Source organism: Duganella phyllosphaerae (genome assembly GCF_001758785.1).
Classification (GTDB): domain Bacteria; phylum Pseudomonadota; class Gammaproteobacteria; order Burkholderiales; family Burkholderiaceae_D; genus Rugamonas; species Rugamonas phyllosphaerae.
Genome location: NZ_LROM01000138.1, coordinates 1 through 49,534 on the forward strand (window position 1 = coordinate 1; position 49,534 = coordinate 49,534).

Here is a 49,534-nt window from a genome sequence, read left to right on the forward strand (position 1 = left end):
GCCCTGCCCCACCCCGTCGTCGCCGTCATGCTGGGCGTCGCCATCTGCGCGGTGCCGGTGATCCTGCCGCATTTCGACCTCGCCAACTTGGCCGCCAACCTGTTCGCCTACTGCTTCGCTTGCGTGCTGGTGTACCCGTTCGCCGCGCTGCTGCGCCATAGCCTCACCAATGTCGTGCTGCTGTGGGCCGTCGCCGCCCTGCTGATGCTGGCAGCCTGCTTCTATCACACCAACATCATGGCCGAAACCGCCGACGCCCTGTGGCCGCAACGGCGCGACGCCACCGTCGCCAAGTTCCTGTTCAACCTGCCGCAAGTGACCCTGGGCGTGCTGGGCTGGTGGATACTGGTAATCCGCCCCGACCGCCGCGCACCTGTCTTGCACGACGAGGACGATGCCTTGTTCGAGTCGGAAGATACGCAACCCTGACTTGGGACGAAAAAAAACGGGCCGCAGCCCGTTTTTTTGTATCCGGTTAAATCCGGATTAACGCTGGTCCAGCGGCTTGACGTCGCGGACGGTCGAGCCGACGAACAGCTGGCGTGGACGGCCGATTTTCTGTTCTGGATCGGCGATCATTTCGTTCCACTGGGCGATCCAGCCAATGGTGCGGGCCATGGCGAAGATACCGGTGAACAGCGACACTGGAATGCCCAGCGCCGATTGCACGATGCCCGAGTAGAAATCGACGTTCGGGTACAGTTTGCGCGAGACGAAGTACTCGTCGTTCAGTGCAATCTTTTCCAGTTCCATCGCCAGCTTGAACAGCGGGTCGTCTTGCAGGCCCAGCTCTTCCAGCACTTCGTAGCAGGTCTCGCGCATCAGCTTGGCGCGCGGGTCGAAGTTCTTGTACACGCGGTGACCGAAGCCCATCAGCTTGACGCTCGAGTTCTTGTCCTTGACCTGCTCGATGAAGGCCGGGATGTTATCGACCGAACCGATTTCTTTGAGCATAGTCAGTGCGGCTTCGTTGGCGCCGCCGTGGGCGGGGCCCCACAGGCAGGCGATACCGGCAGCGATACAGGCGAACGGGTTGGCGCCCGACGAACCGGCCAGGCGGACGGTGGAGGTCGAAGCGTTTTGCTCGTGGTCCGCGTGCAGGATCAGGATGCGGTCCAGGGCGCGCACCAGCACGTCGTTGACCTTGTACTCTTCGCACGGGTTACCGAACATCATGCGCATGAAGTTGGCGCTGTACGACAGGTCGTTGCGCGGGTACATGAACGGCTGGCCCATCGAATACTTGTACGCCATGGCGACCAGGGTCGGCATCTTGGCGATCAGGCGGATGGCCGAAATTTCGCGCTGCTTGGCATCGTTGATGTCGAGCGAGTCGTGGTAGAACGACGCCAGCGCGCCGACGGTGCCAACCAGGACCGACATCGGGTGCGCATCGCGGCGGAAGCCACGGAAGAAGAATTGCATCTGCTCGTGCACCATCGTGTGCTTGGTGACGGTGTCAACGAACTCCTGCTTCTGAACGTTATTAGGCAGTTCGCCGTTCAGCAGCAGGTAGCACGATTCCATGAAGTCGGCATTGACGGCCAGTTGTTCGATCGGATAGCCGCGGTACTGCAGTTCGCCCTTGTCGCCGTCGATGTACGTGATCGACGAATTGCACGACGCGGTGGACATGAAGCCTGGATCGTAGGTGAACTTGCCGGTGCCGGCGTACAGCTTGCGAATGTCGATGACGTCGGGACCAACGGTGCCCTTGTAGATCGGGAATTCGACGGACGGGCTGCCATCGGAGAACGACAGGGTGGCTTTGTTATCAGAGGTGTTCATGGACTCTTCCTTCTTTTAGGGAGATGGTGCGAAAAAAGTTCTGGTGCCTGGCGGCCTGCCGCTTATGGCGTCAGGCCTGGCGCAACCGCTGCAGCAGTGCATGCACGTGCGGCAGGTCGATTTCGCCGTCCGGCTCCTTGCGGGCCAGTACCAGATCCATCAGGTCATTGTCCGACAAGTCGAGGAGCCGCGTGAACGCGTCCACTTCGTCGTCGGTCAATTCGGTTTCATGCGCATCGAGAAAACGGGTGAGGATGATGTCGTTTTCCAGAAGACCCCGGCGCGAGCGCCAACGCAGGCGCGCTCTGTTGGCTGGGTCCGACTGATGTGCTGATTGTTTCGGTTCAGTCATGGGTCACTACTTTACACTGCGCGCGCCGTTCATGCTGGAGCGCTACTTCTAAACGAAACGGGCGACGTTGCCGCCGCCCGCCACTGCGCCGTTAGATCGCGCGGCGTACCATCAATTCCTTGATTTTACCGATCGCCTTGTTCGGGTTCAGGCCTTTCGGACAGACGTCCACGCAATTCATGATCGAGTGGCAGCGGAACAGGCGGTACGGGTCTTCCAGGTTGTCCAGGCGCTCGCCGGTGGCTTCGTCGCGCGAGTCGGCGATGAAGCGGTAGGCTTGCAGCAGGCCGGCCGGGCCGACGAACTTGTCCGGGTTCCACCAGAACGACGGGCACGAGGTCGAGCAGCACGCGCACAGGATGCACTCGTACAGGCCATCGAGTTCTTCGCGTTCGGTCGGCGTTTGCAGGCGTTCTTTTTCAGGACGGATCGAGTCGTTGATCAGGTACGGCTTGACCGAATCGTACTGCTTGAAGAACTGGGTCATGTCGACGATCAGGTCGCGAATCACCGGCAGACCTGGCAGCGGACGCAGCACGATAGGCTCGCTCAGCTCGTTCAGGTTGGTGGTGCAGGCCAGGCCGTTCTTGCCGTTGATGTTCATTGCGTCCGAACCGCACACGCCTTCGCGGCACGAGCGGCGCAGGGCCAGCGAATCGTCCACGTCGGACTTGATGCGTTGCAGGGCGTCGAGCAGCATCTTGTCGGTGTCTTTCAACTCGACGGTGATGTCCTGCATGTACGGCTTCGCATCCTGGTCGGGATCGTAGCGGTAGATTTTCAGTTTGATAGTGCGTGCCATGTTCTAGCCTTAGAAAGTACGTGGTTTCGGTTTGAAGGTGTCGACCGTCAGTGGCTTGGTCACGACTGCCTTGTAGTCCAGGCGGTTGCCTTCCGAGAACCAGAGGGTGTGCTTCATCCAGTTGTCGTCGTCGCGGTGCGGGTAGTCGTCCTGGGCGTGGGCGCCGCGCGATTCCTTGCGGGCTGCTGCCGAGACGATGGTCGCCTTTGCGGTTTCGATCAGGTTGTCCAGCTCCAGCGCTTCGACGCGCGCGGTGTTGAACACTTTCGACTTGTCCTTGAACGATACGTGCTTGCGGCGCTCGTCGAGGACCATGATTTCCTTGACGCCCTGGTTCAGCATCTCGTCGGTACGGAACACGCCGCAGTACTTCTGCATCGTGGCGCGAATGTCGTTGGCGACGCCCTGCACTTTTTCGGTGCCGGTGGACGTTTCCAGCTTGTTCAGGCGGTCCATGGCGAAGTCGGAAGCGTCGGCCGGCAGCGGCTTGTTCTCTTTCTGCTTGAGGTTCGAGGCCACCACGTGGTTGCCGGCCGCGCGGCCGAACACCACCAGGTCGAGCAGCGAGTTGGTGCCCAGGCGGTTGGCGCCGTGCACCGAGACGCAGGCGCATTCGCCGATTGCGTACAAACCGTTGACAATCTTCTGGCTGCCGTCGGCGTTCGGGACCACCACTTGACCATGGATGTTGGTTGGAATACCGCCCATCTGGTAGTGAATGGTTGGTACGACCGGGATCGGTTCCTTGGTCGCATCGACGTTGGCGAACTTGTGGCCGATTTCCAGGATCGACGGCAGGCGCTTCTCGATGGTGTCCTTGCCGATGTGGCGCAGGTCCAGCATCACGTGGTCCTTGTTCGGACCGCAGCCACGGCCTTCCTTGATTTCCTGGTCCATCGAACGCGACACGAAGTCGCGTGGCGCCAGGTCTTTCAGCGTTGGCGCGTAACGTTCCATGAAACGCTCGCCTTCGGAGTTGATCAGGATACCGCCCTCGCCGCGCACACCCTCGGTAATCAGGACGCCCGCGCCGGCCACGCCGGTCGGGTGGAACTGCCAGAATTCCATGTCTTGCAGCGGCAAGCCGGCGCGTGCGGCCATGCCCATGCCGTCGCCGGTGTTGATGAACGCATTGGTCGATGCAGCAAAGATGCGACCCGCGCCGCCGGTGGCGAACATGGTGGTCTTCGCTTCGAGGATCATGACGTCGCCGGTTTCCATTTCCAGGGCAACCACGCCTACCACGTCGCCTTCGGCATCACGCACGAGGTCGAGCGCCATCCATTCGACGAAGAAGTGGGTACGGGCGCGGACGTTGCGCTGGTACAGCGTGTGCAGCAGGGCGTGACCGGTACGGTCGGCGGCGGCGCAAGCGCGCTGCACGGCTTTTTCGCCGAAGTTGGCGGTGTGGCCGCCGAACGGGCGCTGGTAAATCGTGCCGTCCGGGTTACGGTCGAACGGCATGCCGAAGTGTTCGAGCTCGTACACGACCTTCGGTGCTTCGCGGCACATGAATTCGATCGCATCCTGGTCGCCCAGGTAGTCGCCACCTTTGACGGTGTCGAACATGTGCCAGAACCAGCTGTCTTCGGCCATGTTGCCGAGCGACGCGCCGATGCCGCCTTGCGCTGCGACGGTGTGCGAACGGGTAGGGAAAACTTTCGACAGCACCGCCACGTTCAGACCGGCTTCAGCCAGTTGCAGGGATGCGCGCATGCCGGAACCGCCGGCGCCAACGATTACCGCGTCAAAGCGGCGGGTAGGGATTGCAGATTTGATTGCTGCCACGATTACACACTCCAGATTATCTGTACCGACCAGGCGGCACATGCGATCAGCCACAGGATGGTGGCTGCTTGCAGGGTCAGGCGAAGGCCGACCGGTTTAACGTAGTCCATCCACACGTCGCGCATGCCTACCCAGGCGTGGTAGAACAGTGCGAACAGGGTGACAGCGGAAATCAGCTTGAACCACTGCTGCGAGAACATGCCCGCCCAGCCTTCGTACGTGAAGTTCTGGCCGGTGAGGAAGGTGATCAGCAAGGCCGCGGTGTAAGCGACCATGACGACGGCGGTCACGCGTTGTGCCAGCCAGTCGCGCATGCCGTAGTGGGCGCCGACGACCAGGCGCTTCGGGCCGACGTTGTTGTTGACGTTATTTGCCATTTCAGAACACTCCAAACAGTTTCAGTGCCACCAGCACGGTCAGGGTCAGGCTCAGCGCCAGCACGGCAGCCGACGATTTACGGGCCGAATCCTTGTCCAGGCCGACGTGCAGGTCCATCACCAGGTGGCGGACGCCAGCGAACATGTGGTGCATGATGGCCCAGACCAGGGCGAGGATGAACAGCTTGACCAGCGGGTAGGTGACGAAACCCTGGTAGTGCGCGAAGGAGATCTCGGAGCGCAGGCTCTCTTGCAGCAAGTAGAGCACGAAGGGCAGCAAGGCGAAGATCAACACGCCGCTGATGCGGTGCAAAATCGACACGATGGCAGCGAGTGGCTGACGGTAATTCATGAGTTCGGTAACGTGGATATTACGGAACTCCGGCCGTTCTTTTTTGGGCGCGACCCGTACGGCTTCTGACATAACAAGACCTCCTAAACTTTGACAAAAATTGGGTGAAATCGGATGAAACATCGATTTTCGCCTATTTACCCTCATACAACCAATATCTATTGTTACATATAACTAAAATAGTGTTTTGCAACACACCCCAGCGGCCACTTTCCGTAGCTCAACGTATTATCAGCGCAACAATGCTACGAGCGTGTGACAGCCCCGTATTGTGCGCCTCTTGCAGCTTTTGTGCACTGCAAGAGTCTCCTGCTCCACTCCATGAGTTCGGTTCAAAGACGGTTCACCGCCCGGGTCCCGGCGCGCTCCCGCAACCGGCTCCCTGTTAACTTAATTCGTTGTGGTAATGATGCTGTTCGGTCAGATACAAACCGCGGCGCAACTCCACCGGCTTGTCGCCGTAGGTAAACGACACCCGTTCCGAGGCCAGCAGCGGCGTGCTGGCGGCGATCTTCAGCAGCGCAGCAGCGCCATCGTCGGCGCACACGGCGCGGATTTTTTCGGTCGCGCGGATCATGCGGGTGCCGAATTCGGACTCGAACAGGCCGTACATCGGCCCCTTGTACTCGACCAGCCGCTCGGCGGTCAGGCCCTTGAAGGTGGCGCCGGGCAGCCACAGTTCTTCGACGATGGTGGGTACGCCGTCGAACGACTGCACGCGCTTGATGAACACCACGGCGTCGCCGGCTTTGAGGTCGAGCAGGCGCGCCACATCGGCGGGCGCGCGCAGGCGCTTGACTTCGATGAATTTACTTTCAGGGTAATGAGGAACGCCTTCGTCGGGCATCAGTCGCAGGAAGCGGAAATGGGCGCGCGCTTCGTGGTGGGTGGAGACGAACGTGCCCTTGCCCTGCTTGCGCATCACCAGGTTTTCGGCGGCCAGCTCGTCGATGGCCTTGCGCACCGTGCCCTGGCTGACCTTGAAGCGGTTGGCCAGTTCGACCTCGCTGGGAATGAGCTCACCGGGTTTCCACTCGCCGCTTTGCAGGCTTTGCGTGATCAGCGCCTTGATTTGCTGATACAGTGGGGAGAACGTCGGCGCGATGGCGGCAACTGCGGTCGGCGCATTCACCGCACCTCCGGAACCGGGTCCCGTCACTACCGTGGACGAACCGGCAGCGCCACCGGCACCTGAGGCTGGGCTGTTGCTGTTCGAGTTGGGCGGGACGGTATTCATAGACCGAGATTTCACCACAAATACCCCTTGGCGTCCAGCAAAACCCGCCCGAACTTCTATGTCTTATATAAGACATAAGATACAATTGACAGATACCGGGCACAGGCCTACACTCCCCGGCCATGCGCTGCGTAGCGAGTGCTCAAAATTGCAGTATGATGTTGGACTGTATTCGACTCTGTTCTATACCTACCTTGGAGATTCATCATGGCAAAAACCCCAATGCGTGTTGCTGTTACCGGTGCAGCCGGTCAAATCGGCTACGCCCTGCTGTTCCGCATCGCTAACGGCGACATGCTCGGCAAAGACCAGCCAGTCATTCTGCAACTGCTGGAAATCGCCGACGAAAAGGCCCAGAAAGCGCTCAAGGGCGTCATGATGGAAATCGACGACTGCGCGTTCCCGCTGCTGACCGAGATGACCGCCCACTCCGATCCACTGACCGCCTTCAAGGATGTCGACGTCGCCGTGCTGGTTGGCGCCCGTCCACGCGGTCCTGGCATGGAACGTAAAGACCTGCTGGAAGCCAATGCCCAGATCTTCACCGTGCAAGGCAAGGCGCTCGACGCGGTCGCTTCGCGCAACGTCAAAGTTCTGGTCGTGGGCAATCCAGCCAACACCAACGCCTACATCGCCATGAAATCGGCGCCATCGCTGCCAGCGAAAAACTTCACCGCCATGCTGCGCCTGGACCACAACCGCGCGCTGTCGCAAGTGGCTGCCAAGACCGGCACCGCCGTCAAGGACATCGAAAAGCTGTGCGTATGGGGCAACCACTCGCCAACCATGTACGCCGACTACCGCTTCGCCACCACCGGCGGCAAGGCAGTTAAGGACCTGATCAACGACCAGGAATGGAACGCCAACACCTTCCTGCCAACCGTTGGCAAGCGCGGCGCGGCCATCATCGAAGCACGCGGCCTGTCGTCGGCTGCATCGGCTGCCAATGCCGCCATCGACCATATCCACGACTGGGTACTGGGCACCGCTGGCAAGTGGACCACCATGGGCGTGCCATCGGATGGTTCGTACGGCATCCCTGAAGGCACAGTATTCGGCTTCCCGGTCACCACCGAAAACGGCGAATACAAAATCGTTCAAGGCCTGGAAATCGACGCGTTCTCGCAAGAGCGCATCAACCTGACCCTGAAAGAACTGACCGAAGAGCGCGAAGGCGTCAAGCACCTGCTGCCATAACAGTCACTTCTTCATGAATGCTCGTGGAACCGGTTAATCTACCGATCCGCAGCACCCGCCGCGCTGCCAGAAGCAGCGCGGTTTCCGTTTCCGCCCCTACTTCTCTCCCCACCACTTCCTGCATGCATCCATCCGAGGTTTTATTCCAGGGTAATCGCCAGCCGCTCTTGCTGCCAGCTTGCGACCACTACGCCGGCTCCGAAAAGCTGATGCGTAAATCGATCGTCCTGCAACAAGAACTTGGTCCCGTATTCGACATCACGCTCGACTGCGAAGACGGCGCCAGCGCCGGCAACGAGGAGGCGCACGCCCAGCTGGTCGCCGAACTGCTGGCCTCCCCGGACAATCATCACCGCCGCATTGGCGCCCGCGTCCACGATGTCCACAGCCCATTCTTTGCGCGCGACATCGAGGTCATCGCCGGCGGCGTGGGCGCGCAGGCGCTGGCCTACATCGTCCTGCCCAAGGTGAACAGCGTGGCCGAGGTGATTGACGCGATCGCCTTCATCAACGGCCATGCGACGCAAGCCGGCCGCAGCGACCTGCCGGTGCACGTGCTGATCGAAACCCACGGTGCCCTGCGCGACGCCTACGACATCGCCGCCCTGCCCCAGGTTCAATGTCTGTCCTTCGGCATCATGGACTTCGTCTCGAGCCATTACGGCGCCATTCCCGGCGCGGCCATGCGCACGCCGGGCCAGTTTACCCACCCGCTGGTGGTGCGCGCCAAGCTCGAAATGGCAGCGGCCTGCCACGCCCACGGCAAGGTGCCGTCGCATAATGTCACCACCGAGATCAAGGATCCGGCCGTGGCCGCCAACGACGCCCAGCGCGCTGCCGCCGAATTCGGCTACACGCGCATGTGGAGCATCCACCCGGACCAGATCAAGCCGATCGTCAAGACGTTTACGCCGCGCCTGTCCGAAGTGAACGAAGCGGCCGCCATCCTGCACGAAGCGGCAAATGTCCAGTGGGGGCCCATCTCCCAAAATGGGCGCTTGCACGACCGCGCCAGCTACCGATATTATTGGACCATCTTGCAGCGCGCCAGGCTCGCGGGGCTTACCCTGCCCGAGTCGGCTGCCGCATTGATGCAGCCACCCCCCGTCCACCCTCTGGAACCACACTGATGTCCATCTCCAAAATCCTGCTGGCCTGCGGACTTGCCATGGCCTCGCTGAGCCTGGCCACCGCGCCGGCAGCGGCCGCCGTCGAAACCAAGCCGGCCGCCAAGAAAACCGTAAAGAAAGCCACCGCAAAATCCAAGGCCAAGGCCAAGAAAGCCGTGGAAGCGCCGGTCGTACCGAAAGAACCGAACCCGGAAGAAGACGAACCGGTGATCACCGACTCGAGCGTTACCGAGTTCGATTGCGAACTGGGCAACAAGGTCGCCATCTACCAGAACGTGGGCGACGTCGACCATATCGCGCTGCGCTGGAAAAAGCGCCTGCACCGCCTGACGCGCGTAGGCACCACCACCGGCGCCCAGCGCTTCGAAAACCAGCTGTACGGCCTGATCTGGATCGGTATTCCGGCCAAGAGCATGCTGCTCGATTCGAAACTCAATCGCCAGCTGGCCAACGAGTGCCGCACACCGGAGCAACTGCAACCGGTCGCCATCACTGAAAAGCCGGTCGAGTCGACCACCACCGTGGTGCAGTAAGGCGTTTTGGCCGGCCGCGCACGCTTGCGCACGGTCGGCACTGTTTTAGTTCATCATTTGACGATACCCACTGAAGGAGATGTCATGTCCCGTAACACTTTGAACACGCTCAAGGAATTCAACATTTCGGGCAAAAAGGCGAAGTTCTACTCGCTGCCCGCACTGGAGAAGAGCCTGGGCACCAAAATCTCCCGCCTGCCGGTATCGATCCGCGTGGTGCTGGAGTCCGTGCTGCGTAACTGCGACGGCAAAAAAGTTACCGAAGAACACGTCAAGCAACTGGCCAACTGGGGCGCCACCGCCGAGCGCACCGACGAAATCCCGTTCGTCGTGGCCCGCGTGGTGCTGCAGGACTTCACCGGCGTGCCGCTGCTGGCCGACCTGGCCGCAATGCGCAACGTCGCCTACAAGATGGGCATCAACGCCAAGAAAATCGAGCCGCTGGTGCCGGTCGACCTGGTAGTCGACCACTCGGTCACCATCGACCACTTCCGCGAGCCGGGCGCGCTGGACCTGAACATGAAGCTGGAATTCTCGCGCAATAACGAGCGCTACCAGTTCATGAAATGGGGCATGCAGGCATTCGACACCTTCGGCGTGGTGCCACCGGGCTTCGGCATCGTTCACCAGGTCAACCTGGAATACCTGGCGCGCGGCGTCCACAAGGACAACGACGGCGTGTACTACCCTGACTCGCTGGTCGGCACCGACTCGCACACCACCATGATCAACGGCATCGGCGTGGTCGGCTGGGGCGTGGGCGGCATCGAGGCCGAAGCCGGCATGCTGGGCCAACCCGTGTACTTCCTGACCCCGGACGTGATCGGCGTGAACCTGACCGGCGTGCTGCGCGAAGGCTGCACCGCGACCGACCTGGTGCTGACCATCACCGAACTGCTGCGTAAAGAGAAAGTCGTCGGCAAGTTCGTCGAGTTCTTCGGCGAAGGCACCGAGACGCTGTCGGTCACCGACCGCGCCACCATCGCCAACATGGCGCCCGAATACGGCGCCACCATGGGCTTCTTCCCGGTCGACGACGCCACCATCGAATACTTCGAAGGCACCGGCCGCACCAAGGCCGAGATCGACGCCTTTGCCGCCTACTTCAAGGCGCAGGGCATGTACGGCGTCTCGAAAGCCGGCGACATCGACTACACACGCGTGGTCGAGCTGAACCTGACCACCGTCACGCCTTCCCTGGCAGGTCCGAAGCGCCCGCAAGACCGTATCGAAATCGGCAACGTCAAGGCCAACTTCACCGAACTGTTCTCCAAGCCGACCACCGAGAACGGCTTCAACAAGAATCCGGACGACCTGCAAAAGACCTACACCACCAGCGACGGCGTCCACGTGAAAAACGGCGACGTGCTGATCGCTGCAATCACCTCGTGCACCAACACCTCGAACCCGAGCGTGCTGCTGGCCGCCGGCCTGTTGGCGAAAAAAGCGGTGGAAGCCGGCTTGACCGTGGCGCCGCACATCAAATCGTCGCTGGCGCCTGGCTCGCGCGTGGTCACCGAGTACCTGACCGCTGCCGGCCTGCTGCCATACCTGGAGCAACTGGGCTTTGGCGTGACCGCTTACGGTTGCACCACCTGTATCGGTAACGCCGGCGACCTGACCGCCGGTCTGAACGCCGCCATCACCCAGAACGACATCGTCGCCTCGGCCGTGCTGTCCGGTAACCGTAACTTCGAAGCGCGGATCCACCCGAACATCCGCTCGAACTTCCTGGCTTCGCCACCGCTGGTGGTCGCCTACGCCATCGCCGGCAACATGACCGTCGATCTGATGACCCAGCCGGTTGGCAAGGGCAAGGACGGCCGCGACGTGTACCTGGGCGACATCTGGCCGACCTCGCAGGAGATCGCCAAGCTGATGAAGTTCGCGATGAACTCGAAAGTGTTCAAGACCAACTACGCCGACGTCAAGGGCAACCCGGGCAAGTTGTGGGAACACGTCTCGACCACCGAAGGACAGGTGTACAACTGGCCTGAATCGACCTACATCGCCGAGCCGCCGTTCTTCGACGGCTTCACGATGGAGCCGGTCGTCACCGAAGCCGGTGTCACCGGTGCGCGTGCGCTGGGCGTGTTCGGCGACTCGATCACCACCGACCACATCTCGCCAGCGGGCTCGATCAAGGAAGACGGTCCTGCCGGTAAATGGCTGCTGGCCAATGGCGTGCTGAAAGCCGACTTCAACTCGTACGGCTCGCGCCGCGGCAACCACGAGATCATGATGCGCGGTACGTTTGCCAACGTGCGTATCAAGAACCGCATGATCCCGGCCAAGCCTGACGGCTCGGCAGTGGAAGGCGGCATCACGATCCACCAGCCATCGGGCGAACAGCTGTCGATCTACGACGCGGCCATGAAGTACGTTGCCGAAGGTACGCCAACCATGATCTTCGGCGGCGAAGAATACGGTACCGGCTCCTCGCGCGACTGGGCTGCCAAGGGCACCCAGCTGCTGGGCGTGAAAGCCGTGATCGTGCGCTCGTTCGAACGTATCCACCGCTCGAACCTGGTGGGCATGGGCGTGCTGCCGTTGCAATTCCTCGGCAACGACAGCGTCGAGACCCTGGGCATCACCGGCAAGGAAACCTACGACCTGAAAGGCCTCGAAGGCGAGATCAAGCCACAGCAAACCGCCACCCTGGTAATCCACCGCGCCGACGGTTCGAGCACCGAAGTGAAAGTGCTGCTGCGTATCGATACCCCGATCGAAGTCGACTACTACAAGCATGGCGGCATCCTGCCGTTCGTGCTGCGCCAGTTGCTCGCTGCGTAACGGTCGTTTAAAAAAGATCGCAGCGTCGTTGCAGCGCCTTGCCGTGCAGGCGCACTGTCTGCGGCGCTGCGCCTCGCTGCGATGATTTTTAAACAACCTCGTGATTGGAAAGCGCCGGCTAGTCCGGCGCTTTTTTTATGCCTGCACCATCGGTAGCCTTGATTTACGGGTTTCATCTACAATATGGTGCATAAGGGTTATGATCTGCATGACCGATCCGTTTTTTATTGCTTTCCCTTACCTGAGAATTTTATAGCGCCATGCGTCGTCCATCTAAAGATTCATCCCAAAAATTGTCCGCCGAGAGCCAGCGCCTGGTCAGCCATGCGCAGGCAGTCGGGCAAGCTGCCAGCCGTCTTGAAGAGCGGGCCTGGGAGCGCAGCCTCGATGCGCAGCTGCAAAAGCTGCTCAAGACCGGCCACCAGGACACCATCGACGCCACCCTCAACGCCCTGTTCCGCGAAGACCTCAATGCCTACGACGTCCTGATGGACGGCGTGGAAGCGGCCAGCGAATCGAGCTCCATCATGCTCGAGACCGCCGACGGTGTGTCCAAGCCCTACGATGTGCTGCTGGTTGCCGCGCCGATCCTGGCCTGGACCCGTTTCGCCATCGCTTCGGGTCCGATCCCGGCCGATATCCTGACCACGCTGTCGGCCCACTTCTCGGCCCACTTGCTGGCCGACGGCACGCAGATGGCGATGTCGCCCACGCTGTTCTCGATCGACCAGCTGCCGCGCAGCCACGTGGAAACCTGGGGCAAGGTGCACAAGCTGGCGCAGGCCGCCCTCAAGGGCACCGTGCTCAAGGCCGACACCAAGGTGCCGGAAACCGCGCCATTCCTGGCCGATACGCGCTACCTGATGGTGGCCGTGGTGGCGCCGGCCGGCGCCCCGCTGTTCCGCTGGCAGATGCCGGCGCACCAGGCCAACTTCGCTACCGAGCGCGCCAACGTGCTGGAACAATGGCGCGCGCAGGCCACGCCGACGGTCAACCGCCTGCTGCCAGGCTGCGGCGTGGAATTGCTGCTGCCGGAAGCCTATTACATGGCCTGCCGCGAAGCGGACAAGCAAATCCGCCCGGTCTCGATCCGCGCTGCCGTGCACTACCTCACGCACACGCTGGCGATCGAACCGTCGGAACTGCGCGCCGTCATCGCCGGCTTCGGTGAAGAAAATGGCGAAGGCCAGATCGACGAATACCGCGTGGCATTCACCCGCCGCTCGTCGCCCGACGTGATCTACGGCGTGGTGTGGCCCTTGTACGGCCAGGAAGACGAGGAAGGCACGCCGCCGGAAGGCCCGACCGCGCTGCTGCCCACGGTGCAAAAACCGATCACGCCGATGGACGACATCGTCAACCACCTGAACGAAGCGGGCGTCACGCAGATCAAGCGCCATGCCGAGCGTTACGTGGTGGAGTTCTGCGACGACTGCGGCGCGCCGCTGTTTGCCGACCCGGTCGGCGAGCTGGCGCACGCCGAGATGCCGGAAGATACCCCTACCGGGACCGAGCACTTCCATTAAAAAAGGCCCGCAAGGGCCTTTTTTTACGTCGCTTGCTACGTCGCGTCAGGCCGATGCAGGCCCGGCGCCAGCACCGAGGCACGCCTGTTCGCAGCGACGGCAAGCGTCGGCACATGCCTGGCAATGCGCTGCCGTATGACTGGCGCACTCGCTCGCGCACTGGGTGCAGATGGCGGCGCACTGTGCGCATATCGCCTCCAGGAATTCGCTGGCCCGCGCGGCGTAACTCGCAGTGAGGCGGCACATGAGCGCACAGTCGATGTCGAGCCTGATACAGCGCGCCATCATCGTGACATCGTCTTCTGCCAGACACGACGAAGCACACCGGTCGCACGCAGTGGCGCATGCATTACACGCGTCGATGATCTCCTGTAGCTGTAGTTGATCCATAATCCCTCCGGTCAGAATTGTTCATTGAAATCGTGCGGTGGTCGCGTGAGGCCTGGCGATCCGCATATACAGCACGCGCTTCAAAATCTTCCCGTCCACGCCATTTGCCACCAGGTACCGGTTCGCCTCCGCACTGCCGGCGATCGCCTGCAACGCTATGCCGTTATCGACGATTTGCTGCATGCGCTCATCGGTACGGAGACGGAATTTCCTTGCCCTGGCCATGACGTCCTCCAAGTGTTGGGAGTAGCACGATCTTATCCCCCCAAATACAGTCGTGCTTGTAGGCAGGCGCAAAGAGACCGAGTAAGAAAAGCCCTACGTCGCATGGACGAAAAAAAACCCCGCTCTTCATCGAAGGTCGGGGTTGCTCGTCCGTGGACCGGCGGACTACAGCCGTTTCGTTACCAGTTGCAGTACGGATGCCTGATCAGGTTGGAGTTGTAGTAGCGCGCGTCGTCGGTCACTTCGTCACTCACCCAGTCAGGCTGATCGAACGCCTCGTCTTCGGCGCCCAGTTCGATCTCGGCCACCACCAGTCCCGCGTTCGCGCCGAGGAATTCATCGACTTCCCACACGTGCGCGCCAACGGCGATCTTGCGCCGGTATTTTTCGATCAGCGGCTGCTCGCACAGGCCGTCGAGCAATTCGGCGGCGTCAGCCACGGGAATCGGATACTCCCACTCGCCGCGCGTGGCGCCCACGCTTTTGCTCTTGATGGTGATGACGGCGCGCTCGCCCTCGATACGCACGCGCACCGTGCGCTCCTTTTGCGAGGACAGGTACCCCTGGCGGAAGAACACCGGCTCGCCCAGCGTCTTCCAGGCGCTGCCCTGCACCAGGAATTTGCGCTCGATCTCGACGCCCATGATCAGTAGTCGTCCAGCGACAGCAGGATCGGTTGCAGGATGGACGCGCCGAGCGCCGCCGAGCGGGCGCCGTTCCAGCCCACGCGCGGATCGGGCAGATCGGCGTTGTCCTTGAACGGCATTTCGAGCGTCAAGGCCAGGCAGCCGAAGTGATGGCCCACGTACTTGGAAGCGAGCGTGAGCATGTCTTCCTTGTACTTGCTGGCCGCGTAGCCTACCTTGTCCTGGAAGTCCGGCGTGGCGTTCTTGTAGCGGTCGATGAAGGCCTGCTGCTTGGCGCGGCGCTCGTCGCTGAAGTTTTCCAGCATCTCGTTACCGGCCACGAAGTTGTAGGGCAGCGCTTCGTCGCCGTGGATGTCGAAGAACATGTCGATGCCGGTCTCGTGCATCTTCTGTTTGACGCACAATACTTCGGGGCTGCGCTCGAGGGTTGGCGTCATCCACTCGCGATTGAGGTTGGCGCCGGCCGCGTTGGTGCGCAGGTTGCCGCGCACCGAGCCGTCCGGGTTCATGTTCGGCACGATGTAGAAGACGCAGCGCTGCAGCAGCTTGCGGGCGATCGGATTGGCGTCGTCGAGCAGCGAATCGATCAGGCCTTCGATAAACCATTCGGCCATCGATTCGCCCGGGTGCTGGCGTGCGATGAACCAGATTTTTTTCGGTGCATCGGGCTCGCCGATCACCACCAGGTTCATGTCCCGGCCATCGACCGTGCTACCCAGGTCCTGGACCTTCGCCAGCGGGTGCTCGCCCACTTCGCCCAACAGGCGCAGGTGGCGCTCGAACGAATATGGCTCGAAGTAGGCGTAGTAGATGCTGTCGGTATCGGGCGTGTGCTTGATGGTCATGACCGCGCCGTCAAAGCTGGTGGGCACGCGGAACCAGGTTTCGCCATCGTAGCTGGCCACTGCGTTGTAGTTCTCGTAGCCCTTGGCGTAGGTGGCTTCGCCGGCGTTGAGAACACGCATGCGCACCGCCTGCCCCGCCGCGCCTTGCAGGCGGAAATGGAACCACTGGTGGATGTCCGCGTGCGAGTCCTTGCGCAGCTTGAGGTCGATGGCGTCGGCGGTTTCCGCGCGCACCACTTCGATGGCGCCCGAGTCGAAATTCTGGCTGATTTTGATGGTCATGGTCGATCCAATATAGGTAAATACCGATGACGCTATTTTACCAGCGGCGGCAGGGTGTGCAGCGCCACGCCCTCGATCACATCCACCTTGGATTCCCACGGCCTCGACGCGATCATGCGCTGCGCCTCTTCATAGCCGGCCTGCCAGCGCGCGCTGATCCCGGTGGACGAAAAATCGATGTCCTTGGTATGGTCCTCGTCGCCGATGCGCGGCGCCACCAGCGACAGCACGTGCATGGTGGTGCCGCAGCCCCAGCACGACAGGTCGCGCACCTCGGGCAGCGCCGCGATCTCGGGCGGCAGGTGCAGGCTCAGTTCGCGGATCACGTGACGCAGCCGGTGCAGCTTGCGCTGCTGCTCGATCTGGCTCGAGCGGCTGGCGTACTGGATCTCTTTCTGCTTGTCGAGCACGTCGAGGATGCTTTGCGGTTCCGGGCCATCCGGGTTCCACACCTGCACCGAGAAGATCACCGAGCTGCGGCGCGGTTCGTCATCGAGCACCGCTTCGATCGGCGTGTTGGAATAGATGCCGCCGTCCCAGTACGGTTCGCCGTCGATACGCACGGCCGGAAAAGCGGGGGGCAGCGCGGCGGACGCCATCACGTGGTCGGCAGTGAGCGTGTCGCGGCTGCTGTCGAAGTAGCGCATGGCGCCGTTGCGGGCATTGACCGCACCGATGGTGAAGCGCGGCTGCTGGTGATTGAGGTAGTCGTAATCGATCAGCTGTTCGAGCGTGGCGCGCAGCGGGCCGGTTTGATAGAACGACGCATGCTCCACGCCGACTTTCGCATCGGGATTCCACCAGGCGGTGGGATTCGGTTCGAAAAACGCAGGGATGCCCTGCCCGATCGTGACGGCGTTGGCGAACGTGCGCGGCAAGGACGTCACGCCGAGTGCGTTGCGCTCCATCCGTTCCCAGAATTCGCGCAGGCGCTCGAGGCGCTGTGCCGGTGGATTGCCGGCGATGATGGCGCCGTTGATGGCGCCGATCGAGGTACCGATCACCCAGTCGGGTTCCAGCCCCGCCTCGTGCATGGCCTGGTACACGCCCAGCTGGTAAGCGCCCAAGGCGCCGCCGCCCTGCAGGACCAGGACAACCTGGCCAACAGGGGGCGACGAGGCGGAGTTCGAAGCAGGTGCGGGGGTGCGGTTCAAACGGTACTCCACGTTGGTGGCAACGTGGAGATTGTAGTGCACTTATCCCAGTTGCACACCGCGCGCTTTCAGCGCGGCCCGCACGCCGGCGCCGTAGGCCGGATCGGCCTGGTCGAAGTGGCCCAGCTGGCGCTCGATGATCTCGGCGCTCACCTGCGACAGCGGACCGGAGATGTTGTCGAACAGGTTCTGCTTTTCTTGCGCCGGCATCAGGCGGAACAGGTTACCGGCCTGGGTGTAATCGTCCTCCTTGCCGCGGCCGTCGTAGCGGCCGGCCGCGCCGTGCAGCGCCAGCCCCGGTTCGCCGTGGCCCATGCCTTGCGGATTGCTGCCATTGCTGTCCACCGGCTGGTAGTTCGGCGCCGCGCCGCCGTTGGCAATCGCCATGGCGCCGTCGCGCTGCTGGTTGTGGAACGGGCAGCGTGGCGCGTTCACCGGCAGGTGCTGGTGGTTCACCCCAACGCGGTACAACTGGGCGTCGTGGTAGGCGAACAGGCGCGCCTGCAGCATCTTGTCGGGCGAGTAGCCCAGGCCCGGCACCACGTTCGATGGCGACAATGCAGCCTGCTCCACTTCCGCGTGGTAGTTGAGCGGGTTGCGATTGAGTTCGAACACGCCTACGGGAATCAGCGGGAAGTCCGCGTGCGGCCACACCTTGGTCAGATCGAACGGGTTCCAGCCGGTGCGCTCTTCCCATGCTGCCAATTCCGCTTCGGTGGCCACTTGCAGGTGCACGTCCCAGCGCGGGAAGTCGCCGCCAGCAATCGCGCCGAACAGGTCGCGCTGGGCATAATCGGGATCTTCACCGGCGATGCGCATGGCCTCGGCAGCGGGCAGGTTCTTGATGCCCTGCTGGGTCTTGAAGTGCCATTTGCAGTACACGCGCTCACCAGCGTCGTTGATCAGGCTGAACGTGTGGCTGCCGAAACCGTCCATGTGACGGTAGCCGTCAGGTGTGCCGCGATCGGAGAACAGCATCGTCACCTGGTGCAGGCTTTCCGGCGTCCGGCTCCAGAAGTCGAACATCATGGTCGGCGATTTCAGATTCGTTTGCGGGTCGCGCTTCTGGGTGTGGATGAAGTCGGGGAACTTGATGCCGTCCTTGATGAAGAACATCGGCGTGTTGTTGCCCACCAGGTCCCAGTTGCCGTCCTCGGTGTAAAAGCGCATGGCGAAGCCGCGCGGATCGCGTTCGGTGTCGGCGCTGCCCTTTTCGCCCCCCACGGTGGAAAAGCGCACGAAGGTATCGGTTTGCTTGCCGACGGCGGCGAACAGCTTGGCCTTGGTAAACCGGGTGATGTCGTGGGTGACGGTGAAGGTGCCGTAAGCGCCCGAACCCTTGGCGTGGACCACCCGCTCCGGGATGCGTTCGCGGTTGAAGTGCTGGAGTTTTTCGAGCAGGTGGAAGTCTTGCAGCAGCAGCGGACCGCGTGGGCCGGCGGACAGCGAATTCTGGTTGTCGGCGACAGGAATGCCGGAGGCGGTGGTAATTGGTGGCTGGTTCATGCTATGACTCCTTGTTATTTAATAGACTGAGGCTATTGTAACGGTGCGCAGCGATAAGTAAAAACTATAAATATCTATGACTTTCATAGCCATTGCCAATTAGGATCCACAATAAAAAACCGGGGACGCGCCCCGGTTCTTTTTGAAAACACTGCCGATCAGACTTCGGCGATGCGCTTGCGAATATGCGCCAGCGCGTCTTCCACCTGGTCGATCAGGATCAGGCACAAGTCCCCTTCCTGCAAGCGGCCCAGCGCCGTGTCGATGGCCAGGAACTCGCCGTAAATTTCCTGCACGTGCGACGTGCGCGGCGCGCCTTGCAGGCCGGAGCGCAGCAGCGCCACCACTTCGCCATCGACGCGGCCGCGCTGGCACGCGTCTTCGTACAGCAGCACGTCGTCGAACGCGCGGCCGAGGATCTCGGTCTGCTGGCGGATGTCTTCGTCGCGGCGGTCGCCGGCGCCCGAGATCACCACGCCACGGCGCTTGGCCGGCATGGTTTCCACGGCCTGCACCAGCGCCAGGATGGCGTCCGGGTTGTGGCCGTAGTCGGCGATCACGGTCGCGCCCTTGTAGTCGAACACGTTGAAGCGGCCGGGCGCATTGTCGGAATCGTTGGCAAAGGTTTTCAGGCCCAGGCGAATCGCGTCCCAGCCGATGCCCGCGCCCCACGCGGCAGCCACCGACGCCATCACGTTCTCGACCTGGAAGCCGATGGCGCCGTTGCGGGTGATCGGCACTTCCGCGAGCGGAATGCGCACCTGCTGCTTGCCCTCGGCCGCGACCAGGTGGCCGTCGGCCACGTACACGGTGCGGCTGCCTTGCGCCAGGTGGGTGGCGATGACGGGATGGCCCGCGTCGGCGCCGAAGTAAATGATCTTGCCACGGCAGTTGGCAGCCATGGCGGCGACGATCGGATCGACCGCGTTCAGTACGGCGTAGCCGTCGGCGGCGACGTTCTGCACGATCACGCGCTTCAATACCGCCAGGTCTTCCACGGTGTTGATGTAATTCATGCCCAGGTGGTCGCCGGCGCCAAGGTTGGTCACCACGGCCACCTGGCAGCGGTCGAACGCCAGGCCTTCGCGCAGGATGCCGCCACGGGCGCTTTCGAACACCGCTGCGTCCACGTCCGGGTGCAGCAGCACGTTGCGGGCGCTACGCGGACCGCTGCAGTCGCCGCTGTCGGTCTGGCGGCCTTCGATGTACACGCCGTCGGTATTGGTCATGCCGGTGCGCAGGCCGCTGGCGGTAAACAGGTGCGCGATCAGGCGCACGGTGGTGGTCTTGCCGTTGGTGCCGGTGACCGCCACCACGGGAATGCGGCCGTTCTCGCCAGGTGCGAACATGGTGTTGACGATCGCTTCACCCACCGCGCGGCCCTTGCCGTACGACGGTGCGATGTGCATGCGCAGACCGGGGGCGGCGTTAACTTCCACCACGCCGCCGCGACGGTCGTCGAACGGTTGCAGCACGCCTTCGCACACCACGTCCACGCCGCAGATATCGAGGCCGATCATCTGCGCCGCTTCCACTGCGCGCGCCGCCACTTCCGGGTGCACGTCGTCGGTAACGTCGGTGGCGGTGCCGCCGGTGGACAGGTTGGCGTTGTTACGCAGGATCACGCGCTGGCCCTTGCTCGGCACCGAGTCAGCTTCCAGGTCTTGCAGCGCAAGGCGCGCCAGGGCGATATCGTCGAAACGAATCCTGGTCAGCGACGTCGAGTGGCCGCTGCCACGGCGCGGGTCCGAATTGACCAGGTCCACCAGCTGGCGCACCGTGTGCACGCCGTCGCCGACCACTTGCGGCGGATCGCGGCGGGCGGCGGCGATCAGCTTGTTGCCGATCACGAGCAGGCGGAAATCGTGGCCGGGCAGATAGCGCTCGACCATTACATCGTCGCGGAATTCCTTGGCGGTGCGGAAGGCCTGTTCCAGGTGCTCTTTCGAATTGACGTTGACGGTCACGCCCTTGCCCTGGTTGCCGTCCTTCGGCTTGACCACGACCGGCATGCCGATGTCCTGCGCCGCCTTCCAGGCGTCCGCTTCGTCTGCCACGGTGCGGCCGTACGGGACCGGCACGCCGGCCGCATGCAGCAGCTTCTTGGTCAGTTCCTTGTCCTGGGCGATCGACTCGCCGATGGCGCTGGTGGTGTCCATTTCGGCGGCCTGGATGCGGCGCTGTTTCGAGCCCCAGCCGAACATCACCATGCTGCCTTCGGTCAGGCGGCGGATCGGGATGTCGCGCGCCAGCGCGGCGTTGACGATGGAGCCCGTGCTCGGGCCCAGGCGTACGTCCTCGTCGAGGTCGCGCAGTTCGGTGAGTGCGGCGGCCAGGTCGAAGGCGGTGTCGTTCAAGGCGGCGTTGATCAGGTTTTCGGCCATGGCGACGGCCAGGCGGCCGACGGCTTCTTCCGAATATTCGACCACGGTCTGGTACACGCCCTCTTCCGGCGTGGCGCTGGTGCGGCTGAAGGTGACCGGGCAGCCGGCTTGCGCCTGCAGGCTCAGGGCGGCGGCCTCTAACACATTGGCCAGCGAGATCGTGTCACCGGTGGCGTGCAGGTCGCCCACCTCCGGGAAGCGCGCTTGCAGGCGCTGCTCGAAGCCGGGCAATTGCGCGATGGCGCGCTGGTCGGGCGGGCACGATACGACCACTTCCATGGCGGTGTGGTGGCTCCAGAGATTCGGGCCACGAAGGGCGCGGGTGCGGATGACTTCCATAAATCTGCTTGTTCTTTCGTATCAGTGATGGAGGCGCTTCGGCGTCGCATCGAAGGTGCGCAAACCGGCGGCAATCAGTTCTGGCGTCAGGCCCAGGGCCCAGCCGGCGGCAATCGCGGCCAGCACGGCTTCGGGCGGCACCAGCGGCGACAGCGGCAGGCTGACCATGTCAACATAACCCTGGCCCAGGACGATGCGCTGCTGGTCACCCTCTTTGCGCTGGAACACCACGCGCGCGCTGTCCTGACGATGCTGGACGATGGCCGGCAGGTGCTCGTCCACGCCGTAGAAGATCACTTCGCCGTCGCACAGGTCCGCCATCTCCACCACTTGCGGATCGGCGGCATTGAGCACGGCCGCGCCGCTGGCCAGCACCACGTCCACCTGGGTGCGCAGCACGTTATACAGTTTGTCCTCGGTGTCGATGTGGAACTCGGCCACGTCTTCCAGGCCGGCGACATCGGTCACCACGCCCACCGTGCACTTGTCGTAGGCCAGGCCTTCGGTAAGGATCATGCGCGCGCTCGATTCGAACACCGCCGCTTCCACGTTTTTGTTGAGCAGCAGGCGTTCGCCGGTTTCCCAGTCGGACAGGCCGTCGCGCGACAGCAGGCGGCTGTTGACGTACAGGCCGTCGGCGCAGCTCACGCCCACCTTCTTGCCGCCCACTTGCAGCAGCCAGGCGATCAGGCGCGCAGCCATGGTGGTGCCATGCTTGCCGGTGATGCCCACGACCGGAATGCGGCCCGTGTCTTCTTCCTTGAACAACTGGTCGACGATGGCCGCGCCAACATTGCGCGGCTCGCCGTGTTCGGGCTTCAGGTGCATCAGCAAACCGGGGCTGGCATTGACTTCGATGATGGCGCCGCCCTGCTCGTGCAGCGGACGGGTGATGTCGGACGCCACCAGGTCAATGCCGGCGATGTCCAGACCCACTACGCGCGCGGCCAGCGTGGCCATGGCCGCCACTTCCGGGTGTACCTTGTCGGTGACGTCGGTGGTGACGTTGCCATTGGCCTGGATCAGCACCTTCTGGCCGGCCAGCGGCACCGAGAACGCATCCATGCCCTGGCGTTTGAGTTCGAGGATGGTTTCGCCGGCTTCCTGCGGCTTGATCAGGCTCAGTGGAAAATCTTCTTCCTCGCCGCGGCGCGGATCGATATTGATGTGCAGGTCGACCAGCTGCTGGATGTTGTGGGTGCCGTCGCCGGTAATCCACAGCGCTTCGCCGGCAGCGGCAGCGATCATGCGCTTGCCGACGACGAGCAGGCGGTGCTCGTTACCGACGATGAAGCGCTCGACGATTACGCTCGCGCTGTCGCCTTCGTCGGACGCCAGCGCGTAAGCAGCGGTGACGTCGGCTTCGGTCATCAGGTTCAGCGACACGCCACGGCCATGGTTGCCGTTGTACGGCTTGACCACCACCGGCAGGCCGATGTCCTGGGCGGCGGTCCAGGCGTCTGCCGCGCTGGTGACCAGTTCACCTTCGGGCACCGGCACGCCGCACGACGACAGCAGCGACTTGGTGAGGTCCTTGTCGCTGGCGATGCCTTCGGCAATCGCGCTGGTCTGCTCGGTTTCTGCGGTCCAGATGCGGCGCTGGGCGGCGCCGTGGCCCAGTTGCACCAGGTTGCCGTCGGTGAGGCGGATCGAGGGAATCGAACGGTCGGTGGCGGCATCGACGATGTTGCCGGTGCTCGGGCCCAGGCACAGCGTTTCGACCAGGTCGGTCAGCTCGGCCACGGTGGCGGCCAGGTCGTACGGTTGGTCCTCGATCATTGCCATCAACAGGTCGCGCCCGGCGGCCAGGGCGGCGCGGCCGACCTGTTCCTGGCGGGTGCGGAAGGCCATCTTGTAGTAGCCGGTGTCTTCGCCGATCTGGCGGGTTTTGCCGAAGCCGGTCTTCATGCCTGCCAGGTTTTGCAGTTCCAGCACCACGTGTTCGAGCACGTGGCCGGCGTAGGTGCCGTCGCGCAGGCGCTCGAGGAAGCCGCCGATCTCGCCCACGCCGCAGCGGTGCTCGAGCAGACCCGGCAGGATCGTGGTCAGGCGCTCGTACAGGCCCGGCAGCAGGTTGGACGGATATTGTTCCAGTTCACCAATATCGAGCCACGCCTCGATCACCGGGCGATAGGTCCAGATATTGGGGCCGCGCAGATGGGTCACGCGGAGGATTTCTATGCTTTTCTTCTTGATCATGTGTCGAATTTTGTTACGTCGTTATCGGCGGCAGGCTTGGCGCCCAGCCGGGCCGTATTGTAAACCCTGTATTCCTGTCACCTGCTGGCAGCACCCATGACCTGCTTACGTTCATCAAGCAGTACCGGCGTTTTTGTCCGTGCGTTATACTTGCCGCCTGAACAAAAAAGTCAGCATTTACTTAATTTCTGTCAATTTATTAGCGACAGAATACCGTAATTCCTCACTTTTACCAGCGTCATCGCCCGATTGAAATCGCGCATGTCGCAGCCATGTAGATCTATTGCGGCCTGCACGGCGCCTTTATCCCCGATCCGGAGTACGCCACACAATGACAAGCCAACAACTTTCCACCTTATCGAGCTCCGGCGGCGAGCTGCCCGACCGCTGGCGTTCCGATATACAGGCACAACTTTCCCAAGGGGAAAACGTTGTAAGTGCCCTGGAGGTTGACCTGGATCAGCAACTTCGTTTCGCCAAGGGTATCCTGATCATCACCAACACCCGTTTGCTGGCGCGCGCACCGGGCCAGGAGCAATGGCAGGCGTGGCCGTTCTCGTTCGACTTGTCGCTGGAACACCACGATCATGCGGGCGTGGGCCACCTGGAACTGGTGTCCGCGCGCGGCCGCCTGGCGGCCTGGCGCTTTACCCTGGGCCAGAACCTGCAGGCGATCCGCCTGGTCGAACAATTTGCCGCCCAGCGCGACAGCCACGCCAGCGGCCAGCCGCTCATCGTCGACGACACCAACGTCTGTCCGAGCTGCAAGGCGCCGCTCGAACCGGACCAGGAAGAATGCCCGGTCTGCACCAAGGTGGTGTACACGCCGCCATCCACGTGGACCCTGTTCCGCCTGTGGCGCTTTGCCCGCCCCTACAAGCTGCAACTGGGCCTGGGCTTCTTGCTGATGCTGCTGTCCACCGGCGCCCACATGATCCCGCCGTATCTGACCATTCCGCTGATGGACAAGGTGCTGATCCCGTACCAGAACGGCACGCCGGTCGATTCGAGCCTGGTGGCGCTGTACATGTCGGGCCTGGTGGGCGCGGCGGTGCTGGCGTGGATTTTCGGCTGGGCCAAGACCTATGTGCTGGCGCTGGTGTCCGAGCGCATCGGCGCCGACCTGCGCACCGAGACTTACGACCACCTGCTGCGGCTGTCGCTCGAATACTTCGGCGGCAAGCGCACGGGCGACCTGATGTCGCGCATCGGCAGCGAGAGCGATCGCATTTGCGTGTTCCTGTCGCTGCACCTGCTCGACTTTGCGTCCGACTGCCTGATGATCATCATGACCGGCGTGATCCTGTTCTCGATCGATCCGTACCTGGCCATCTTCGCGCTGGCGCCCCTGCCCTTCATCGCCTGGCTGATCCACCTGGTGCGCGACCGCCTGCGCACCGGCTTTGAAAAGATCGACCGCGTGTGGGGCGAAGTGACCAACGTGCTGGCCGATACCATCCCCGGCATCCGCGTGGTGAAAGCCTTTGCGCAGGAGACGCGCGAAGCGGCGCGCTTCCGCACCGCCAACAAGCACAACCTGGCCGTCAACGACAAACTCAATAAAATCTGGTCGCTGTTTTCGCCCACCGTGTCGTTCCTGACCGAACTGGGCCTGCTGGTGATCTGGGTGTTCGGTATCTACCAGGTATCGAAGGGCAATATCACGGTCGGTGTGCTGTCGGCCTTTATCGCTTACTCGAGCCGCTTCTACGGCCGCCTCGATTCGATGAGCCGCATCGTCTCGGTCACGCAAAAGTCGGCATCGGCGGCCAAGCGTATCTTTGATATTCTCGACCACGTGTCGTCGGTGCCCGATCCGGTCAACCCGGTCAAGCTGGCCAAGGTGGAAGGCAATATCACCTTGCGCGAAGTGGGTTTCCGCTACGGTAACCGCGCGGTCAACCGCGGCATCAACCTCGACATCAAGGCCGGCGAAATGGTTGGTCTGGTCGGCCACTCGGGCTCCGGCAAATCGACGCTGGTCAACCTGATCTGCCGCTTCTACGACGTGGCCGAAGGCGCCATCATGCTCGATGGCGTCGATATCCGTTCGCTGGCCGTGTCCGACTATCGCCGCCAGATCGGCCTGGTGCTGCAGGAGCCGTTCCTGTTCTTCGGCACCATCGCCGAGAACCTCGCCTATGGCAAGCCGGACGCCACCCGCGCCGAAATCATGGCTGCCGCCCGCGCCGCCCACGCCCACGAATTCATCTTGCGCCTGCCGCAGGGTTACGATTCGATGGTCGGTGAACGCGGCCAGGGTTTGTCAGGCGGCGAGCGCCAGCGCATCTCGATCGCGCGTGCGCTGCTGATCGACCCGAAGATCCTGATCCTCGACGAAGCGACTGCCTCGGTGGACTCGGAGACCGAAAAAGAAATCCAGCGCGCGCTGGAGAATTTGGTCAAAGGCCGCACCACGATTGCCATCGCCCACCGCCTGTCCACCTTGGCGAAAGCCGACCGCCTGGTGGTGATGGACCGTGGCGTGGTGGTGGAAGAAGGCGGCCACGATGAACTGATGGCCAAGGAAGGCGCGTACTACCGCCTGGTACAGGCGCAAGCCCGCAACGTGGACACGGACCTCGATGACCGTGGCAGCAAGGATTAAGCAGATGAGCATCAACTTTGAACTGATACGCAACCCGTTCGGCAAGCTGGTACTGACCACGGCCGAGGGAGTGGTACACGAAGGCGTGGCGGCAGTGCGCGCTTTCCCGGTGCAGGCGCCCGAAGACGGCATCGCGCTGGTAAACCATGACGGCAAGGAGGTGGCCTGGATCGACCGCATCGAGGACTTGCCGGCAGCGGTGGGCGCGCTAGTACGCGAGGAATTGTCCGGGCGCGAATTCATGCCCGAGATCAGCCGCATCGTGGCCGTGACCAGCTTCGCCACGCCGTGCACCTGGACCGTCAATACCGACCGCGGCGACACCGAATTCGTGCTGCGCGGCGAAGAAGACATCCGCCGGCTGACGGCCGATACGCTCTTGATATCGGACATCCACGGCATCCACTTCCTGGTGCGCGATGTGCGGGAGTTGGACAAGCACAGCAAGAAGATTCTGGACCGTTTCCTGTAAAACGGTTCAGCGCTTCTTTGGCCCCTTGTGCTTATCAGTATCAGGCCGAATCGCCGGCCTCTTTTTGGGCAATCAGGTCCGCCACCGGGTTGCCCGGATCGGCCGCCAGGGTCCAGTTGCCGCGTTCGATTTCGGATGGGCGTACGTCGTTCTGTGGGCCGAGGTTGACGCCGAAGCTGTAGCGCAAGTCGGGGTTGCGCTTCGATAGCCGCTCGAGCGCCTCGAAGATGATGCGCATATCGATGTCGTTGGAGCTGTCAGTGAGGCTGCGCTCCAGCCGTCCCACCAGTTCGGCGTTGACGCTGCGGCCGGCCCTGCCGGCTTCTGCCTTCAACTTTTCGAACAGCGAGAAAGGCATGCGGAATTGACTACGATAGATGTTTGTCATAGGGCGCTATCTTGGCATCAACGCAGCAAAGCCGCTAGTGCCTGAAATTCTGGAAATAGTGACAAAACGGTTTGAAATAGCAAAAAGATGACCTGGTAGCGACACAAATTCAGCACCAACCTGCACCTGCCCGATTTACCCCTACCTGTCGAACGCCGCTCGCGTAAAACCAGCGGTTTCATTTTTTGGTACTAACGGTTCCCCCCGCTTTGTGGGTGATGGCAGCGCTTGGGCGTTCAGTTATGATGAGTCCGCAGAGCGCCCCTTATTCAACAAAGGAATAAATAATGAGCAATGACCAAAGCACGTCGAAGTGCCCTTTCAGCCAGGCCAACAACGCCGGCACCACCAACCGTGACTGGTGGCCCGACCAGCTGCGCCTCGACCTGCTGCATCAGCACTCCGCCAAGTCGGACCCGATGGGCGCCGACTTCGACTATCGCAAGGAATTCGAAAGCCTCGACCTGGCAGCCGTCAAACGCGACCTCGCTGCCCTGATGACCGATTCGCAGGACTGGTGGCCGGCCGACTTCGGCCATTATGGCGGACTGTTCATCCGCATGGCCTGGCACAGCGCCGGCACCTACCGCAAAGGCGACGGCCGCGGCGGCGCCCGCCGTGGCCAGCAGCGTTTCGCGCCACTCAATAGCTGGCCCGACAACGTCAGCCTGGACAAGGCGCGCCGCCTGGTGTGGCCGATCAAGCAAAAGTACGGCCGCAAGATCTCGTGGGCCGACCTGATCATCCTGACCGGCACCGTGGCGCTGGAAAACATGGGCCTGAAGACCATCGGCTTCGGCGGTGGCCGCGTCGATACGTGGGAACCGGACCAGGACGTGTACTGGGGCCGCGAAACCACCTGGCTCGCCGGCGACGTGCGCTATGCCCACGGCAGCGACGGTGTTGAAAAAGCGGGCGGCGTGCTGGTCTCGGACGACGACGCCGACGGCGACGTCCACAGCCGCAACCTGGAAAATCCGCTGGCCGCAGTGCAGATGGGCCTGATCTACGTGAACCCGGAAGGCCCGGACGGCAATCCCGATCCGCTGCTGGCAGCCTACGATATTCGCGACACTTTCGGCCGCATGGGCATGGACGACGCGGAAACCGTGGCGCTGATCGCCGGCGGCCACACCCTCGGCAAGACCCACGGCGCCGGCCCGGCCGACAATGTCGGCCCCGAACCGGAAGCGGCCGGCATCGCCGCCCAGGGCCTCGGCTGGGATAACAAGTTTGGCAGCGGCAAGGGCGGCGACACCATTACCAGCGGCCTGGAAGTCACGTGGACCAAGACCCCGGCCAAGTGGAGCAACGACTTCTTCGAGCACTTGTTCGGCTTCGAATGGGAACTGGGCAAGAGCCCGGCCGGCGCCCACCAGTGGTTCGCCAAGAATGCCGAAGCGGTGATCCCGCATGCGCACGATCCGTCGAAGAAACTGCTGCCGACCATGCTGACCACCGACTTGGCGCTGCGCTTCGACCCGATCTACGAGCCGATTTCGCGCCACTTCCTGGCCAACCCGGAAGAGTTCGCCGCAGCGTTTGCTCGCGCCTGGTTCAAGCTCACCCACCGCGACATGGGACCGAAAAGCCGCTACCTCGGCGCCGATGTTCCTGCCGAAGACTTCATCTGGCAAGACCCGGTACCCGCAGTCGATCACCCGCTGATCGACGCTGCCGACAGCGCCGCGTTGAAGGCCGCGATCCTGGCCAAGGGCCTGACGGTCGCCGAACTGGTCTCGACGGCCTGGGCCTCGGCATCGACGTATCGCGGCTCCGACTTGCGCGGCGGCACCAACGGCGCGCGCGTGCGCCTGGCGCCGCAAAAGGACTGGGCCGCCAATCAGCCTGAGCAACTAGCCAAGGTACTGGCAGCGCTCGAGCAGGTGCAGGCCGACTTCAACGGCAAGGCTGCCGGCGGCAAGCGCGTGTCGCTGGCCGACCTGGTCGTGCTGGGCGGCGCGGCCGCAGTCGAACAGGCTGCCAAGCAGGCCGGTCACACCGTCACGGTACCGTTCACGCCTGGCCGCACCGACGCCACGCAGGAGCAGACCGATGCGGCCTCGTTCGAGGAGCTCGAGCCGGTCGCCGATGGCTTCCGCAACTACCAGAAGGTGCGCTACGCCGTGCCGGCCGAAGCCCTGCTGGTGGACCGCGCCCAGTTGCTGACCCTGACCGCGCCGGAGATGACCGTGCTGGTCGGCGGCCTGCGCGTACTGGGCGCCAACAGCCCGCAGTCCGACGCGGGCCAGTTCACCACCCGTCTGGGCACGCTGACCAACGACTTCTTCGTCAACCTGCTCGACATGGGCACGGTGTGGACGGCGACGTCGGCGGATGCGACCGCGTTCGAAGGCCGCCACCGCAAAACCGGCGCCATCACCTGGCGCGCCAGCCGCGTCGACCTGGTGTTCGGCTCGAACGCCCACCTGCGCGCGATCGCCGAGGTGTACGGCAGCGCCGACGGCGAACAGAAGTTCGTGGGCGACTTCGTGGCGGCCTGGAGCAAGGTGATGGAATTGGGGCGTTGATCGCCGTGTGAGCCTGAAATAGCGGGCTCAGGAGATGCGGGCGGTTCGGTAGCGAGCCGCCCGCTTTTTATTTTTGATGGCATCGGAGACGAAGCGAAACCATATTGAGGTTGGATGATCTAAATCACGTATCTCTCACCCAGAGCAATGCGTGCACCATGCATCCACAACGATTGAAAATTATCCTTATATGGATATAATTTCCCATATGCGTATTCATGAATACGATAAAGACCCTGGCTTTTGTAGGCGATAGCCTGAAGCACTTGCGTAGCTTTCCTGCAGCGGTGAGGCAGGACATCGGGTTTCAACTTTACAAGGTTCAGCGCGGCCAGCAGCCCAGGGACTTCAAGCCCATGCCTTCTATCGGACCGGGCGTGCAAGAGCTAAGGGTGTGGGATGAGTGCGGTACGTTCCGTGTGGTTTATACAGCGCAGTTTCAAGAGTATGTCTTTGTGCTTCATTCTTTTCAGAAAAAGACCATGCAGACTTCTCAGTCCGACATCGATTTGGCCAAGCGCCGGTATAGACAGGTAAAGGAGCAGCAACATGGAAAAAATTGAAACATTCAACACCTCATGGGATGCGATAGCAGACTCGCCAGCCGAAGCGGCAAATCTTCAAGCCCGTGCCGAGTTGATGCTCTTGATCACGAAAATTATTAGAAACAACGCCTGGAAGCAGGCAGATGCTGCGACCCATTGCGGCGTTACCCAACCCCGTATTAATGATTTGCTGCGCGGCCGCGTGTCGAAATTCTCTCTGGATGCGCTCGTCAATATCATTTCTGCGCTTGGTCATCGGGTTCATTTCGACGTCAGAAAAATTGCAGCGCAGGCAGCCTAAATTAAGAAATCTGTCCTCATCAAGCAGTCAGCGCAGCTCATCCCACCTCCACTCGCGCTGCATTCTGACACCGCCTCAGATCGCCTTATTGCACTGCAATATCGAAATGGGAAGCCATTCAGGCATGCCAGTGATACATTAAAAAGACCGAGCGCTTGCTTTATTAACCGCGACAAAGATCGCGCCAGTGGGCGACGCCGGTAACTGGTCCGCTGCAGCATCGACATTTCCCAAAAAAATATAATGGAGACAAAATGAAGACTCGCTTCTGGCAACTGCTATCTACCCTCGTCCTGGCCTGCTGTATCGGTTTGCCCGCCACCGCCGGTGCTGCCGGCTACACACAAACCAGGTATCCCATCGTCCTCGTACACGGCCTGTTCGGTTTCGACAAGATCGGTCCCGTCGAGTATTTTTATGGCATTCCCGCCGCCTTGAGCAGCGGCGGCGCCAAGGTCTACACGGTGACCGTGTCGGGCGCCAACAGCACCGAAGTGCGTGGCGAACAATTGCTGTCACAGGTGCGGCAAATCCTCGCCGTCACCGGCGCGGCCAAGGTCAACCTGATCGGCCACAGCCACGGCGGCCCGACCGCGCGCTATGTCGCCTCGGTGCGGCCCGACCTGGTGGCGTCGGTGACCAGCGTGGCCGGCGTCAACAAGGGTTCGGCCGTGGCGGACATCCTGGCCGGCACCATCCCCAATAGCGGCGCCGCACTGGGCGACGCCCTCGCCTCGCTGATCGGCATCATCTCCGGCAACAAGGGCTTGCCGCAGAACGCCGGCGCGGCGATCACCTCGCTCTCGACCGCCGGTTCGCTGGCCTTCAACCGCCGCCATCCGCAAGGCGTGCCGACCACCGCCTGCGGCGAAGGCGCCTACCAGGAACGCGGCGTGTACTACTTTTCCTGGAGCGGCGCCCAGCCCTACACCAATGCACTCGACGTGGGCGATCCCGCGCTGGCCGTCATCAGCCTGGCCTTCGGCGGCGCCAGGAACGATGGCCTGGTCAGCAGCTGCTCGAGCCACCTGGGCAAGGTCATTCGCGACGACTACGCCATGAACCACCTCGATGAAATCAACCAGTTCGTCGGCATCGTCAACCTGTTCGAGACCTCGCCCGTGACCGTGTTCCGCCAGCAGGCCAACCGCTTGCAGGGCCTGGGCTTGTAAGGAGGCTGCCATGCGCACGAACATGACATTGATTGTGGCTGGCGCCTTCGGCGCCCTGGCGCTGTGCTGGACGCTGGCACGCAGCGAGGCGCCAGCGCCGTCACCGCAGAAACCAGACCCCGATCTGTTCGCGTTCGTGCGTTCGATGGATGGCACACGCCCCGACGGCAATGTGACCGTCGCCGCCGGCGACGCGCTGGTCGTTGATGCAGAACTGGGCCACCTGTTCGACTACTACCTGGCGGGCATCGGCGAAAAGCCGCTGGCCACGATCCGCAGCCAGATCGAACTGGAACTCGAGCGGCGCCTGGCGCCAGCGCCGGCACGCGAAGCGAAGCGCCTGCTGGGCGCCTATCTCGCCTACAAGCAGGCGCTGGCCGGCATCGAACAAGGCTTGCAGCCGTCCGCCAATCCGCTGCAAGCGGCGCAGGCCAGGCTGCAAGCGAAGCGCGCCCTGCGCGCCACTTATTTCACGCCGCAGGAAAGCACCGGCCTGTTCGGCGAGGAAGACGCGCGCGATGACGACGCCGTGGCGCGCCTGGCGGTCATGGCCGACAGCACGCTGGACGAAGCGCAGCGCCAGCGCAAGCTCGCTGCGCTGGACGCGGCGCTACCGCCAGCCCAGCGTCTGGCACGAGACGCGCCGCAGCAGGTCAGCGCGCTCGACACCGCGGTGCGCGCGCTGCGGGCACAAGGTGGCGGCGACAACGAGGTCTACCGGCTGCGGGCAGCCACGTTCACGCCGGAAGCGGCGGCGCGGCTCGGTGAACTCGATCGCGAGGAAGCGCAGTGGCAGCAGCGCATCACGACGTGGCGCGCTCAGAAGGCGGCACTGGGGGCTGGCGGGCAGGATCCAGCGCAGGTGCAGCGGGTGACCGATGGGCTGTTCTCGCAGGATGAGCAACGGCGGCTGGGGGCGTACTAGCTGGAAGCGTGAGATACGCTCGAGAGCTCGATCCCACCGGTAGGGCTACCGGGCAAGAAAAAGGCCAATCCGAAGATTGGCCCAAGTCCTTGATTCTATTGGTCGGGGCGAGAGGATTCGAACCTCCGACCCCGTGCACCCCATGCACGTACGCTACCAGGCTGCGCTACGCCCCGACTAGGCCGAGATTATAGCAGCCACTGTAAGCATTTGTCATGTTTGTGTTGTGCCGGGTAATATCTGCCATGACCACCACCGCCGACATCATCCGCGCCGCTTCCCTCATTGACCAGGCCGACCTGCTGCTGGTTGCCGCCGGCGCTGGCATGGGCGTCGATTCCGGCTTGCCCGATTTTCGTGGCAACGAGGGTTTCTGGAAGGCCTATCCTGCCCTGGCACGCGCGCAGCTGGCGTTTGCCAGCGTGGCGTCGCCGCGTACGTTCGAGGAGGATGCGGCGCTGGCGAGGTGATCTGGCCGGCGGACGGGTTTGTGCCGCAGGTCGATCAGGCGGCCTGCCGCTTGATGAATACGGCGGTGCGGCATTTCAGCCAGCGGGTGGTGCGCGATTACGGTGGGCGGCTGGTGCGGATTAATCCGCGTGAAGCGGGCGTTGGCTCGACATTGGATGTGGGGCTGGGCTGCGAGGCGCTGGCGGGGCTGGTGGCGATTGATCGGGTGCTTCGCGCATGAGTGCAGCGGATTGCCGGGTCTATGGATCCCCGCCTGCGCGGGGATGACGGATTTACAGATAGCGATCGATATCGTTTATACGATTTTTACCGTGATGCCATCGATGCCGGCAACGGTACCCACCAGCACCTGGCCGCGCACCACCGCGCCTACACCTTCCGGTGTGCCGCTGAAGATCAGGTCGCCGGGGGCCAGCGTAAACAGCGTGGACAGGTTGGCGATGGTTTCGTCGATTGACCAGATCAGGTCGTCGATGCTAGACGTCTGCTTGGTCACGCCATCGACCTTCAGTTCGATCGCGGCGTTGTTGATGTCGCCGGCTTGGGCGGCCGGGGTGATCACACCGATCGGCGCCGAGTAGTCGAAGGCTTTGCCGATTTCCCACGGGCGGCCGGCGTCGCGCATCTTGAATTGGAGGTCGCGGCGGGTCATGTCGAAGCCAACCGCGTAACCGAAGATGTGACTCGCTGCGTCAGCGACGGCGATGTTGCTGCCGCCTTTGCCGATCGCCACCACCAGTTCGCACTCGTAGTGCAGATTGGCGGTTACGGGCGGGTATGGCAGTTCGGCCACCTGGCCTGGCGCCACCGGGATTACGGCTTGGGCGTCGGCTGGTTTGCTGAAGAAGAATGGTGGTTCGCGGTCCGGGTCGGAACCCATCTCTCGCGCGTGGCCCGCGTAGTTGCGGCCCACGCAGTACACGCGGCGCACGGGGAACAGGGCGTCGGTGCCGGCAACCGGCAGGCCGACGATGTCATGGGCGGGGATTACATAGGCAGTCATGATGCTCCGATAGCGTGTTGGGGATACCGGACATGGTACAACAGACGCTGGCGCCCTGCATCAGGTCATCAGCAAGGCCCGCATCGACACCTGGAACGCCTCCACCAGGCCGGCGCGGTTCATGTCCGGGCGGTGCAGAGCGCGCACGGTCAGGCCATGGAAGTACGCGATCATGGTGTCCACGCGACTGTCGAGCAGCACATCGTCCACCGCCAGGTTGCGCCGTTCACGGCCGCGCTTGACCAGCGCCATCAACTGGCCGCGCGCGGAATCTTCGTGCGCACGCAGGCGCTCGGCGATGTCCGGGTTGCGCGAGGCCTCGGCATACATCTCGAGGGAGACGTGCCACGGTTGCGGATCGAGCGTGTCGTTGACGTGGCGCTCCGCGTTGTCCACCAGCGCCTGCAGCGGATCCTCGAGCGAACCGAGATTGCTCAGCATATCGCTCACGTACTCGGAGTGGGCATCGACGAAGGCCAGAATAATCGCGTTCTTGCCGTCGAAGTAGTTATAGATATGGCCGGCGCTCATGCCGGCCTGCTTGGAGATCTCCGACATGCTGGCGCCGTGGAAGCCGCTGCGTGCAAAGCAGACGGCTGCCGCTTCCAGCACCTGGTTGCGCCGCCCCGCTGCCTTCTCGGGATCGACTCGCCGTTTTGCGGGAGAAGTGGTCATGATATTTCCTTGGGTAGGCGGCGGCCGCACATCGGTACATCAGCGCGGCCGCCGCATGGTCGCAGGATCAGCCGCGTGGTGGCGGCTGCACCGCTTGCGTTGCCTGCGGTGCAGGCGTTACCTGTGCCGCCTCCGGCTGCCAGCCGCCGCCCAGCACCTTGTACAAGGTAACGGCGTTGCTGGTCTGGTTCAGGCGCGTGGTGATCAGGCCTTGCTGCGCCTGGTACAACGCGCGCTGCGATACCAGCGAGTTGAGGTACGTGTCGGCGCCATTGCGGTAGCGCGCTTCGTTGATCCTGTAACTCTTCTCGGTCGCTTGTACCAGCGCCTGCTGGGAGTTCAGGCGCTCGTCGATGGTGCCTCGAACGGCCAGGGCATCGGCCACTTCGCGGAACGCCACCTGGATGGCCTTTTCGTACTGCGCCACCGAGATGTCGCGATCGGCCTTGGCGATATCGAGATTGGCGCGGTTGACGCCGCCGTCGAAGATCGGCAGGTTGATCTGCGGCGCGAAGCTCCACGTGCCCGAACCGGCCTTGAACAGGCCGGACAGGTCGCGGCTGGCGCTGCCGCCCGACGCCGTCAGCGAAATGCTGGGGAAGAAGGCCGCGCGCGCCACGCCGATGTTGGCGTTGGCCGAGCGCAGCGCGCGTTCGGCTTGCTGCACGTCGGGACGACGTTGCAGCAGGTCGGACGGCAGGCTGCCCGGCAGCGTGGTCAGTTCGGTCACCGATACCAGCTCGCCTTCCGGCAGCAGCGTGGTCGGCACGGTGCCGCCGACGAGCAGGTTCAGCGCGTTCTGGTCCTGCGCCACTTGCGCGGTGTAGGTGGCCACATCATTGCGCGCCGTTTCCACGCTGGTCTGGGCGTCGTACACGTCCACGCCCGACGTGGCGCCGGCGTCGAAACGCTTGCGGCTCAGGTCATACGTGGTCTGCTGGCTGCGCAGGGTTTCCTGCGCCAGCTTCAAACGCTGCTGGTCGGCCGTGAGCGTCAACCAGGCATTGGCCACTTCGGCCACCAGGCTGATTTGCTGGGTGCGGCGCGCTTCCTCGGTGCCGAGGTAGGTTTGCAGGCCCGCTTCGGCGCCGTTGCGCACCTTGCCGAAGAAGTCCAGCTCATACGCGGCCAGCGACAGTCCGCCGCTGTACTGGCGGGTGATCGCGGCTTCGCCGGTACCGGTCATGGTGCGCGGCGTGCGGGTGGCGTTCTGGCCCACACCGGCGGCCACGGTCGGCAGCAGTGGAGCGCTGCTGATGTTGTACTGCGCGCGGGCACGCTCGATATTGAGCACGGAGACGCGCAGGTCGCGGTTGTTGGCCAGCGCCAGTTCGATCACCTGGCGCAGGCGCGCATCGGCAAAATACTCGCGCCACTGGATCTCGGACGCCGGACGGGCGTCGGCCGCAGCTGCCGGCAAGCCTTTATAGGCTTCGCCGGCAGGCCAGGCCTGGCCCACCGGTGCTGCCGGACGCTCGTACACGGGCGCCAGGCTGCAACCGCCCAGCAGCGCCAGCGCCGCCAGGGTGAATAAGGATTTATGCATGCTTGTCATGATTAATGTGCCTCCACAACTGGTGTATCCGCAGGCTTGGCTTTAGGCTTGCTGAAGCGCGAGCGCACCAGGACGAAGAACAACGGTACGAAGAAGATGCCCAGGAAGGTCGCCGTCAGCATCCCGCCCAGCACGCCCACGCCAATCGCGTTCTGGCTGCCCGAACCGGCGCCGCTGCTGATTGCCAGCGGCAGCACGCCCAGGCCGAAAGCGATCGACGTCATCAGGATCGGACGCAGACGCGTATGCACCGCCTGCAAGGTCGCTTCCTTCAGTTCCACGCCCTGCTCCTGCAGGTCCTTGGCGAATTCCACGATCAGAATCGCGTTCTTCGCACCCAGCCCCACCACCGTCAGCAGACCCACCTGGAAGTAGACGTCGTTCGACAGTTTGAACAGGAACGTCGCCAGCACCGTACCGAGAATACCGAGCGGCACGATCAGCAGTACCGAGAACGGCACCGACCAGCTTTCATACAGCGCGGCCAGGCACAGGAACACGATCAGGATCGAGATCGCATACAGCTGCGTGGTTTGCGAACCGGAGTCGCGTTCTTCGGTCGACAGGCCGGTCCACTCGTAGCCGATACCCGGCGGCAGTTTGGCCGCCATGCTTTCGACTTCCGCCATCGCGGCGCCCGAGCTCTGGCCCGGCGCAGGCTGGCCGAGAATCTCGACCGACGGCAGGCCGTTGTAGCGTTCCAGGCGCGGCGACGCGTAAATCCACTCGCCGTGCGAGAAGGCCGAGAATGGCACCATCTCGCCAGCGTCATTGCGCACGAACCACTTGTTCAAGTCTTCCGGCACCATGCGTGCTTCGGCCTGGCCCTGGATGTACACCTTCTTCACGCGGCCACGGTCGATGAAGTCGTTGACGTACGCCGAACCCCACGCGGTGCTCAGCACGCGGTTGACGTCGGCGATCGCCAGGCCCAGCGCAACGGCTTTTTGCTGGTCCACGGTGATCTTGTACTGCGGCGTATCTTCCTGGCCGTTCGGACGCACGCCGACAATGACCTTGCTCTGCGCGGCCATGCCCAGCATCTGGTTACGCGCCGCCATCAGCGCCGCGTGACCGACACCACCGGTGTCCTGCAACATCAGGTCGAAGCCGGACGCGTTACCCAGTTCCAGCACCGCTGGCGGGGCGAACGCGAATACCATCGCATCCTTGATCTGCGAGAACGCACCCATGGCGCGGCCGGCGATTGCGCTCACGGCGTGATCCTTGCCTTTGCGCTCGGACCAGTCCTTCATCCGCACAAAGGCGATACCGGTGTTCTGGCCGTTACCGGCGAAGCTGAAGCCGGCCACCGCGAAGACCGATGCGACCGAGTCCTTCTCCTGGGTCAGGAAGTGCTGCTCGACCTTCTCGATGGTCTTGAGCGTACGCTCTTGCGTAGCGCCGGTCGGCAGCTGGATCTGGGTAAACAGCACGCCCTGGTCTTCTTCCGGCAGGAACGACGTTGGCAGGCGCAGGAACACGAACGCCATCACGGCCACGATCAGCGCGTAGATGACCAGCGAAATGCCGCTCTTGTTGATGATGGAGCCAACCACGCCCTGGTACTTGCGATTGCCGCGATCGAAATTGCGGTTGAACCAGCCGAAGAAACCGGTGGTGGCCATGGTGTGGCCCTTCGGTACCTGCTTGAGCATGGTGGCGCACAGCGCCGGCGTGAAGATCATCGCGACGATCACCGAGAGCACCATCGCAGAGACGATCGTGATCGAGAACTGGCGGTAAATCACGCCGGTGGAGCCACCGAAGAACGCCATCGGCACGAACACGGCCGACAACACCATGGCGATACCGACCAGCGCACCGCTGATCTGGCCCATCGACTTGCGAGTAGCCTCGACCGGCGAAAGCCCTTCTTCAGTCATGATCCGCTCGACGTTTTCCACCACCACGATCGCATCATCGACCAGCAGACCAATGGCCAGCACCACCGCAAACATGGTCAGCGTATTGATCGAGTAGCCGAGCACCGACAGGATGCCGAAGGTACCGAGCAGCACGACCGGCACGGCCATCGTCGGAATCAGCGTGGCGCGGAAGTTTTGCAGGAACAGGTACATCACCAGGAACACCAGGATCACGGCTTCGACCAGGGTTTTCACCACTTCTTCGATCGAGATCTTGACGAACGGCGTGGTGTCGAACGCCACCATGGCTTTCAAGCCTTGCGGGAACTGCTTCTCCATCTGCGCGATCTTGGCCTTCACCGCCTCGGCGGTGTCGAGCGCATTGGCGCCGGTGGCCAGCTTGATGGCGATACCGGTGGCGGCGTTGCCGTTGTAACGGGCCAGGATCGAATAGTTCTCGCGCCCCAGTTCCATTTTGGCGACATCGCGCAGGTACACGGTCGAACCGTTGGTGGTGGTTTTCAGCAGGATGGCGCCGAATTGTTCGGCCGTTTGCAGGCGGCTCTGGGCCGACACGGTAGCGTTCAGCTGCTGGCCGGCGACGGCTGGCGCGCCGCCCAGTTCACCGGCAGACACCTCGGTGTTTTGCGCGGTGATGGCGGTGGTCACGTCCGCTGGCGTGAGCTGGTAGCTTTGCAGCTTGGCCGGATCGAGCCAGATGCGCATCGCGTATTGCGAACCGAAGTTGGTGACGTCGCCCACGCCCTCCACGCGCGAGATCGGATCGAGCACGCTGGCGGTGACATAGTCGCCGATGTCGGCCTGGTTCATCGAACCGTCTTGCGACACGAAGCCGATCACCAGCAGGAAGTTCTTGGTGGCCTTGTTGACGACCAGCCCCTGTTGGGTCACAGCGGTAGGCAGCAGCGGCGTGGCCAGTTGCAGCTTGTTCTGCACCTGCACCTGCGCGATGTCAGGGTTGGTGCCGGATTCGAACGTCAGCGTGATGCTGATGCCGCCCGACGAGTCCGACGACGAGGCCATGTAGCGCAGGCCGTCGATACCCTTCATCTTCTGCTCGATGACCTGGGTCACAGCGTCTTCCACCGTCTTGGCGGAGGCGCCCGGGTACGAGCCGCTGATCGAGATCGACGGCGGCGCAATGGCGGGGTACTGGGCGATCGGCAGGCCCATGATGGACAGGATGCCGCCCAGCATGATCACGATCGCGATCACCCAGGCGAAAATCGGGCGATCAATAAAGAAACGGGACATGTGTGATCTCCTCGATTACTGCTTGGCGGCAGGAGCGGCCGGTGCAGCACCGGCGGCAGCAGGCGCGGCGGCAGGCGCCTTGGCGACCACGGCAGGCGCGCCCGGCTTGACCTTCTGCACGCCTTCGACGATCACCTGGTCGCCATCGGCCAGGCCGGATTTGACCAGCCACTTGCTGCCGTAGGTGCCGGCGGTGGTCAGCACGCGTTGTTCGACCTTGCCTTCCTTGTTCAGGACCAGCGCGGTGGCTTCGCCCTTCTGGTTGCGGGTAACGCCCTGCTGCGGCACGGTGATGGCTTTTTCATCGACGCCCGATTCGATCACTGCGCGCACGAACATGCCTGGCAGGAGATTCTGTTTCGGGTTCGGGAAGATGGCGCGCAGCGTGACGTTGCCGGTGCCCTGGTCGACGGACACGTCCGAGAACTGCAGCTTGCCCGCTTCGGCATACTTGGTGCCGTCGGCCAGCACCAGCGTGACCTTGGCCTGGCCCGATTGTTTCAGGCTGCCGTCGGCCATTTCGCGCTTCAGGCGCAGCAGGTCTTCGCTCGACTGGGTAACGTCGACGTAGATCGGATCGAGTTGCTGCACGGTGGTCAGTGCATTGGTCTGGTTGGCGGTGACCAGCGCGCCAGGCGTGACGGTCGAACGGCTGATGCGGCCGCTGATCGGTGCGTACACGTTTGTGTAGCGCAGGTTGATATTGGCTTCCTGCAGCGCGGCGTTGGCCGATTCCACGTCGGCCTGGGCCTGGGCGTCGGCGGCGATCGCGTCTTCGTAATCCTGGCGGCTCACGCCTTCGATGGCCAGCAGTTCCTTGTAGCGTGCGGCCTTGGGACCGCTGGTCAGCAGATTGGCCTTGGCCTTGGCCAGCGCAGCCTTGGCCGAATTGACACTGGCTTGATAGATCGACGGATCGATCTGGTAAAGGGCGGTACCGGCTTTGACGTCGGAACCTTCGACAAACAGGCGTTTTTGAATCACACCGTTGACCTGCGGGCGCACTTCAGCCACCTGGTAGGCGCTGGTGCGACCCGGCAGTTCGGTCGTGATTTGCAGTGGCTCTTGCACCACCTTGTATACGCCCACTTCCGCCACCTGCGGTTTTTGAGGTGCTTCGGACGTGGATTTGGAGCAACCAGCCACGAGGGCGGTTGCAGTGATCAGGGCTGCGACCCCGGCCGTCCGCAGGGACGGTTTGCAGAAAAGAGCTTCCATGTGGTGAGGCTTTCTGAGGAGAGTTCTGGAGAGATTATAAAAACACACACGCTAGAATGAACGATCATTCTAACCCTGTCAAGCTGAAATTTAATTCCGCGAAGCAATTCATGCACATTGTCATCGAGCGACAGCACGGCAAGAACTCCCATCGGGCCAGGTCAGATTGCGGTAAGATGCCAAGGTTATACGCTGGCTGTGACTTGACTGTGACTGTGCCGGCGCCCACTCCCACCGGACCGTTCCATGGAACCACAAAACAGCGATACCACCGACTTTCTTTCCTGCGGCGTGCCCGGCCTCGACGAGGTGCTGGGCGGCGGCCTCACTGCCGACCGCCTGTACCTGGTCGAAGGCGAGCCCGGCACCGGCAAGACCACGCTGGCGCTGCAATTTCTGATCGAAGGTGCACGCCAGGGCGAACACGTGCTGTACATCACGCTGGCCGAGACCGCCGTCGAACTGCGCAGCGTGGCGCAATCGCACGGCTGGGACATGGCCGGCATCCAGATCGAGGAAATCATCCCCGGCGAGAACGCGCTCGACCCCGACCAGCAGTACACCATCTTCCACCCGGCCGAAATCGAGATGGGCACCACCACCCAGCGCATCGTGGCCGCCATCGACAAATCGCGGCCGCGCCGCGTGGTGCTCGATTCGCTGTCCGAGTTGCAGCTGCTGGCCGAAAACCCGCTGCGCTACCGGCGCCAGGTGCTCGCGCTCAAGCAGTACCTGACCAGCCGCTCCTGCACCACCGTGCTGCTCGACGACCGCACCGCGCTCTCCACCGACTTGCAGGTGCGCAGCGTGGCGCACGCGGTCATCACGCTCGAATTGGCCGACCAGGCCTACGGCGCCGAGCGGCGCCGTATCCGCGTGGTCAAGTATCGCGGCATCGCGTTCCACGGCGGCGCCCACGATTACAAGATCGTGCGCGGCGGCTTGCGCGTGTATCCGCGCCTGGTCGCAGCCTCCAGCCGCGTCATCAGCGCCCGCCGCCAGCTGTCCTCCGGCATGCCGGCGCTCGACCAGTTGATCGGCGGCGGCCTGGAAGAAGGCATGAGCACCCTGATCAGCGGGCCGTCCGGCACCGGCAAGTCGTCGCTGGCGGCGCAGTTCGTGCACGCGGCGTCGCAGCGCGGCGAAAAGAGCGCCATGTTCCTGTTCGAGGAAGCGCGCAACAACCTGCTCAACCGCTGCGCCAACCTGGGCCTGGACCTGGCTGGCGCCGAGGACAGCGGCCTGCTCACCATCCAGCAGGTCGATCCGGCCGAACTGGCACCGGGCCAACTGACCCACGCGGTGGTGCAGGCGGTGGAACGCGGCGTAAAAATACTGGTGATCGACAGTCTGAACGGGTATCTGAACGCCATGCCCGACGAGCGCTTCCTGGCCACCTACCTGCACGAGATGCTGACGTACCTGGGCCAGCGCGGCGTGGTCAGCATCATCGTCGGCGTGCAGCGCGGCATGATCGGCACCGCCAGCTCGGCGGTGGACGCCAGCTACATCGCCGACAACATCATCATGTTGCGCTACTTCGAAGCCGAGGGCGAAGTGCGGCAGGCCATTTCCGTCTTCAAGAAGCGCGGCAGCGCGCACGAACGCACCATCCGCCGCTTCGAGGTGGGCACCGGCGGCATCAAGGTGGGGCCGGTGCTGCGTGGCTTCCACGGCATCCTCACCGGCGTGCCCACGTACGACAGCGCCGAGGTGGCCCAGTCGTTTTCCCAGCCCGCTGGCGATATCCAGATCTGAGGCCGATGGAAACCCGCATCCTGATCTATGCGCCCACCGGCCAGGATGGTCCGCTGGCGGCGCGCGTGCTGACGCTGGCCAAGCTCGACAGCCACGTCTGCGCCACCCTGGCCGAGCTGGAACAGCAGCTCGGCCAGGGCGTGGGCGCCGTGCTTACGGTGGAGGAAGCGTTGACGCCGGCCGGCTACAAGCTGCTGCACGACGTGGTGGCGCGCCAGCCCGACTGGTCGGATCTGCCGATCCTGCTGCTCACCCACCACGGCGCCGATTCGGCCACCGTGCGCCGCGCCGTTGCCGGCCTGGGCAACCTGACCCTGCTCGAGCGGCCGGTGCGCACGCTCACGCTGATCACCGCGCTGCAGGCCACGCTGCGCGCGCGCCAAAAACAGTACCAGGTGCGCGAGGCGGCCCGGCGCAAGGATGAATTCCTGGCCAGCCTGGGGCACGAACTGCGCAACCCGCTGGCGCCGATCCGCACCTCGGTCTCGCTGCTTACGCATCTGTACCCGGACGCAGCGCCGGTGGCGCGCATCCGCGACATGGTCGAGCGCCAGGTCAAGCTGCTCACGCGGCTGGTGGACGACCTGCTCGACGTCGCCCGCATCACGCGCGGCAAGATCAAGCTGCAAAACCAGCTGGTGGCGCTGCAGGCGGTGATGAACCACGTCAACGAACTATGCGCGCAGGCCGCCAGCGCCAAGCGGATCCACGTGGCGTGGCAGCTGCCGGTCAGCGAAATTCTGCTCAACGCCGACTACGCGCGCATCGTGCAAATCTTCGCCAACATCCTCTCCAACGCCATCAAGTTCACGCCCCAGGGCGGCCACGTGGTGGTGCGCGCGCATGTCGCCGACAAGGTGCTGGTGGTGTCGCTGCGCGACAGCGGCATCGGCCTTGAGCCGGAAGCGCTGGCGCGCATCTTCACCATGTTCGAGCAGAGCACCACGGTGGCCGGCCAGTTCACCAGCGGCCTCGGTATCGGCTTGAGCCTGGCGCGCCAGTTCGCCGAGATGCATGGCGGCTCGGTGGCAGCGTCGAGCGACGGCGCCGGCAAGGGCAGCGAGTTCGTGATCCGGCTGCCGATCGTGCACGTGAGCGCCGGCCACGACCAGGAAAGCGCCCCGCTGCCCGCCCACGCCGCGCTCGACGGCAAGCGCATGCAGGTGCTGGTGGTGGACGACAACCAGGACGCCGCCGATTCGCTGGCGGCGCTGCTGGAAGTGGACGGCTTCGACGTGCGCGCCGTGTACAGCGGCGCGGCGGCGGTGGCTGCGGCGGCCGAGCGCATCCCGGACATGATCATCATGGACCTGGGCATGCCGGGCATGGATGGTTACGAGGCGGCGCGGGCCATCCGCCAGCAGCCGGGCGCCAGCAAGATCCTGCTCATCGCCCTCACCGGCTGGGGCCAGAGCGATGCCCGCCGCCGCACCACCGAGGTGGGCTTCGACCATCACCTGGTCAAACCGGTGGAGCTGGCGCAGATCATCCGCCTGGCAGGCGCGCGGCATAACCGCGAGCAAGTACAGGCGGCGCGGTAATCTCGAATTGCTGGCGGGCAGGCCCCTACTTCCAATCCCCACGCAATTTAGCGACATCCTCGCGCAACCCGTCTGGCGTCACATCCTGCGGCGCCACCGGCTGGCCGACGGCCAGCGCCAGCTTCGAGCGCAGGCCGGCGTGGAAGGCGCGGTTGAAGATGTTTTCCTTGTTGCGGCTCAGCAGGTGGCCCCACAGGCCGCGCAGCGCCAGCGGGATCACCGGCACTTGCGAGCGCTCGATGATCTTGGCGATGCCGCCCTTGAACGGGTTGATCTCGCCGTCGCGGGTCAGTTGCCCCTCCGGGAAAATGCAGACGATGTCGCCCTCGTGCAGCGCCTGGGCGATATCGATATAGGCCTTTTCCATCAGCCACGGATCTTCCTTGGCCGGCGCAATCGGAATCGCGCGCGCGGTGCGGAAGATCCAGCCCAGGAACGGCGTCTTGAAAATCCGGTGGTCCATCACGAAGCGGATCGGGCGCGGGGCGATGGCGCCGATCACGATCGCATCGACATAGCTGACGTGGTTACACACCAGCACCGCCGCGCCCTCGGACGGAATGCGCTCGGCGTTGACCGTGTGCACCCGGTGCACGGTATGGATCAGCAGCCAGGCCAGGAAGCGCATCAAAAATTCCGGCACCAGCGAGAAGATGTAGACCGCCACCAGCGCGTTGAGCAAAGCCGTCACCAGGAACAACTGCGGGATCGTCAAGCCCTGGCCCAGCAGCACGATGGCCATGCCGGCCGCCGCCACCATGAACAGGGCGTTGAGGATGTTCATGCCGGCGATGGTGCGCGAGATGTGGGCCGGATCGGCGCGCAGCTGGATCAGCGCAAACAGCGGCACGATGAAGAAGCCGCCGAACATGCCGATCATCAAAAAGTCGAACAGGATGCGCCAGATACCATGATGTCCCAGCAAGGTCATCACGTCGGCCGAGGTGCCAGCCAGGGCTGCGCCACTGATGGCAAAGGCGTTGCTGGCAAAGTACAGGTCGGCGCCGAAGATGGTCAGGCCGATCGAGCCGAACGGCACCAGGCCGATTTCGACCTTGCCGCCAGAGAGGCGCTCGCACAGCAGCGAGCCCGAACCCACGCCCAGCGAAAACACGGTGAGCAGCATCACGAACGCGCCGTGGTCGCCGTGCAGGTAATCCTTCGAATACACGGGTAACTGCGCCAGCAGCACGGCGCCGTAGAACCAGAACCACGAGTTGCCCAGCATTGACTGGAACACGACCCGGTTCTTGCTCGAGAAGCGCAGGTTGCGCACCGATTCGGCGACAAAATTCCAGTCCACTTTCAGCTCGGGCGACGGCGCCGGCGATGGCGGAATCCGGTAGCTGACCAGCAGGCCGATGACCGCCACGAAGATGGTGGCGCCCGCCTCGAAGTACAGGCCGTGCGGCTGCATCACCACCAATATTGCGCCCAGGATCTCGCCGGCCAGGATGCCGACAAAGGTGCCCATCTCGGTCACGCCATTGCCGCCGATCAGTTCTTCCTTTTTCAGGTGCTGCGGCAGGTAGGCATATTTGACCGGGCCGAACAGGGTGGAATGGATACCCATGCCCACTACTGCTGCGACCAGCAGCCACAGGTGATGGGTCATCCAGCCGATGCCCGCGACGACCATGATGGCCACTTCCAGCCATTTGACACAGCGCGTCAGGCCGGCCTTGTCGAACTTGTCGGCCAGCTGGCCGGCGGTGGCGGAGAACAGCACGTACGGCAGGATGAACAGGCCGGGGATCAGGTTGGTGACCAGCGACGGCTCGAGATTGGTCCAGCTCAGCGCATCGAACGTGATGACGACGATCAGCGCGGTCTTGAACAGGTTGTCGTTGAAAGCGCCGAGAAACTGGGTCCAGAAGAAGGGAGCGAAGCGGCGTTGCTTCAGCAGGGAAAACTGGTTGGGCTGGCTCATGTTGCTCGGGTCCGTTCTTGTAGTTTCCAGAGTGAGCGGATTATAACCGCACGCCGGTGCGACTCGACATGCGATTAGGCAACTTGATGATGGTACTAGCAGATGGCGCTTGCGGCAGCGCTGGCCAGGCCCGAGGCCAGCGCCGGGCTGACTATGCCCGCTGCGGCTTGCCGCGTTGCAGCCAGAGATCGATGGAAGGAACTACCAGCAATACGGCTGCCATGGAAATCAACACGATCACCAGGCCGGCCCAGAAGCCGGCAGCCTCGGCCACTGTTGCCAGCGCACCGGTGAGCAGCGGCACCGACAGCCAGCGCAGGAAATATGCGCGCGCGCGCGCAGCGGGCCACAGGCGCTGGCGCGACGAGGCAAGGTACAGGCACAGCGCCGCCAAGGCAGCGATCAGCCCGCAATTGAGCATCGATGTGATTTCCGTGCTTGCCATGATGTTGCCCCAGTCACTTTGAAATTGATGAGAATAATTCTCATTCATTTTATAGTAAATGAGAATTGTTTGCATTTCAAGCGGAGATTGGCTTGCTGGGTCTGCCAGCTAACGCTGGCGGGCGACCGGCGTAAAAAAAGGCCGGATCCGCAACAGACCCGGCCTATGCTTGCACGTTCGTTGAGCGATCAGCGCTTCTTGTCGCCTGCGACTTCATCGGCACGCAGCTTCGGCGCCAGTTTGTCGAGCACGCCGTTGACGTACTTGTGGCCATCGATACCGCCGAACGACTTGGTCAGTTCAACGGCTTCGTTGATGACCACGCGGTAAGGGATCTCGAGGTTGTTCTTCAGCTCGTAGGCACCGATCAACAGCACCGCGTGCTCGATCGGCGACAACTCGTTGATGCCGCGATCGACCAGCGGCGCAAACGTTTCGCGCAGGGCCACGGAGTCCTGGATCGCACCGTACAGCAGCTTGGTGAAATGCTCGGCGTCGGCCTTGTCGAAGCCGTGGGCGGCGCGGATGTTGTTGACGACCGTGGTGGCGGGCTCGTTGTTCAGCAGCCACTGGTACAGGCCCTGCAGCGCGAACTCGCGCGCGCGGTGGCGCGGGGTGCGGTTCTTGCTGGGGTTTGCGTGTAGGCTTTTATCTGTCATGGGGTTACCTGTTGTTAAAGACGCGACTTATTCGTCGTCGCCCTGGTCCTGATTGAGTTCTTCGAGGGCGATGGTCAGATTGGCCATTTCCACTGCCACACGGGCGGCGTCGGTGCCTTTTTCGACCATGCGCACTTCTGCCTGCTCATCGGTTTCGGTGGTGAGAATCGCGTTGGCGATCGGGATGCCGTAGTCGAGGCCGATGCGGGTGATGCCCGCGCCCGACTCGTTCGAGACCAGCTCGAAGTGGTACGTTTCGCCTCGGATCACGGCGCCGAGGGCGATCAGCGCGTCGAACTGCTGCGACTCGGCCATTTTTTGCAGCACCAGCGGCACTTCCAGCGCACCCGGCACGGTCACGTGCAGCACGTCTTCGTCTTCCACGCCCAGGCGTTTCAGTTCTGCCAGGCAGGACGACAGCAGGCCGTGGCCGATGTCTTCGTTAAATCGGGCTTGAACGATGCCGACACGCAGGCCGTCGCCGTTCAGGTTGGTATCGTAGCTTCCTACGGTCATGATGAGCCTCTTTAATCAGGTTAGTTGGGTTTGGCCAGGTAGCCGGTCACTTCCAGGTCGAAGCCCGTCATCGACGGCATCTTGCGTGGGCTGGCCAGCAGTTGCATTTTGCACACGCCGACTTCGCGCAGGATCTGTGCGCCGATGCCGTAGCTGCGCAGGTCCATGCTGGCCGCGCGGCCTTTCGGCTTGGCTTCCGGCTTGTCGAGCGCGGCAAACTGCGAGAAGAACTGCTCGGCAGTTTCTTCGCAGTTGAGCAGCACGATCACGCCGCTGTCGGCAGCTTTCACCGCTGCCAGCGACGACGACAAATTCCACGAGTGGGTGGTCGCTTCCGATTCCAGCACGTCGAGTATGGAGACCGGCTGGTGCACGCGCACCAGGGTGTCCTTGTCTTTTTCGATCTGGCCATGCACCAGCGCCAGGTGGGCCGAGCCGCTCGGCTTGTCGCGGTATGCGATCATGCGGAACTGGCCTTGCGCGGTGTTGAGCACGCGCTCGCCCACCTGCTCCACCAGCGACTCGTTGCGGCTGCGGTACTGGATCAGGTCGGCAATGGTGCCGATCTTCAGCTTGTGTTCCTTGGCAAATTCCATCAGGTCCGGCAGGCGCGCCATGGTGCCGTCGTCCTTCATGATCTCGCAGATCACCGAGGCGGGCGTCAAGCCGGCCATCGCGGTCAGGTCGCAACCGGCTTCGGTGTGACCAGCACGCATCAGCACGCCGCCCTTTTGAGCCTTGAGCGGGAAGATGTGGCCCGGCTGGACGATATCGACGGCCTTGGCATCTTTCGATACTGCCACCTCGATGGTCTTGGCGCGGTCGGCAGCCGAGATGCCGGTGGTGACGCCTTCGGCCGCTTCGATCGATACCGTGAAGTTGGTGCCAAAGGCGGTGCCGTTACGCGACGACATCATCGACAGCTCGAGCAGATCGCAACGTTCTTCGGTGAGCGTGAGGCATACCAGGCCGCGCGCGTGCTTGACCATGAAATTGATGGCTTCCGGCGTAACGAAGTCCGCCGCGAGCACCAGGTCGCCTTCGTTTTCCCGGTCTTCTTCATCGACCAGGATCACCATGCGGCCAGCGCGCAATTCGGCGACGATTTCTTCGGTGCTGGAAATTGACATATTTAATCCTTGGGAGCTAATGCGAGAATAACCCGGTATTTTAATGGATTTACGGCACTCCCACCGCAAAAGCCCGCTTTTATCCTTGGGCCGCCAGCCTGATGCTTTTCTTTTTGAAAACATTCCGTGACATCAACAGCCTGTTTCTTGCGATTGAAGGGTAATCTTGCTCTACAGCAGCAAGTCCAGGCGTAAGATGGGCTCACCCACCCGGAGACCGCGATGCCCTTGCGCCTGACCACCTGCCTTGCCCTGTACCTGATTTTCTCAGCAGCGCAGGCGCACGCCCAGGGCGCGGCAGCGATCAAGCAGGGCCAGCGCCTGTGGCAACAACGCTGCACCGATTGCCATGCGCTCGACACCGACGAGACCGGCCCACGCCATCGCGGCGTGTTCGGCCGCCGCGCCGGCGCCATCAAGGACTACGATTATTCGCGCGCGCTCAAGCGCTCGCAAGTGACGTGGGACGCCAGGTCGCTCGACCGGTGGCTCACCGATCCCGAGCGTTTCATTCCGGGCCAGAACATGGATTTCAAGGTGAGCAGCTCAGCCGAACGGGCGGCGCTGATTGCTTACTTGCAGAGTTTGTCCAGTCCCGGCGTCGGCGCAGGCCTTACCCCGGCGCGAACGCAGCATGCAGCGCCAGATATGCCGCCCCGATGACGTTGGCGTCCACCCCGACCTCGCCCGCCAGCACTGTCA

At 63.0% G+C, this 49,534-nt stretch carries 44 protein-coding genes and 1 tRNA gene; 18 read left to right on the top strand and 27 right to left on the bottom strand.

What is annotated here, in order from left to right; genetic code table 11:
- On the top strand, positions 1-429 hold a 429-nt coding region (locus DUPY_RS23415), incomplete at its 5' end, for a hypothetical protein (RefSeq protein ID WP_229255480.1).
- A 57-nt stretch (positions 430-486) separates the two neighbouring features.
- On the opposite strand, the gene gltA is transcribed toward DUPY_RS23415, so the two are convergent.
- The 7 genes from gltA to DUPY_RS23450 all read right to left on the bottom strand — a co-directional run bounded on the left by gltA (position 487) and on the right by DUPY_RS23450 (position 6,696).
- Positions 487-1,788: a citrate synthase gene (gltA, locus tag DUPY_RS23420; RefSeq protein ID WP_070251567.1), complete on the bottom strand. Its 1,302-nt coding sequence runs from the start codon at positions 1,786-1,788 to the stop codon at positions 487-489.
- A gap of 70 nt (positions 1,789-1,858) precedes the next feature.
- On the bottom strand, positions 1,859-2,140 hold the full coding sequence (locus DUPY_RS23425) for an FAD assembly factor SdhE (protein ID WP_070251568.1): 282 nt from the start codon (positions 2,138-2,140) through the stop codon (positions 1,859-1,861).
- A gap of 91 nt (positions 2,141-2,231) precedes the next feature.
- A complete protein-coding gene (locus tag DUPY_RS23430) occupies positions 2,232-2,942 on the bottom strand; it encodes a succinate dehydrogenase iron-sulfur subunit (RefSeq protein ID WP_070251569.1) in 711 nt (236 codons plus the stop codon).
- Positions 2,943-2,951: 9 nt separating this feature from the next.
- Positions 2,952-4,730: a succinate dehydrogenase flavoprotein subunit gene (gene sdhA, locus DUPY_RS23435; RefSeq protein WP_070251570.1), complete on the bottom strand. Its 1,779-nt coding sequence runs from the start codon at positions 4,728-4,730 to the stop codon at positions 2,952-2,954.
- Between the two features lie 2 nt (positions 4,731-4,732).
- A complete protein-coding gene (gene sdhD / locus DUPY_RS23440; RefSeq protein ID WP_070251571.1) occupies positions 4,733-5,107 on the bottom strand; it encodes a succinate dehydrogenase, hydrophobic membrane anchor protein in 375 nt (124 codons plus the stop codon).
- Between the two features lies 1 nt (position 5,108).
- The gene (gene sdhC / locus DUPY_RS23445) at positions 5,109-5,531 is read right to left on the bottom strand and encodes a succinate dehydrogenase, cytochrome b556 subunit (RefSeq protein WP_070251572.1); all 423 of its coding nucleotides are present in this window, start codon (positions 5,529-5,531) and stop codon (positions 5,109-5,111) included.
- Positions 5,532-5,844: 313 nt separating this feature from the next.
- Complete coding sequence (locus tag DUPY_RS23450; protein WP_070251573.1) at positions 5,845-6,696, bottom strand: GntR family transcriptional regulator; 852 nt, start codon at positions 6,694-6,696, stop codon at positions 5,845-5,847.
- 207 nt (positions 6,697-6,903) lie between these two features.
- On the opposite strand from DUPY_RS23450, the gene DUPY_RS23455 reads away from it, so the two are divergent.
- The 5 genes from DUPY_RS23455 (at position 6,904) to DUPY_RS23475 (ending at position 13,875) form a co-directional block, all read left to right on the top strand.
- Positions 6,904-7,893: a malate dehydrogenase gene (locus tag DUPY_RS23455; protein ID WP_070251574.1), complete on the top strand. Its 990-nt coding sequence runs from the start codon at positions 6,904-6,906 to the stop codon at positions 7,891-7,893.
- A gap of 122 nt (positions 7,894-8,015) precedes the next feature.
- A complete protein-coding gene (locus DUPY_RS23460) occupies positions 8,016-9,023 on the top strand; it encodes an HpcH/HpaI aldolase/citrate lyase family protein (RefSeq protein ID WP_070251575.1) in 1,008 nt (335 codons plus the stop codon).
- Positions 9,023-9,556, top strand: coding sequence for a hypothetical protein (locus DUPY_RS23465; RefSeq protein WP_070251576.1), 534 nt, complete (start codon positions 9,023-9,025; stop codon positions 9,554-9,556). The genes DUPY_RS23460 and DUPY_RS23465 overlap by 1 nt, the downstream gene beginning before the upstream one ends.
- An 84-nt stretch (positions 9,557-9,640) precedes the next feature.
- Positions 9,641-12,349: an aconitate hydratase AcnA gene (gene acnA / locus DUPY_RS23470; RefSeq protein WP_070251577.1), complete on the top strand. Its 2,709-nt coding sequence runs from the start codon at positions 9,641-9,643 to the stop codon at positions 12,347-12,349.
- Positions 12,350-12,609: 260 nt separating this feature from the next.
- Entirely contained in the window at positions 12,610-13,875 is a 1,266-nt protein-coding gene (locus DUPY_RS23475) for a DUF2863 family protein (RefSeq protein ID WP_070251578.1), read from the top strand.
- 45 nt (positions 13,876-13,920) lie between these two features.
- On the opposite strand, the gene DUPY_RS29365 is transcribed toward DUPY_RS23475, so the two are convergent.
- The 8 genes from DUPY_RS29365 to DUPY_RS23515 all read right to left on the bottom strand — a co-directional run bounded on the left by DUPY_RS29365 (position 13,921) and on the right by DUPY_RS23515 (position 23,846).
- The gene (locus tag DUPY_RS29365) at positions 13,921-14,265 is read right to left on the bottom strand and encodes a four-helix bundle copper-binding protein (protein ID WP_070251579.1); all 345 of its coding nucleotides are present in this window, start codon (positions 14,263-14,265) and stop codon (positions 13,921-13,923) included.
- A 21-nt stretch (positions 14,266-14,286) separates the two neighbouring features.
- Complete coding sequence (locus DUPY_RS28500; RefSeq protein ID WP_167359104.1) at positions 14,287-14,448, bottom strand: hypothetical protein; 162 nt, start codon at positions 14,446-14,448, stop codon at positions 14,287-14,289.
- Between the two features lie 221 nt (positions 14,449-14,669).
- Positions 14,670-15,134, bottom strand: coding sequence for a CYTH domain-containing protein (locus DUPY_RS23490; protein ID WP_070251581.1), 465 nt, complete (start codon positions 15,132-15,134; stop codon positions 14,670-14,672).
- A gap of 2 nt (positions 15,135-15,136) precedes the next feature.
- Positions 15,137-16,264, bottom strand: a complete 1,128-nt coding sequence (locus DUPY_RS23495; RefSeq protein ID WP_070251582.1) for a M14 family metallopeptidase — start codon at positions 16,262-16,264, stop codon at positions 15,137-15,139.
- A gap of 32 nt (positions 16,265-16,296) precedes the next feature.
- Positions 16,297-17,418 (bottom strand): patatin-like phospholipase family protein, encoded by a 1,122-nt coding sequence (locus DUPY_RS23500; protein WP_070251604.1) that lies wholly within the window; start codon positions 17,416-17,418, stop codon positions 16,297-16,299.
- A 42-nt stretch (positions 17,419-17,460) separates the two neighbouring features.
- A complete protein-coding gene (locus DUPY_RS23505) occupies positions 17,461-18,924 on the bottom strand; it encodes a catalase (protein WP_070251583.1) in 1,464 nt (487 codons plus the stop codon).
- A gap of 158 nt (positions 18,925-19,082) precedes the next feature.
- Positions 19,083-21,647 (bottom strand): cyanophycin synthetase, encoded by a 2,565-nt coding sequence (gene cphA / locus DUPY_RS23510; RefSeq protein WP_070251584.1) that lies wholly within the window; start codon positions 21,645-21,647, stop codon positions 19,083-19,085.
- 21 nt (positions 21,648-21,668) lie between these two features.
- Positions 21,669-23,846 carry a cyanophycin synthetase gene (locus DUPY_RS23515; protein ID WP_070251585.1) on the bottom strand — a complete coding sequence of 726 codons (2,178 nt, stop codon included), beginning with the start codon at positions 23,844-23,846 and terminating at the stop codon, positions 21,669-21,671.
- A 331-nt stretch (positions 23,847-24,177) separates the two neighbouring features.
- On the opposite strand from DUPY_RS23515, the gene DUPY_RS23520 reads away from it, so the two are divergent.
- The gene (locus DUPY_RS23520) at positions 24,178-26,454 is read left to right on the top strand and encodes a cyanophycin metabolism-associated ABC transporter (RefSeq protein ID WP_084640870.1); all 2,277 of its coding nucleotides are present in this window, start codon (positions 24,178-24,180) and stop codon (positions 26,452-26,454) included.
- 4 nt (positions 26,455-26,458) lie between these two features.
- Positions 26,459-26,926, top strand: coding sequence for a cyanophycin metabolism-associated DUF1854 family protein (locus tag DUPY_RS23525; RefSeq protein ID WP_070251586.1), 468 nt, complete (start codon positions 26,459-26,461; stop codon positions 26,924-26,926).
- Positions 26,927-26,966: 40 nt separating this feature from the next.
- Here the strand turns inward: DUPY_RS23525 and DUPY_RS23530 are convergent, their stop codons facing one another.
- Complete coding sequence (locus DUPY_RS23530; protein ID WP_084640871.1) at positions 26,967-27,314, bottom strand: Arc family DNA-binding protein; 348 nt, start codon at positions 27,312-27,314, stop codon at positions 26,967-26,969.
- Between the two features lie 287 nt (positions 27,315-27,601).
- Between DUPY_RS23530 and katG the strand changes: the two genes are divergently transcribed.
- The 5 genes from katG (at position 27,602) to DUPY_RS23550 (ending at position 32,788) form a co-directional block, all read left to right on the top strand.
- On the top strand, positions 27,602-29,845 hold the full coding sequence (gene katG / locus DUPY_RS23535; RefSeq protein WP_070251588.1) for a catalase/peroxidase HPI: 2,244 nt from the start codon (positions 27,602-27,604) through the stop codon (positions 29,843-29,845).
- Positions 29,846-30,063: 218 nt separating this feature from the next.
- Positions 30,064-30,408, top strand: a complete 345-nt coding sequence (locus DUPY_RS23540; RefSeq protein ID WP_208600093.1) for a type II toxin-antitoxin system RelE/ParE family toxin — start codon at positions 30,064-30,066, stop codon at positions 30,406-30,408.
- Entirely contained in the window at positions 30,395-30,691 is a 297-nt protein-coding gene (locus DUPY_RS27360; RefSeq protein WP_071651691.1) for a helix-turn-helix domain-containing protein, read from the top strand. The genes DUPY_RS23540 and DUPY_RS27360 overlap by 14 nt, the downstream gene beginning before the upstream one ends.
- Before the next feature lie 254 nt (positions 30,692-30,945).
- Entirely contained in the window at positions 30,946-31,863 is a 918-nt protein-coding gene (locus DUPY_RS23545) for a lipase family alpha/beta hydrolase (protein WP_070251589.1), read from the top strand.
- Between the two features lie 10 nt (positions 31,864-31,873).
- Positions 31,874-32,788, top strand: coding sequence for a lipase secretion chaperone (locus DUPY_RS23550; RefSeq protein ID WP_070251590.1), 915 nt, complete (start codon positions 31,874-31,876; stop codon positions 32,786-32,788).
- 99 nt (positions 32,789-32,887) lie between these two features.
- Here the strand turns inward: DUPY_RS23550 and DUPY_RS23555 are convergent.
- Positions 32,888-32,964: transfer RNA gene (locus DUPY_RS23555), tRNA-Pro, on the bottom strand.
- A gap of 69 nt (positions 32,965-33,033) precedes the next feature.
- Between DUPY_RS23555 and DUPY_RS29175 the strand changes: the two genes are divergently transcribed.
- Together DUPY_RS29175 and DUPY_RS29180 are read left to right on the top strand one after the other, a co-directional pair.
- Complete coding sequence (locus DUPY_RS29175; RefSeq protein ID WP_070251591.1) at positions 33,034-33,258, top strand: SIR2 family NAD-dependent protein deacylase; 225 nt, start codon at positions 33,034-33,036, stop codon at positions 33,256-33,258.
- A complete protein-coding gene (locus DUPY_RS29180) occupies positions 33,255-33,479 on the top strand; it encodes a hypothetical protein (RefSeq protein ID WP_070251592.1) in 225 nt (74 codons plus the stop codon). Before DUPY_RS29175 ends, DUPY_RS29180 begins: the two co-directional genes overlap by 4 nt.
- A gap of 75 nt (positions 33,480-33,554) precedes the next feature.
- Here DUPY_RS29180 and DUPY_RS23570 read toward each other — a convergent pair whose 3' ends face one another.
- The 5 genes from DUPY_RS23570 to DUPY_RS23590 all read right to left on the bottom strand — a co-directional run bounded on the left by DUPY_RS23570 (position 33,555) and on the right by DUPY_RS23590 (position 40,853).
- On the bottom strand, positions 33,555-34,262 hold the full coding sequence (locus DUPY_RS23570; RefSeq protein ID WP_070251593.1) for a fumarylacetoacetate hydrolase family protein: 708 nt from the start codon (positions 34,260-34,262) through the stop codon (positions 33,555-33,557).
- A 60-nt stretch (positions 34,263-34,322) separates the two neighbouring features.
- On the bottom strand, positions 34,323-34,937 hold the full coding sequence (locus tag DUPY_RS23575) for a TetR/AcrR family transcriptional regulator (RefSeq protein WP_070251594.1): 615 nt from the start codon (positions 34,935-34,937) through the stop codon (positions 34,323-34,325).
- Between the two features lie 67 nt (positions 34,938-35,004).
- On the bottom strand, positions 35,005-36,483 hold the full coding sequence (adeC, locus tag DUPY_RS23580) for an AdeC/AdeK/OprM family multidrug efflux complex outer membrane factor (RefSeq protein ID WP_070251607.1): 1,479 nt from the start codon (positions 36,481-36,483) through the stop codon (positions 35,005-35,007).
- Positions 36,484-36,494: 11 nt separating this feature from the next.
- Entirely contained in the window at positions 36,495-39,635 is a 3,141-nt protein-coding gene (locus DUPY_RS23585) for an efflux RND transporter permease subunit (protein ID WP_070251595.1), read from the bottom strand.
- Between the two features lie 15 nt (positions 39,636-39,650).
- A complete protein-coding gene (locus DUPY_RS23590) occupies positions 39,651-40,853 on the bottom strand; it encodes an efflux RND transporter periplasmic adaptor subunit (protein WP_070251596.1) in 1,203 nt (400 codons plus the stop codon).
- Positions 40,854-41,099: 246 nt separating this feature from the next.
- On the opposite strand from DUPY_RS23590, the gene DUPY_RS23595 reads away from it, so the two are divergent.
- Both DUPY_RS23595 and DUPY_RS23600 read left to right on the top strand, forming a co-directional pair.
- On the top strand, positions 41,100-42,611 hold the full coding sequence (locus DUPY_RS23595; protein WP_070251597.1) for an ATPase domain-containing protein: 1,512 nt from the start codon (positions 41,100-41,102) through the stop codon (positions 42,609-42,611).
- 5 nt (positions 42,612-42,616) lie between these two features.
- The gene (locus DUPY_RS23600) at positions 42,617-44,152 is read left to right on the top strand and encodes a hybrid sensor histidine kinase/response regulator (RefSeq protein WP_070251598.1); all 1,536 of its coding nucleotides are present in this window, start codon (positions 42,617-42,619) and stop codon (positions 44,150-44,152) included.
- Between the two features lie 25 nt (positions 44,153-44,177).
- On the opposite strand, the gene DUPY_RS23605 is transcribed toward DUPY_RS23600, so the two are convergent.
- The 5 genes from DUPY_RS23605 to ribBA form a co-directional block, all read right to left on the bottom strand.
- Positions 44,178-46,082: an MFS transporter gene (locus DUPY_RS23605; RefSeq protein WP_070251599.1), complete on the bottom strand. Its 1,905-nt coding sequence runs from the start codon at positions 46,080-46,082 to the stop codon at positions 44,178-44,180.
- A 151-nt stretch (positions 46,083-46,233) separates the two neighbouring features.
- Positions 46,234-46,527 (bottom strand): hypothetical protein, encoded by a 294-nt coding sequence (locus DUPY_RS23610; RefSeq protein WP_084640873.1) that lies wholly within the window; start codon positions 46,525-46,527, stop codon positions 46,234-46,236.
- Between the two features lie 188 nt (positions 46,528-46,715).
- Complete coding sequence (gene nusB / locus DUPY_RS23615) at positions 46,716-47,186, bottom strand: transcription antitermination factor NusB (RefSeq protein WP_019920535.1); 471 nt, start codon at positions 47,184-47,186, stop codon at positions 46,716-46,718.
- A gap of 27 nt (positions 47,187-47,213) precedes the next feature.
- Entirely contained in the window at positions 47,214-47,702 is a 489-nt protein-coding gene (gene ribH, locus DUPY_RS23620; protein ID WP_019920536.1) for a 6,7-dimethyl-8-ribityllumazine synthase, read from the bottom strand.
- 20 nt (positions 47,703-47,722) lie between these two features.
- Complete coding sequence (gene ribBA / locus DUPY_RS23625; protein ID WP_070251601.1) at positions 47,723-48,832, bottom strand: bifunctional 3,4-dihydroxy-2-butanone-4-phosphate synthase/GTP cyclohydrolase II; 1,110 nt, start codon at positions 48,830-48,832, stop codon at positions 47,723-47,725.
- Between the two features lie 222 nt (positions 48,833-49,054).
- Between ribBA and DUPY_RS23630 the strand changes: the two genes are divergently transcribed.
- Entirely contained in the window at positions 49,055-49,495 is a 441-nt protein-coding gene (locus tag DUPY_RS23630) for a c-type cytochrome (RefSeq protein ID WP_070251602.1), read from the top strand.
- The last annotated feature ends 39 nt before the right edge of the window (positions 49,496-49,534 follow it).

Coding starts and splice junctions, on each gene's coding strand:
- DUPY_RS29365 (WP_070251579.1), bottom strand. CDS start 14,265: ATGGATCAACTACAGCTACAGGAGATCATCGACGCGTGTAATGCATGC.
- sdhD (WP_070251571.1), bottom strand. CDS start 5,107: ATGGCAAATAACGTCAACAACAACGTCGGCCCGAAGCGCCTGGTCGTC.
- DUPY_RS23630 (WP_070251602.1), top strand. CDS start 49,055: ATGCCCTTGCGCCTGACCACCTGCCTTGCCCTGTACCTGATTTTCTCA.
- DUPY_RS23515 (WP_070251585.1), bottom strand. CDS start 23,846: ATGATCAAGAAGAAAAGCATAGAAATCCTCCGCGTGACCCATCTGCGC.
- DUPY_RS23465 (WP_070251576.1), top strand. CDS start 9,023: ATGTCCATCTCCAAAATCCTGCTGGCCTGCGGACTTGCCATGGCCTCG.
- DUPY_RS23495 (WP_070251582.1), bottom strand. CDS start 16,264: ATGACCATCAAAATCAGCCAGAATTTCGACTCGGGCGCCATCGAAGTG.
- DUPY_RS23585 (WP_070251595.1), bottom strand. CDS start 39,635: ATGTCCCGTTTCTTTATTGATCGCCCGATTTTCGCCTGGGTGATCGCG.
- DUPY_RS23575 (WP_070251594.1), bottom strand. CDS start 34,937: ATGACCACTTCTCCCGCAAAACGGCGAGTCGATCCCGAGAAGGCAGCG.
- DUPY_RS23475 (WP_070251578.1), top strand. CDS start 12,610: ATGCGTCGTCCATCTAAAGATTCATCCCAAAAATTGTCCGCCGAGAGC.
- acnA (WP_070251577.1), top strand. CDS start 9,641: ATGTCCCGTAACACTTTGAACACGCTCAAGGAATTCAACATTTCGGGC.
- DUPY_RS23590 (WP_070251596.1), bottom strand. CDS start 40,853: ATGGAAGCTCTTTTCTGCAAACCGTCCCTGCGGACGGCCGGGGTCGCA.
- DUPY_RS23460 (WP_070251575.1), top strand. CDS start 8,016: ATGCATCCATCCGAGGTTTTATTCCAGGGTAATCGCCAGCCGCTCTTG.
- DUPY_RS27360 (WP_071651691.1), top strand. CDS start 30,395: ATGGAAAAAATTGAAACATTCAACACCTCATGGGATGCGATAGCAGAC.
- DUPY_RS23525 (WP_070251586.1), top strand. CDS start 26,459: ATGAGCATCAACTTTGAACTGATACGCAACCCGTTCGGCAAGCTGGTA.
- DUPY_RS23430 (WP_070251569.1), bottom strand. CDS start 2,942: ATGGCACGCACTATCAAACTGAAAATCTACCGCTACGATCCCGACCAG.
- DUPY_RS23455 (WP_070251574.1), top strand. CDS start 6,904: ATGGCAAAAACCCCAATGCGTGTTGCTGTTACCGGTGCAGCCGGTCAA.
- DUPY_RS23490 (WP_070251581.1), bottom strand. CDS start 15,134: ATGGGCGTCGAGATCGAGCGCAAATTCCTGGTGCAGGGCAGCGCCTGG.
- nusB (WP_019920535.1), bottom strand. CDS start 47,186: ATGACAGATAAAAGCCTACACGCAAACCCCAGCAAGAACCGCACCCCG.
- ribH (WP_019920536.1), bottom strand. CDS start 47,702: ATGACCGTAGGAAGCTACGATACCAACCTGAACGGCGACGGCCTGCGT.
- DUPY_RS23545 (WP_070251589.1), top strand. CDS start 30,946: ATGAAGACTCGCTTCTGGCAACTGCTATCTACCCTCGTCCTGGCCTGC.
- ribBA (WP_070251601.1), bottom strand. CDS start 48,832: ATGTCAATTTCCAGCACCGAAGAAATCGTCGCCGAATTGCGCGCTGGC.
- DUPY_RS28500 (WP_167359104.1), bottom strand. CDS start 14,448: ATGCAGCAAATCGTCGATAACGGCATAGCGTTGCAGGCGATCGCCGGC.
- DUPY_RS23450 (WP_070251573.1), bottom strand. CDS start 6,696: ATGAATACCGTCCCGCCCAACTCGAACAGCAACAGCCCAGCCTCAGGT.
- katG (WP_070251588.1), top strand. CDS start 27,602: ATGAGCAATGACCAAAGCACGTCGAAGTGCCCTTTCAGCCAGGCCAAC.
- adeC (WP_070251607.1), bottom strand. CDS start 36,483: ATGCATAAATCCTTATTCACCCTGGCGGCGCTGGCGCTGCTGGGCGGT.
- DUPY_RS23540 (WP_208600093.1), top strand. CDS start 30,064: ATGAATACGATAAAGACCCTGGCTTTTGTAGGCGATAGCCTGAAGCAC.
- DUPY_RS23550 (WP_070251590.1), top strand. CDS start 31,874: ATGCGCACGAACATGACATTGATTGTGGCTGGCGCCTTCGGCGCCCTG.
- DUPY_RS23505 (WP_070251583.1), bottom strand. CDS start 18,924: ATGAACCAGCCACCAATTACCACCGCCTCCGGCATTCCTGTCGCCGAC.
- DUPY_RS23600 (WP_070251598.1), top strand. CDS start 42,617: ATGGAAACCCGCATCCTGATCTATGCGCCCACCGGCCAGGATGGTCCG.
- DUPY_RS23425 (WP_070251568.1), bottom strand. CDS start 2,140: ATGACTGAACCGAAACAATCAGCACATCAGTCGGACCCAGCCAACAGA.
- DUPY_RS23605 (WP_070251599.1), bottom strand. CDS start 46,082: ATGAGCCAGCCCAACCAGTTTTCCCTGCTGAAGCAACGCCGCTTCGCT.
- DUPY_RS23530 (WP_084640871.1), bottom strand. CDS start 27,314: ATGACAAACATCTATCGTAGTCAATTCCGCATGCCTTTCTCGCTGTTC.
- DUPY_RS23610 (WP_084640873.1), bottom strand. CDS start 46,527: ATGGCAAGCACGGAAATCACATCGATGCTCAATTGCGGGCTGATCGCT.
- DUPY_RS23595 (WP_070251597.1), top strand. CDS start 41,100: ATGGAACCACAAAACAGCGATACCACCGACTTTCTTTCCTGCGGCGTG.
- DUPY_RS29175 (WP_070251591.1), top strand. CDS start 33,034: ATGACCACCACCGCCGACATCATCCGCGCCGCTTCCCTCATTGACCAG.
- cphA (WP_070251584.1), bottom strand. CDS start 21,647: ATGGAAGTCATCCGCACCCGCGCCCTTCGTGGCCCGAATCTCTGGAGC.
- sdhC (WP_070251572.1), bottom strand. CDS start 5,531: ATGTCAGAAGCCGTACGGGTCGCGCCCAAAAAAGAACGGCCGGAGTTC.
- DUPY_RS23570 (WP_070251593.1), bottom strand. CDS start 34,262: ATGACTGCCTATGTAATCCCCGCCCATGACATCGTCGGCCTGCCGGTT.
- gltA (WP_070251567.1), bottom strand. CDS start 1,788: ATGAACACCTCTGATAACAAAGCCACCCTGTCGTTCTCCGATGGCAGC.
- DUPY_RS23520 (WP_084640870.1), top strand. CDS start 24,178: ATGACAAGCCAACAACTTTCCACCTTATCGAGCTCCGGCGGCGAGCTG.